Annotated in this window: 61 protein-coding genes and 1 tRNA gene (1 of these 62 running past the window's edge); 37 read left to right on the forward strand and 25 right to left on the reverse strand. The window is 46.8% G+C overall.

Annotated elements, in window-relative coordinates; genetic code table 11:
- Positions 1–305: 305 nt before the first annotated feature.
- Entirely contained in the window at positions 306–398 is a 93-nt protein-coding gene (locus B8880_RS10270; RefSeq protein ID WP_084257515.1) for a methionine/alanine import family NSS transporter small subunit, read from the reverse strand.
- Complete coding sequence (locus B8880_RS10275) at positions 395–1,906, reverse strand: sodium-dependent transporter (RefSeq protein ID WP_084257516.1); 1,512 nt, start codon at positions 1,904–1,906, stop codon at positions 395–397. Before B8880_RS10275 ends, B8880_RS10270 begins: the two co-directional genes overlap by 4 nt.
- Positions 1,907–2,183: 277 nt before the next feature.
- Here B8880_RS10275 and B8880_RS10280 point away from each other — a divergent pair, with 277 nt between their 5' ends.
- A complete protein-coding gene (locus tag B8880_RS10280; protein ID WP_084257517.1) occupies positions 2,184–2,783 on the forward strand; it encodes a nitroreductase family protein in 600 nt (199 codons plus the stop codon).
- 78 nt (positions 2,784–2,861) lie between these two features.
- Here the strand turns inward: B8880_RS10280 and B8880_RS10285 are convergent, their stop codons facing one another.
- The 17 genes from B8880_RS10285 to selA form a co-directional block, all read right to left on the reverse strand.
- The gene (locus B8880_RS10285) at positions 2,862–4,427 is read right to left on the reverse strand and encodes an AbgT family transporter (protein WP_084257518.1); all 1,566 of its coding nucleotides are present in this window, start codon (positions 4,425–4,427) and stop codon (positions 2,862–2,864) included.
- 130 nt (positions 4,428–4,557) lie between these two features.
- A complete protein-coding gene (aroE, locus tag B8880_RS10290) occupies positions 4,558–5,361 on the reverse strand; it encodes a shikimate dehydrogenase (RefSeq protein ID WP_084257519.1) in 804 nt (267 codons plus the stop codon).
- 8 nt (positions 5,362–5,369) lie between these two features.
- The gene (locus B8880_RS10295) at positions 5,370–5,909 is read right to left on the reverse strand and encodes a GNAT family N-acetyltransferase (protein WP_084257520.1); all 540 of its coding nucleotides are present in this window, start codon (positions 5,907–5,909) and stop codon (positions 5,370–5,372) included.
- Position 5,910: 1 nt separating this feature from the next.
- Entirely contained in the window at positions 5,911–6,465 is a 555-nt protein-coding gene (tsaC, locus tag B8880_RS10300; protein WP_084257521.1) for an L-threonylcarbamoyladenylate synthase type 1 TsaC, read from the reverse strand.
- A gap of 3 nt (positions 6,466–6,468) precedes the next feature.
- Positions 6,469–7,014: a DNA topoisomerase family protein gene (locus B8880_RS10305; RefSeq protein ID WP_084257522.1), complete on the reverse strand. Its 546-nt coding sequence runs from the start codon at positions 7,012–7,014 to the stop codon at positions 6,469–6,471.
- A gap of 278 nt (positions 7,015–7,292) precedes the next feature.
- Positions 7,293–7,433: a type II toxin-antitoxin system HicA family toxin gene (locus B8880_RS10315; protein ID WP_244165634.1), complete on the reverse strand. Its 141-nt coding sequence runs from the start codon at positions 7,431–7,433 to the stop codon at positions 7,293–7,295.
- A 78-nt stretch (positions 7,434–7,511) separates the two neighbouring features.
- Positions 7,512–8,663, reverse strand: coding sequence for a DNA-processing protein DprA (gene dprA / locus B8880_RS10320; protein ID WP_084257523.1), 1,152 nt, complete (start codon positions 8,661–8,663; stop codon positions 7,512–7,514).
- Positions 8,664–8,761: 98 nt separating this feature from the next.
- On the reverse strand, positions 8,762–9,232 hold the full coding sequence (locus B8880_RS10325; RefSeq protein WP_244165638.1) for an FUSC family protein: 471 nt from the start codon (positions 9,230–9,232) through the stop codon (positions 8,762–8,764).
- Positions 9,120–9,431, reverse strand: coding sequence for a hypothetical protein (locus tag B8880_RS14675; protein WP_244165639.1), 312 nt, complete (start codon positions 9,429–9,431; stop codon positions 9,120–9,122). Before B8880_RS14675 ends, B8880_RS10325 begins: the two co-directional genes overlap by 113 nt.
- Positions 9,418–10,110 (reverse strand): c-type lysozyme inhibitor, encoded by a 693-nt coding sequence (locus B8880_RS14680; RefSeq protein ID WP_244165635.1) that lies wholly within the window; start codon positions 10,108–10,110, stop codon positions 9,418–9,420. The genes B8880_RS14675 and B8880_RS14680 overlap by 14 nt, the downstream gene beginning before the upstream one ends.
- A gap of 163 nt (positions 10,111–10,273) precedes the next feature.
- Positions 10,274–10,672, reverse strand: a complete 399-nt coding sequence (gene mscL / locus B8880_RS10335) for a large-conductance mechanosensitive channel protein MscL (protein ID WP_084257525.1) — start codon at positions 10,670–10,672, stop codon at positions 10,274–10,276.
- Positions 10,673–10,808: 136 nt separating this feature from the next.
- Positions 10,809–12,185 (reverse strand): Trk system potassium transporter TrkA, encoded by a 1,377-nt coding sequence (gene trkA, locus B8880_RS10340; RefSeq protein WP_084257526.1) that lies wholly within the window; start codon positions 12,183–12,185, stop codon positions 10,809–10,811.
- Between the two features lie 14 nt (positions 12,186–12,199).
- Positions 12,200–13,555, reverse strand: a complete 1,356-nt coding sequence (gene rsmB, locus B8880_RS10345; RefSeq protein ID WP_084257527.1) for a 16S rRNA (cytosine(967)-C(5))-methyltransferase RsmB — start codon at positions 13,553–13,555, stop codon at positions 12,200–12,202.
- A gap of 5 nt (positions 13,556–13,560) precedes the next feature.
- Positions 13,561–14,520 carry a methionyl-tRNA formyltransferase gene (fmt, locus tag B8880_RS10350; RefSeq protein WP_084257528.1) on the reverse strand — a complete coding sequence of 320 codons (960 nt, stop codon included), beginning with the start codon at positions 14,518–14,520 and terminating at the stop codon, positions 13,561–13,563.
- 71 nt (positions 14,521–14,591) lie between these two features.
- Positions 14,592–15,098 carry a peptide deformylase gene (gene def / locus B8880_RS10355; RefSeq protein WP_084257529.1) on the reverse strand — a complete coding sequence of 169 codons (507 nt, stop codon included), beginning with the start codon at positions 15,096–15,098 and terminating at the stop codon, positions 14,592–14,594.
- A gap of 91 nt (positions 15,099–15,189) precedes the next feature.
- A complete protein-coding gene (gene selB / locus B8880_RS10360) occupies positions 15,190–17,079 on the reverse strand; it encodes a selenocysteine-specific translation elongation factor (RefSeq protein WP_084257530.1) in 1,890 nt (629 codons plus the stop codon).
- Positions 17,076–18,467, reverse strand: coding sequence for an L-seryl-tRNA(Sec) selenium transferase (selA, locus tag B8880_RS10365; RefSeq protein ID WP_084257531.1), 1,392 nt, complete (start codon positions 18,465–18,467; stop codon positions 17,076–17,078). Before selA ends, selB begins: the two co-directional genes overlap by 4 nt.
- A gap of 100 nt (positions 18,468–18,567) precedes the next feature.
- Here selA and B8880_RS14425 point away from each other — a divergent pair.
- The 33 genes from B8880_RS14425 (at position 18,568) to B8880_RS10525 (ending at position 46,993) form a co-directional block, all read left to right on the forward strand.
- Positions 18,568–18,662: transfer RNA gene (locus tag B8880_RS14425), tRNA-Sec, on the forward strand.
- 349 nt (positions 18,663–19,011) lie between these two features.
- Positions 19,012–20,286: a tyrosine-type recombinase/integrase gene (locus tag B8880_RS10370; RefSeq protein ID WP_084257532.1), complete on the forward strand. Its 1,275-nt coding sequence runs from the start codon at positions 19,012–19,014 to the stop codon at positions 20,284–20,286.
- Between the two features lie 92 nt (positions 20,287–20,378).
- Positions 20,379–21,119 (forward strand): Fic family protein, encoded by a 741-nt coding sequence (locus B8880_RS10375; protein ID WP_084257533.1) that lies wholly within the window; start codon positions 20,379–20,381, stop codon positions 21,117–21,119.
- Between the two features lie 114 nt (positions 21,120–21,233).
- Positions 21,234–22,130, forward strand: a complete 897-nt coding sequence (locus B8880_RS10380) for a hypothetical protein (RefSeq protein WP_084257534.1) — start codon at positions 21,234–21,236, stop codon at positions 22,128–22,130.
- 173 nt (positions 22,131–22,303) lie between these two features.
- Positions 22,304–22,492, forward strand: a complete 189-nt coding sequence (locus B8880_RS10385) for a helix-turn-helix transcriptional regulator (protein ID WP_084257535.1) — start codon at positions 22,304–22,306, stop codon at positions 22,490–22,492.
- A gap of 10 nt (positions 22,493–22,502) precedes the next feature.
- Entirely contained in the window at positions 22,503–22,874 is a 372-nt protein-coding gene (locus B8880_RS10390; protein ID WP_084257536.1) for a terminase small subunit, read from the forward strand.
- A gap of 11 nt (positions 22,875–22,885) precedes the next feature.
- Positions 22,886–23,674, forward strand: a complete 789-nt coding sequence (locus tag B8880_RS10395) for an antA/AntB antirepressor family protein (protein ID WP_084257537.1) — start codon at positions 22,886–22,888, stop codon at positions 23,672–23,674.
- A 10-nt stretch (positions 23,675–23,684) separates the two neighbouring features.
- Complete coding sequence (locus tag B8880_RS10400) at positions 23,685–23,957, forward strand: helix-turn-helix domain-containing protein (RefSeq protein ID WP_084257538.1); 273 nt, start codon at positions 23,685–23,687, stop codon at positions 23,955–23,957.
- A complete protein-coding gene (locus B8880_RS10405) occupies positions 23,954–24,313 on the forward strand; it encodes a hypothetical protein (RefSeq protein WP_084257539.1) in 360 nt (119 codons plus the stop codon). The genes B8880_RS10400 and B8880_RS10405 overlap by 4 nt, the downstream gene beginning before the upstream one ends.
- Positions 24,314–24,331: 18 nt before the next feature.
- Positions 24,332–26,746, forward strand: a complete 2,415-nt coding sequence (locus tag B8880_RS10410) for a hypothetical protein (RefSeq protein WP_084257540.1) — start codon at positions 24,332–24,334, stop codon at positions 26,744–26,746.
- 71 nt (positions 26,747–26,817) lie between these two features.
- Complete coding sequence (locus B8880_RS10415) at positions 26,818–27,093, forward strand: hypothetical protein (protein ID WP_084257541.1); 276 nt, start codon at positions 26,818–26,820, stop codon at positions 27,091–27,093.
- Between the two features lie 76 nt (positions 27,094–27,169).
- Positions 27,170–27,718, forward strand: coding sequence for a host cell division inhibitor Icd-like protein (locus B8880_RS10420; protein ID WP_084257542.1), 549 nt, complete (start codon positions 27,170–27,172; stop codon positions 27,716–27,718).
- Positions 27,711–27,932, forward strand: coding sequence for a hypothetical protein (locus B8880_RS10425; protein ID WP_084257543.1), 222 nt, complete (start codon positions 27,711–27,713; stop codon positions 27,930–27,932). Before B8880_RS10420 ends, B8880_RS10425 begins: the two co-directional genes overlap by 8 nt.
- Positions 27,929–28,426 (forward strand): hypothetical protein, encoded by a 498-nt coding sequence (locus B8880_RS10430; protein WP_084257544.1) that lies wholly within the window; start codon positions 27,929–27,931, stop codon positions 28,424–28,426. Before B8880_RS10425 ends, B8880_RS10430 begins: the two co-directional genes overlap by 4 nt.
- The gene (locus tag B8880_RS10435) at positions 28,419–28,610 is read left to right on the forward strand and encodes a hypothetical protein (protein ID WP_084257545.1); all 192 of its coding nucleotides are present in this window, start codon (positions 28,419–28,421) and stop codon (positions 28,608–28,610) included. The genes B8880_RS10430 and B8880_RS10435 overlap by 8 nt, the downstream gene beginning before the upstream one ends.
- Complete coding sequence (locus B8880_RS10440) at positions 28,607–28,807, forward strand: hypothetical protein (protein ID WP_084257546.1); 201 nt, start codon at positions 28,607–28,609, stop codon at positions 28,805–28,807. Before B8880_RS10435 ends, B8880_RS10440 begins: the two co-directional genes overlap by 4 nt.
- The gene (locus tag B8880_RS10445; protein WP_084257547.1) at positions 28,804–31,008 is read left to right on the forward strand and encodes a DUF927 domain-containing protein; all 2,205 of its coding nucleotides are present in this window, start codon (positions 28,804–28,806) and stop codon (positions 31,006–31,008) included. Before B8880_RS10440 ends, B8880_RS10445 begins: the two co-directional genes overlap by 4 nt.
- Before the next feature lie 1,485 nt (positions 31,009–32,493).
- The gene (locus tag B8880_RS10450) at positions 32,494–33,084 is read left to right on the forward strand and encodes a Panacea domain-containing protein (protein WP_084257548.1); all 591 of its coding nucleotides are present in this window, start codon (positions 32,494–32,496) and stop codon (positions 33,082–33,084) included.
- Complete coding sequence (locus tag B8880_RS10455) at positions 33,084–33,536, forward strand: terminase (RefSeq protein ID WP_084257549.1); 453 nt, start codon at positions 33,084–33,086, stop codon at positions 33,534–33,536. The genes B8880_RS10450 and B8880_RS10455 overlap by 1 nt, the downstream gene beginning before the upstream one ends.
- Positions 33,537–34,152: 616 nt before the next feature.
- Entirely contained in the window at positions 34,153–34,365 is a 213-nt protein-coding gene (locus tag B8880_RS14855) for a terminase small subunit (protein WP_208610911.1), read from the forward strand.
- 304 nt (positions 34,366–34,669) lie between these two features.
- Complete coding sequence (locus B8880_RS10465; RefSeq protein ID WP_084257551.1) at positions 34,670–35,998, forward strand: Fic family protein; 1,329 nt, start codon at positions 34,670–34,672, stop codon at positions 35,996–35,998.
- Positions 35,999–36,360: 362 nt separating this feature from the next.
- Positions 36,361–36,822, forward strand: a complete 462-nt coding sequence (gene mioC / locus B8880_RS10470) for an FMN-binding protein MioC (RefSeq protein WP_084257552.1) — start codon at positions 36,361–36,363, stop codon at positions 36,820–36,822.
- Between the two features lie 431 nt (positions 36,823–37,253).
- Positions 37,254–39,146, forward strand: coding sequence for a tRNA uridine-5-carboxymethylaminomethyl(34) synthesis enzyme MnmG (mnmG, locus tag B8880_RS10475; RefSeq protein ID WP_084257553.1), 1,893 nt, complete (start codon positions 37,254–37,256; stop codon positions 39,144–39,146).
- Positions 39,146–39,781, forward strand: coding sequence for a 16S rRNA (guanine(527)-N(7))-methyltransferase RsmG (gene rsmG, locus B8880_RS10480; protein WP_084257554.1), 636 nt, complete (start codon positions 39,146–39,148; stop codon positions 39,779–39,781). Before mnmG ends, rsmG begins: the two co-directional genes overlap by 1 nt.
- Before the next feature lie 248 nt (positions 39,782–40,029).
- Entirely contained in the window at positions 40,030–40,425 is a 396-nt protein-coding gene (locus B8880_RS10485; protein WP_084257555.1) for an ATP synthase subunit I, read from the forward strand.
- A 24-nt stretch (positions 40,426–40,449) separates the two neighbouring features.
- Positions 40,450–41,250: a F0F1 ATP synthase subunit A gene (gene atpB, locus B8880_RS10490; protein ID WP_084257556.1), complete on the forward strand. Its 801-nt coding sequence runs from the start codon at positions 40,450–40,452 to the stop codon at positions 41,248–41,250.
- 92 nt (positions 41,251–41,342) lie between these two features.
- Complete coding sequence (atpE, locus tag B8880_RS10495; RefSeq protein ID WP_084257557.1) at positions 41,343–41,597, forward strand: F0F1 ATP synthase subunit C; 255 nt, start codon at positions 41,343–41,345, stop codon at positions 41,595–41,597.
- 60 nt (positions 41,598–41,657) lie between these two features.
- The gene (gene atpF / locus B8880_RS10500) at positions 41,658–42,128 is read left to right on the forward strand and encodes a F0F1 ATP synthase subunit B (RefSeq protein ID WP_084257558.1); all 471 of its coding nucleotides are present in this window, start codon (positions 41,658–41,660) and stop codon (positions 42,126–42,128) included.
- A gap of 14 nt (positions 42,129–42,142) precedes the next feature.
- Entirely contained in the window at positions 42,143–42,676 is a 534-nt protein-coding gene (gene atpH / locus B8880_RS10505) for a F0F1 ATP synthase subunit delta (RefSeq protein ID WP_084257559.1), read from the forward strand.
- A gap of 12 nt (positions 42,677–42,688) precedes the next feature.
- Positions 42,689–44,230, forward strand: coding sequence for a F0F1 ATP synthase subunit alpha (atpA, locus tag B8880_RS10510; RefSeq protein WP_084257560.1), 1,542 nt, complete (start codon positions 42,689–42,691; stop codon positions 44,228–44,230).
- A 24-nt stretch (positions 44,231–44,254) separates the two neighbouring features.
- Entirely contained in the window at positions 44,255–45,121 is an 867-nt protein-coding gene (atpG, locus tag B8880_RS10515) for a F0F1 ATP synthase subunit gamma (RefSeq protein WP_084257561.1), read from the forward strand.
- Positions 45,122–45,143: 22 nt separating this feature from the next.
- A complete protein-coding gene (gene atpD, locus B8880_RS10520) occupies positions 45,144–46,517 on the forward strand; it encodes a F0F1 ATP synthase subunit beta (RefSeq protein ID WP_084257562.1) in 1,374 nt (457 codons plus the stop codon).
- 47 nt (positions 46,518–46,564) lie between these two features.
- Complete coding sequence (locus B8880_RS10525; protein WP_084257563.1) at positions 46,565–46,993, forward strand: F0F1 ATP synthase subunit epsilon; 429 nt, start codon at positions 46,565–46,567, stop codon at positions 46,991–46,993.
- A gap of 46 nt (positions 46,994–47,039) precedes the next feature.
- Here the strand turns inward: B8880_RS10525 and B8880_RS10530 are convergent, their stop codons facing one another.
- The 6 genes from B8880_RS10530 to B8880_RS10555 all read right to left on the reverse strand — a co-directional run bounded on the left by B8880_RS10530 (position 47,040) and on the right by B8880_RS10555 (position 54,148).
- A complete protein-coding gene (locus B8880_RS10530) occupies positions 47,040–47,645 on the reverse strand; it encodes a protein-methionine-sulfoxide reductase heme-binding subunit MsrQ (protein ID WP_084257564.1) in 606 nt (201 codons plus the stop codon).
- Positions 47,645–48,571 (reverse strand): protein-methionine-sulfoxide reductase catalytic subunit MsrP, encoded by a 927-nt coding sequence (gene msrP, locus B8880_RS10535; protein WP_084257565.1) that lies wholly within the window; start codon positions 48,569–48,571, stop codon positions 47,645–47,647. The genes B8880_RS10530 and msrP overlap by 1 nt, the downstream gene beginning before the upstream one ends.
- Positions 48,572–48,836: 265 nt before the next feature.
- Positions 48,837–49,391 (reverse strand): superoxide dismutase family protein, encoded by a 555-nt coding sequence (gene sodC / locus B8880_RS10540; RefSeq protein WP_084257566.1) that lies wholly within the window; start codon positions 49,389–49,391, stop codon positions 48,837–48,839.
- Between the two features lie 186 nt (positions 49,392–49,577).
- A complete protein-coding gene (gene tkt / locus B8880_RS10545) occupies positions 49,578–51,572 on the reverse strand; it encodes a transketolase (RefSeq protein ID WP_084257567.1) in 1,995 nt (664 codons plus the stop codon).
- 141 nt (positions 51,573–51,713) lie between these two features.
- Complete coding sequence (dusA, locus tag B8880_RS10550; RefSeq protein ID WP_084257568.1) at positions 51,714–52,694, reverse strand: tRNA dihydrouridine(20/20a) synthase DusA; 981 nt, start codon at positions 52,692–52,694, stop codon at positions 51,714–51,716.
- A 62-nt stretch (positions 52,695–52,756) separates the two neighbouring features.
- Positions 52,757–54,148 (reverse strand): chloride channel protein, encoded by a 1,392-nt coding sequence (locus tag B8880_RS10555; RefSeq protein ID WP_084257569.1) that lies wholly within the window; start codon positions 54,146–54,148, stop codon positions 52,757–52,759.
- A gap of 140 nt (positions 54,149–54,288) precedes the next feature.
- Between B8880_RS10555 and rsmD the strand changes: the two genes are divergently transcribed.
- From rsmD to glpA, 3 genes are all read left to right on the forward strand, one after another.
- On the forward strand, positions 54,289–54,888 hold the full coding sequence (rsmD, locus tag B8880_RS10560; protein WP_084257570.1) for a 16S rRNA (guanine(966)-N(2))-methyltransferase RsmD: 600 nt from the start codon (positions 54,289–54,291) through the stop codon (positions 54,886–54,888).
- 60 nt (positions 54,889–54,948) lie between these two features.
- Positions 54,949–55,920: an MDR family oxidoreductase gene (locus tag B8880_RS10565; protein ID WP_084257571.1), complete on the forward strand. Its 972-nt coding sequence runs from the start codon at positions 54,949–54,951 to the stop codon at positions 55,918–55,920.
- 136 nt (positions 55,921–56,056) lie between these two features.
- Positions 56,057–57,671: the 5' portion of an anaerobic glycerol-3-phosphate dehydrogenase subunit A gene (glpA, locus tag B8880_RS10570; protein ID WP_084257572.1), read on the forward strand. 53 nt of this gene lie beyond the right edge of the window; 1,615 of the gene's 1,668 nt are visible here — the first part of the coding sequence; the start codon lies at positions 56,057–56,059; its stop codon lies beyond the right edge, outside the window.

The raw sequence follows: 57,671 nt of genomic DNA on the forward strand, positions 1-57,671 counted from the left end.
ATTATGAATTTACTATCAGCACTCATTAAGACTTTAGTTTTTAAATCTTTTTTAATTACCAATGCCTTGCACAAGTGCCCACACAGATTGTCTGATATATTGTTAAAGAACAGTCACAACCGCCAACCTCTTAAACAGAACGCTGCGTCGTTGTGAGGTGCGCATTATAGACATTCGGCAAATCTTTGCAACCCCTTTTTCTCACTTTTTTGCGAAAATTTTCCGACCGGCGCTTTTTTATTCGAAATACCGCACTTTTGTGGTTTTATTCAACAAAAGTGCGGTTGAGCTGTTAAAAATATGGCTTATTCTTTCGATAAACGTTTAATCGAAACCACTAATCCGCCCCAAATAATCACAAGGGCGACAGTCATCATGATAATTGCACTGGTACTCATTTTTTATGTCCTTTTGTAAAATCAATAGTTTCGTGTTTCCATGCCAATTTAGATAGCAGATGTGAAACCACGATCAAGCCAATCGCCATGCCCCAACCAAACGTGTTTACAAACCACGTCGGATAGCCGCCGTAGCCGTTTTTCAACACATCACTAACTTCGCTTAACAGCATATACGACAGCACCACCGGCGTAACTACGCCGACCACGATTTCCCACCATTTGCCCAACTGGAATGAGGAAACGCTGTTAATGTGCGCGCGCAGTTGCGGCAAGTTGTTGGTTAAAACTATTGCTTGGATTGAGAATAACGCCACTGCCACGATACCGAATTTATTCACGAAGTTATCAAACACATCCAACATCGGCAAGCCGGTAGTTGTACCAAACAGCAACACCGATGCCAACATCATCGGTACGCCAACGATAAATACCGCTTTGGCACGACGCGCTTGCAACTTATCTTGCACCGCCGCGATAATCACTTCCAGCACCGAAATTAGCGAGGTCAAAGCAGCAAAAGTCAAAGAACCGAAGAACAATACACCGATAATCCAGCCGGCTTTATCAATAATCGCCGGGAAAGCGATAAACGCCAAACCGATGCCCGATGTTGCCACTTCGGATACTTGTTGGTTATTTGCGGTCGCAATAAAGCCCAATGCTGCAAATACACCGATACCTGCCAATACTTCAAATGAGCTGTTGGCAAAACCAACCACCAAGCCCGAACCGCTTAAATCGGTTTTCGGCTTCAAGTAAGAAGCATAGGTAATCATAATTCCGAAACAAATCGATAAGGAGAAGAAGATTTGGCTGTAGGCGGCAATCCAGACTTTTGGATCATATAATTTCGACCAGTCCGGTGTGAACAGCGCATCTAAGCCTTTCGCCGCGCCCTCTAACGTTAATGAGGTGCCGACTAAAATAAAGAACATCACAATCAACAACGGCATAATCACCGCTGCGGATTTACCAATCCCTTTTTGTACGCCAAGTGCCAAAATGCCCAAACAGACCAACCACACCGCGATCAACGGTCCGGTTACCGTGCCGACAAAGTCAAAACTCACCCCCGCATCAGCCATTTGCAGAACCTCTTTAAAAAAGAAATCCGCGTGATTCGTACCCCATGCGCCAGTGAACGAGTAGTAGGTGTACATCGCCGCCCAACCCAACACTACCGCATAGTAAGTGCCGATAATGATATTAATCATCACCTGCCACCAACCGAATGTCTCTAAACTGCGGGTCATACGACGGAAAGACAGCGGTGCTGCACCACGATATTTATGCCCGATAGCATAATCCAAAAACAACAACGGAATTCCTGCGGTCAGCAACGCGACAACGTAAGGAATAATAAATGCACCGCCGCCATTTTCATAAGTAATATACGGAAAACGCCAAATGTTTCCCAACCCGACCGCAGAACCAATCGCCGCAATAATAAAAGCGCGACGCCCGGAAAATGTTTCACGTGAAGACGGCGTATGTTGTTGAGCCATACTTCAACCTCCTAAAATAATATGGTATATAAAAATAATAAGAATAGATAATATCTAACCGTTGAAACTATATAGCAAACTTTCATTTAAAAAAAGCAATTTGTTTTAAAAAATCGTTATTAAATCGCTTTAATTACTATTTTATCCGCTTGCAAACCGCACTTTTGCACCTGATAATTTCCTGTGGTGAAATGATGTATCAACATTTTTACCATTTACAACCCCGATTATTCAAAATAAGATACTAAAAACGACCCTAAAATCAGGAGAAAATAATATGTCCGCATTTACCGAATTACAAAAAACCCGCCGCTCTATTTATGCTATCGGCAAAAACGTCACGCTATCACAGGATCAATTAAGCGCATTAATCAAAAGTGCGGTGCGCGAAGCCCCGTCTTCCTTTAATTCGCAATCTTCCCGCGCAGTGATTTTATTCGGCGCCGAGCATGAAAAACTGTGGAATATCGTGCTGGACACGTTGCGTAAAATCGTACCGGCAGACGCTTTCGCCGCCACCGAAACCAAAGTTAACAACTGCTTTAAAGCCGGTTTCGGCACGGTATTATATTTTGAAGATCAAGACGTGGTAGCCGGCTTACAACAACAATTTGCCGCTTACGCCGAAAACTTCCCGATTTGGTCGGAACAAGCCAGCGGCATCGCACAATATGCGGTTTGGTTAGCATTAGCAGAAGCCGGTTTGGGCGCAACGCTACAACATTACAACCCGATTATTGACGAAGAAGTGGCGAAAACCTGGGACATTCCGGCAAGCTGGAAACTGCGTGCGCAAATGCCGTTCGGCAGCATTGAAGCGCCAGCCGGTGAGAAAACTTATATCGACGACGAGCAACGTTTCAAAATCTTTGCTTAATTTTCTACCCGTCATCCCCTAATTTAAAGGCTCAACAGTATAAAAACGTTGAGCCTTTCTCTTATGATTTAACGGCATTTAGCTCGGATAATGAATCGGCGATCCCGGTCCGACCGGCAAACCGAATACAAACACCCATAAGAAAAATAACGTTGACCAGGCTGCCAAAAATGCCATCGAATACGGCAACATCATCGAAACCAAGGTTCCCACGCCGGCATCTTTACGATATTTAATCACCGTTGCCATGATCAAGCCGAAATAACTCATCATCGGCGTAATAATATTGGTTACCGAATCGCCGATACGATAAGCCGCTTGAATGATTTCCGGCGAATAACCAGCCAACATCAACATCGGAACGAAAATCGGCGCGGTGACCGCCCATTGTGCGGAAGCGGATCCAATCATCAGGTTGATAAAGGCACAGATTAAAATGAATCCCATAAACAGTAAACCGCCGTGCAAACCAATTTCATTTAAAAAATTCGCACCTTTCACTGCGATAACCTGCCCAATATTGGTCCAATTAAAAAATGCGACAAATTGGGAAGCAAAGAAAATAATCACCAAATACAAACCCAACGTGCTCATTGACTCCGCCATGGCGTCAACCACGTCTTTATTCGAACGAATGGTTTTTGCCACCCAACCATAAACAATCCCCGGCACAGCGAACAGAACGAAAATAAATACGACGATGGATTTCAAAAACGGCGAACCGCTGACCAATTTTGTTTGCGGATCACGCAAGATACCGTTTTCCGGCACGACGCTGAGCGCCAACAACAGGCACAAAAATAAAAAAGTCGCCGCTGCATACAACAAGGCTTTTTTCTCTAATGAGGTCAATTGGGAAGACTGTTTTGCGGCGATTTCCTCACTGCCCAAGCTAGCATTGTAAGGGCCTAATTGCGGCTCAACCACTTTTTCCGTGATCCAATAACCGATAATCGAAATGACAAAAGTGCTGGCAAACATAAAATACCAGTTGGCTTCAACACCGACCGTATAACTTGGATCAATGATTTGTGCCGCTTGTTGGGTAATCCCCGCCAACAACGGATCAATGGTTCCCAATAATAAATTGGCAGAATAGCCGCCCGACACACCGGCAAATGCCGCCGCCAAGCCCGCCAACGGATGCCGCCCCAAAGAGTGGAAGATAATGGCTGATAACGGAATTAACACCACATAGCCTAATTCTGCGGCGGTATTCGACATAATTCCGGCAAAAACAATGGCTAAGGTTGTGAGTTTTTTCGGCGCTTTCATCACCACCAAGCGCATGGTCGCCGACAACAATCCCGCCTTTTCTGCGATCCCAACCCCAAGCAAAGCCACCAAAACCGTTCCCAACGGTGCAAAGTTGGTGAAGTTTTTAACCAAATTAGTAAGGATTTTAATCAGACCGTCTTGGTTTAATAAGCTGACCACATAAATCATGCCGTCAGCGGAGCGTCCTTTCGCCCCCTCCGGACGCGGATCCAATACCGAAACCCCTAAAGCTTCGCCGACAGCGGAAAAAATAAGAAGAATAACGATAAAATAAAAAAACAGGATTACCGGATGTGGCAAAGCATTTCCCAGCCACTCAACCGTGCGTAAAAATTTACTGCCTTCACCACTTTTTGTCTCTTTCATCACGATACTACCCCTCTTTATGTTTAATTAAAGGTTACAGCAATATTACAATGAAATTGTACTATAAAAAATTTACATAACCGATTTTATATAACATCTAAATAACAAAACATCTACCTACATCACAGTTTCAGCGTATTTTCAGTAGCGCCGAAACCTCAGGCATCACCCCGAACCACAATTCAAAGGCGTGCGCCGCTTGTCCGATCAACATACCGATGCCGTCGGCGGTTTGGGCTGCGCCGCACTGTTTCGCCCAAGCGATAAAGGGCGTGTCCGAACCTTTGGCATATTGCATATCATACGCCAGACCGCACTTTTGCATAATTTCCGCTTTAATTTCAACCACTTTCCCTTGTAATCCTAATGAAGTAGCATTGATAATCACATCAAACCGCTTCTCGGGAATATGATCCAATTCGACCGCTTGAATACTGCCGTGGGACTGAAATTTATCAGCCAGTTGTTGTGCCTTGGCTAAAGTGCGATTTGCCAGCGTAATCTGCTGTTGCGCCTGTAAGAGCGGCAGCAGCACGCCTTTAGTTGCACCGCCTGCGCCGAGAATCAAGATATTCTGCTGCGGCTGCAACCAGCCCAAACGTTGCAAATCGCTGACCAAACCGGCGCCGTCGGTGTTGTCGGCGTATAACCGTCCGTCGGGCAATTTTTTTAGGGTATTACAAGCTTCTGCTGTCAAACAGCGTTCACTGTGCAAATCCGCCAAAGCAAACGCGCGCGCTTTAAAGGGGGCGGTGATATTACACCCCTGCCCGCCGTCAGCAAAAAAATCGGCGAGCTGCTGCTCAAACCGCACTTCATCGCCCAATTTGCGTTCATAAGCCAAGTCGATAGCTTGTTGCGCGGCAAAATGTTGTTGGATTTCCGGTGATTTGCTTTGGGCGATCGGATTGCCCCACACGGCGTAGTTGTTCATCTTGTGTATCACCTTTTCCATTCCCGTTTTAACATACTGTAAATTTCGCAATCGACAAAAGCGCCGTCCGCCAACAAAATCCCGTCACGCTGAATCCCTTCCAACCTAAACCCCAAGCGCTGCGGCACGTTACGGCTCGCCACATTGCCGACCGCACAATTGATTTGCACCCGATTCATCTGCAAATCGGTCAAGGCATAATCGACCAACACCGCCGTCGAGCGGATGATAATGCCCCTTTTCTGCAAGCGTTCGATCAGCCAATAACCGATTTCCAATTTCAAGTTGCCGCTGTCCAACGCATTAAAACCGATTAAACCGGCAAATTCGCCCCGATAGACAATCTTGAATACCTGCTCCGCTTTTCTCTTTTTTAACGAACGGATAAACTCAAGGGAATCATCTACTTGCTGCGTCCAATTGACAAACGGCAGCCACCGCCCCAAATGCACACGGTTTTGATCGATTGCGGCAAACACGCTTTTCGCATCGCTTTCCTGCAGTTGCCGCAGCACAATATCCGCATTGACGATTAATTCTGTTTTCATGTTATGCCCGAATCAGCCGATTAGTCAAAATATCACGAATCTGCGAAGGTTTTTGCGCACCGCCGACCGCACTTTCCAGCACCGGAAAATCCGCTCCGAATTGCGCCCGCACCTCCGCCGCCGTGCGGCAAGGCGGCATACCGCTCAGATTCGCGCTGGTTGACGTTAACGCGGTTTGTGCGGCCTCGCAAAGTGCGGTCACCGCCGGATGCCGGCACAAACGCACCGCAATACTGTCGAATTTGCCACTGAGAAAATCAGGCGTGCCCGCACTTTTCGGCACCAGCCACGTCAGCGGGCGATCATATTCCGCCTGCAAACGCTGCCATTGCTCATCATTCAATCGCGTTTGGTCGATAAACGGCAACAACAACGGCAAGTGCGGAGCGATGACAATCAAGCCCTTTTCCGACGGACGTTGTTTCAACGCCAACAGTTTCAAAACCGCACTTTCGCTGTACGGATCGCAGCCCAAGCCGAAAACCGCTTCGGTAGGATAAGCGATAACCTGTTGTTGTTTAATACAATCTGCTAATTGATTAATGCTGTAATTCATAAATTATTCAAGATGAAATTGATGGCGGCAAGCCTTGTTGCAACATTGATAGTCACCGTCTTGCCGTTGAAACGACAGGCTGTAACCGCACTTCGGACAGGCGCACCGTTCCGGTTTATGCGGCAAGTTAAACCGGCACTGCGGAAAACGATCACAGGCATAAAACACCTTGCCCTGCCGTCCGCGCCGCGCCACCAACTGCCCACTGCCGCAAGACGGACACGGAACGCTTTCTGCCGACGGCGCTTCATTTTCCGCCTGCTCATGCACGATGTAATGGCACTCCGGAAAATGGCTGCAACCGATAAACATACCGTAATGCCCCTGCCGCAGCACCAACGGATTGCCGCACTGCGGACAAGCCTGCGGCAACACTTTCAGAATTTTGCTCTCGCTTTGCTGCAACGGCTTTAAATAATCACAGGCAGGATAAGCCGTGCACCCCAAAAACAGCCCTTTTTTGCCCTGCTTCAACTGCAACGCCGCCCCGCACTTCGGACAAAGTTCGGCTTGGCGCGGCTGAGTTTCAAAAAGGGAACGTTTATGCATAGCGTATCGCGGTGAATTGATGAATGTGCTTATCTTACCTTGAATCGGATTACTCGGCAAAAAATGTGCGAAAATATTGCCATTACGCGGTTAATTCATGCTGTGATGCGACAGCCAGAAAATGGCTACGATCACGATATCGCCCACCGCTTGCCCCAACTCTGCTATCAATTCGGTTGATCAAATAGTGCCGGAACCATCATTCCATAAGCTTCATTCTCACGTTTAGGATATTCAACACCCACTGTAAATAACATTTCTCCTCCTAAAACAAAGGGTTAAATCCCTGCTGATTTTTTTATCGCTTTTAACGTGCCGACCGGCAAATGGCTCTTTGGATGAGGAACAGAAAACCGTTTCTTAGTTTTCGCCGAATACCAAATTTGGTGATCACCTTTTCGATGCCGTATAAACTCCAACCGTTTGCTTTAAGTTCTTTGATTAGATCGATTTCATAATACTACCTAACCACCCCAATTATACACACAAAATAATTTCTAACATCGGCAATACCCTCCGCTGACCGTGCAGATCGCACCTTCCAGTTCTAACTCCAACAGTTGCGAAAGGATTTCCGCAATCGGTAGATTTGCGGCAGTCGCCAAATCATCGGCGCTGATCGGTTGGTAGCCGATATGGCGGTATAACTCCGGATAAGCGACCGCACTTTTCGTGGGTTGTGTCGGCTTTACAGCGATTGTTATCGCTGCGGTCACGCTTTGCTCGGTTAACTGTTGCTTGACCAGTTGCGGCTCGGGTTTAAGCGGTTGGTTTTGCCACAGATCAGAGGACAGATTTTCCAAAATATCTTGATAACTTTCCACCAGCAATGCACCCTGCTTAATCAAACTGTGGCAACCGCGACTGAAGCGGTTTTGAACCGCACCGGGCAAGGCGAACACCTCACGATTTTGCTCCAACGCATAACGGGCGGTGATCAGCGAACCGCTCTTTACGTCCGCCTCGACAACCAACGTGCCTAAACTCAGACCGCTGATAATCCGATTCCGGCGCGGAAAATTTTCCGCCAACGGCGCTTGATCGGGAATAAATTCCGATACCAACGCGCCTTGTTCGCTAATCTGTTGCGCCAGTTTGCGGTTGCGTTTCGGATAAATTTGATTCAAACCGCTGCCCAATACGGCGATGGTTTTGCCGCCGGCAGTCAACGCCGCCTGATGGCTGTAACTGTCGATTCCCAACGCCATGCCGCTGGTGATCACATACCCCTGCAAGCTCAGCTGCGCAGCAAAATAGCGGCTCCAATATTCACCGTAATCGGAACAATCACGACTGCCGACCATTGCGATCTGGGGTTCGTTCAACAAAGTGCGGTCACCTTGCAGATAAAGAATCAATGGCGCAGAACCACTCTGTTTCAGCAAATAGGGATAATCTTCATCAAAAATCGTGATCACTTGATTGACCGCACTTTGCTCCAACCACACCAACACCGGCTGGATATATTCCTGTTTCGGCTGCAACCAGCGCTGAATCTGCTGCGAATTCCAGCCTAACGCAGCCAGTTCGGCGTGGCGATAATTCAAGAGATCGGTCATCGGTACGCGCTTTAACAGCCGCAGTACCGCACTTGCACCCAGTTGCGGAATTTGATTTAAACGAAGTAATAGTTCTAACGGCATTGGCATCATCTTCACAAAAGAAAAAACAGTGAGCCATTCTGCCAACGCTCAGCGTTTTTGCCTTGTCATGCGGATTATTTTTGGAATAGGGATCGCAAAATCGGTTAAAGACGAAAAATTTTTGCCATCGTTATCGCAATGCCGCCGCCAAGCAGGGTGGCGATAAGGCGGTGTTCGGTGGTGGCGATGGGGTCGCCATGACCGAGGGCGATCAGCAGCACAATGGTGGCGGAGACCATAAAACTGAACAGTCCGTAGTGCGCCCGTTGCATTGCCAAGGCGGAGGCGACGGTTAAGAGTAGGAAAAAGACCAATATCGGCAAGCTATCGTGAAAAGTGTAAATCAGCAAGGTTGCCACCACGCAGCCGAGCAATGTGCCAATTAAGCGGTTGATACCACGCGCGAGGGTGGCTTGCGCAACCGGACGGAGAATCAAAAATGCCGACATCGGCGCCCAGTAGTCATTTTTTAGACCAAAATATTGCGCACTGCATAAGGCTGTAGCAACCGCAACTGCGGTTGCAATGACAAATCGCCATGATTGATTGGCAGCAATCGGCGACGTGTCGGGCAGCGGCGCGGCATTTTTCGGGCTGAAATAGGCAAACAACATGGTGCAGCCGATTTGCAATAGCCGCGCCCAACATCACCACCAACTGCGTGCTGTTGAACACATCGCTGAATGCCAGCACCAGCACAATCCCCGGCACGCCCAATAAGGCTTCGCGCCAATAAATTGCGCCGCACCAAGCAGAAATTTTATTCCGCCACACAACCACTCAAAACCGGTTTATCATCGCTTTCAACCAAATCGGCAGTGTTGCCTTTGGTGTAAAGTTTATAGCTGTAATCCGGATTGATTGCCTGATAATTCGCACCTGATGCCATCGGGATGATTTCCATCGGAATCAGTTCGCCCATTTGGCTAATTACCGCATAATTTTGCTCTGCACTGTTAACATAAACCACCTCAAGGACTTTATTATCGCGGCAGGCGTAAACCCATTTTTCGATTGCCCGCGTTTTTTCTGCTTCACTGCCAACGGCGGTTTTATCGCTCGGGTTGAGGATCTCAATGGTGAGCGAGTAAGGCGATTCGGTGCCGCGACGGGCGAAGGTGCGCATTTGGAAGATCCGCACTTCGTATTTTCCGTTTTGCGGCAGCACATAGCTGTCGCCGACCACATAGCCATCTTGCCCAAACAACACCATTTCTGCGTGAGCATTGCTGTCCAAAACGGCATTTAAGATCTGCCCTTTTTTGGCGGTGAAAAAATAACTGTCGTAATCATTGCCCTTGATTTTGCCTTGATAAGTCGCCGAACTTTCGCCTTTGTTAAACTGCACCGTTTTGCTGACGGTTGCGCCGTCGGCGGCAAAACTTGGCAATGAGAAGAAAAGTGCGGTTGCGGCGAAAGCCGTGAATACGCTTTTTTTAATTGCGAATGCCATCGTTAAATTCCTTTTAAATTAAATTTGCGGTTTTTCAAAATAAGATGAAAATCGTGAATTTAGACAATATAAAATGCAGTTAAGTTGTAATTTTGACCAAATAATTGTAAAAAAACCCTTTCAGATTGCACTGAAAGGGTTGGTTTTGTCTAAATTCGATTAATTATTTTTTCAATAAATCACGAATTTCAGTTAACAATTTTTCTTCGCTTGAAGGTTCAGCCGGAGCTTCTTCTTCCGCCGGTTGCTCGCGTTTTAATTTGTTTAACGCTTTGATCATCATAAAGATGGCGAAAGCAACAATAACGAAATCAAAGATATTTTGAATGAATGCACCATAGTTTAAGGTTACAGCCGGCGTTTCGCCCACCGCTTCCTGTAAAACGATATTTAAATCTTTGAAATCAACACCGCCGGTGAAGATGCCCAATACCGGCATCACGATGTCGCCGACTAACGAACTGACGATTTTGCCGAATGCGCCGCCGATGATCACACCGACTGCCATATCCACAACATTGCCACGCATTGCAAATTCACGAAACTCTTTCATCATGCTCATAATAAATGATCCTTGTGCTTGTATAAAATATAATCAGATTGTTTTGTCGGCGGTATTATAGTTACTAATATAAAAATGTAAAGTTATATTTCTGTAAATTTTATATTTTCCTATCATGAGCAACGGCTTATCTGATTTAAATAAAAAATGGTGTCGGCTGGAACAATTTTTCGATTTCCGGCACTTGCTTTTTATCGTTCAGAAACAGGATAACATGGTCGTTGTCTTCGATAATCAGATGATTGCCGGCGATAATCACCTCTTCGCCGCGCAAAATAGCGCCGATAATACAACCGGCCGGCAGTTTCAGCTCGGCAATTTTGCGTCCGACCACATGGGAGGTTTCCAAATCGCCGTGCGCCACAATTTCGATTGCTTCGGCATTGCCTTTGCGCAGAGTGACCACATTGCGCACATCGCCTTTGCGTACATGACCGAGCAGAGCGGAGATCGTCGCTTGTTGCGGCGAAAAACCGATATCGATCGTACCGCCTTGAATCAGGTTTAAATAAGCAATCCGCTGAATCAGCACCATCGCTTTCGCCGCCCCCAAGCGTTTTGCCAGCAGCGCCGCCATAATATTGGCTTCGTCATCACTGGTTAAGGCGATAAAAACATCAATATTTTCAATATGCTCTTCAAACAGCAACGATTGATCGGAAGCGTCGCCGGCAAAAACCAGCGTTTTTGACAGCTTTTCCGCCAGCTGTTCCGCCCGTTGCGGATTGCGTTCGATTAATTTGACCCGACAGCGCTCTTCCAGATATTTCGCCAAACCGGCGCCGATATTGCCGCCGCCGATAATCATCACCCGTCGGTACGGGCGCTCCAAGCGCTGCAATTCGCTCATCACCGCGCGAATATAAGGGGTGGCGCAGATGAACACCACTTCGTCACCGGCTTCGATAATCGTCGAGGCTTGCGGTCGGATATAGCGTTCTTGACGCGTTATCGACACAATCCGTGCGTCCAAGTGCGGTAAATGTTCTTTCAAGGCGGAAATCGCATAGCCGACCAGCGGACCGCCGTAGTAGGCTTTCACCGCCACCAAACTGATGCGCTCATCGGCAAAATGGGCGATTTGCAATGCGCCGGGATAGTCGATCAAACGGGCAATATCGTCAATCACTAGCTTTTCCGGCGCGATAATATGATCAATCGGGATCACGTCCGCCTGAAACAGTTTGTCTTTTTCACGGATATATTCGTTTTCGCGAATGCGGGCGATTTTGCTCGGCGTACCGAACAAGGTATAGGCGATTTGGCTGGCAATCATATTGGTTTCATCGGAGCTGGTGACCGCCACCAGCATATCCGCATCGGCGGCACCGGCCTCACGCAGCACGCGCGGCGACGAGGCATTGCCGAGAATAACGCGTAAATCGAATTTATCCTGCAAATTGTTCAAGCGCTCTTGGTTGCTGTCGATCACGGTGATATCGTTATCTTCGCTCACCAGATTTTCCGCCAATGTGCCGCCGACCTGTCCGGCACCGAGAATGATGATTTTCATAGCCTGTCCCTAAATTAAGCCCTTTTGATTAATTTAGCATAAAAGAAGCCGTCGCCGCCCTGTTCTTCAGGCAAAAACTGTTTTCCGCCGGCATGTTGTTGTCCGAATATCGCGACCGGCTCGGCATCGGCGTGTTGCGCGACAAAATCGTCGATCTGCCGCTGGTTTTCCTGTTTTAACACCGAACAGGTGGCATATAACAATGTGCCGCCGCTTTTCAAACGTGTCCAAAGTGCGGTTAAAATCTGCTGTTGCAACGCACTCAACGCCGCAATATCCTGCTCTTGGCGCAACCATTTGATATCGGGGTGACGACGAATCACGCCGGTGGCGGAACAAGGCGCATCAAGCAGAATCCGATCGAACATCACGCCGTCCGCCAACCACTGTTGCGGCTGCGCCGCATCGCCGCAAATCACTTGTGCCTGTTGGTTTAAGCGCTGCAAATTTTCTTTGACCCGCTGCAAACGCGCGGCTTCCACATCAAGCGCAATAACATCGGCTTGCGGCGCCAACTGCAAAATATGGGTGGTTTTGCCGCCGGGCGCGGCACAGGCATCTAAAATCAACTCGCCGTTTTGCGGCTCAAGCAGCAAACCCGCCCATTGAGCGTGACAGTCCTGCACCGTGACCCAACCTTGCGCAAAGTGCGGCAGCTGATTAACGCTGACCGCACTTTGCAAACGAATCGCACAATCAGGTTGATCGGCGACAGCTTGCGCGGCAATGCCGTGTTGCGCCAGTAACGCCAGATACGCTTCGCTCGAACAGTATTGCTGATTGACCCGTAACCACATCGGCGGTTTTTGGTTGTTGGCTTCGACGATTTGCCGCCACTGCTGCGGATAATCCTTTTTCAGCTGATTCACCAGCCATTCAGGGTGCAAGGTTTGCCAATGTTTGTCCACTGTTGCCAGAATCGACTCCTGCTCACGCAAAAAGCGGCGCAACACACCGTTCAACAACGAACGGAAACCGTCGGATTTCAACGCCGCAGCCGCATTGACCACTTCGTCCACCGCAGCGTGCGGCGGAATGCGCAGATATAACAGTTGGTACAAACCGACCAGCAGCAGACAATGTACGATTCGGGTTTTGCCTTTCAACGGTTTGCTCAGCAACAGGGCAATAATCCGTTCCAAACGCGGCAACACACGGCAAATGCCGAAACAGATTTCTTGCAGCAGCGGTTGATCCTGCGGCTTCACCTGCGCCGCAGCTTCGGGCAGCAACGCCGACAAGGATTTGCCTTGATCCAGCACTTGCAGCAGAATCTGCGCGGCAAGCGCACGGGTGGATAATGCCGCCGTCCGTTTTTTATGCGGGGCGGAAGCTGTGGCAGCGGTTGCGGCGGATTTAGCGTGCTTCATAATGATTATTCCAAAATTGTGCCGATCGGCAGCCAATCACGGCGCGAGTTGAGCAAATCCTGCGCCCCCATCGGTTTTTTGCCTGCCGGTTGCAACACGGTTAAATTCAACACACCGTCGGCGGTGGCGATCTGAATGCCGTTTTTATCCGCCGCTAAAATCGTGCCGGGTGCTTTATCGATATGCGGTAAAACTTGCGCTTGATACACTTTAACCGTTTGCGCCTGTTGCTCGCCGTCGCGGGTGACAAAATAGCTGATCGGCCACGGATTAAAGGCGCGAATACAGCGTTCCAACTGCACCGCCGATAACCGCCAATCCAGTCTTGCCTCTTCCTTGCTTAATTTTTGCGCATAATTGCTGTGCGCTTCATCTTGTTTTTCCGGCTTAAATTTGCCGCTTTGCAGTCCGTCCAACACCTCAAGCAACACACTCGGCGCAATTTGCGCCAGTTTTTGATACAACGAAGCGGACGTTTCGTCCGCCGCCAACGGACAGCTGACTTTATGCAGCATATCGCCGGTATCCAAGCCGATATCCATCTGCATAATGGTCACGCCGCTCTGTTGGTCACCTGCCCAAACCGCTCTTTGAATCGGCGCCGCGCCGCGCCAACGCGGCAACAGCGAACCGTGTACGTTCAGACAGCCCAAACGCGGTGCGTCCAATACCGCTTGCGGCAGCAGCAGGCCGTATGCCACCACCACCATGACATCGGCGTTTAATGCACTTAATTGTTGCTGCGCTTCGGCATTGCGTAACGATTTCGGCTGATAAAGCGCTAAACCGTGTTGTTGCGCCAGTTGCTTAACCGCACTTTGCTGCAATTTTTTGCCGCGTCCCGCCGGCTTGTCCGGTTGGGTGTAAACCGCGATCACACGGTGTTGGCTGTTCAACAGCGCCTGCAAATGTTGGGCAGCAAAATCCGGCGTGCCGGCGAAGATAATATTTAAAGGTTTTTGCATAATGTGCTACGTCGTCTGAAAATGATGGGATAAAACAAATAACCTCTCAATCGAGAGGCTATTCAACGCGTTTATTTGGCATTTAAGCGGTTCTGTTTTTCCATTTTTTGTTTAATCCGCTGTCTTTTCAACGGCGATAAATAATCGACAAACAGCACGCCGTTTAAGTGATCGATTTCATGCTGAATACAAATTGCCAGCAGTTCGTCCGCTTCCAACGTAAATTCCTGCCCGTTGCGATCCAGCGCTTTGACCGTCACTTTCTCTTTACGCGGCACCAAGCCACGACAGCCCGGAATCGACAAACAGCCCTCTTCAATGCCGGTTTCGCCGGACGAGGCGACAATTTCAGGGTTAATCAGCACGATTTGCCGCTGTTTGTCGCCTTCGATGTCAATCGTGATAATTTGCTGATGAATATCGACCTGCGTCGCCGCCAAGCCGATGCCTTCGTCGTGGTACATGGTGTCGAACATATCGTCGATAATCGCGCGGATCGAATCGTCCACGTCGACGACCGCCGCCGCTTTGGTGCGCAAGCGCTCGTCAGGGTATTTTAATACCGTTAAAATGCTCATAAATGCCGTTCTCTTTCTTCAAAAATCAGGATAAAAACAAGTTAGTGCGCTATTCTAACGATTTTTGCGGCATAAAGGAACAAAAGTGCGGTCACGCGTTTTCAAAAATATCGCCGTCACGCAGCAAATGCACATCGCCTTTGCGCCATAAAAAACCGCACTTATCAAAATATTCAATCAGTTGCACCGTCATCTTACGCCCGAATTGCAGTTGATCGCGCAACTCGTTGACTGAAATGCCGCCGTGTCGGGCAATATGCTGTTTAATCCGATCGGCATAGGCATAAACCGTTTCGCTGAGGAAGAAACGATCTTTAATCACTGCGGTCAAGTAGCCGAGTTTACCGGCTTTATACAGAAAATTGCGCATCACGCTCTCCTCTATCGCCAGCGCTTTCGCCAGATCGCGCACCCACAGCGCCTGCCCTTGCGCCGCCAAAAATTCGGCTTCGACCCGTTGCCATAGTTGTTGTTCTTCCGCACTCAATTCGATTTTGTGATCGGGCAGATGTATCCAGCCGCGCGTCTGCGCCAGTTGTGCGCCGTTAAGCAACTCGTCAATCAATTGATAAATCAGCCCGACAGGCTGTTTCAAACACGCCATGCGCTGCAAACGCGCTTTGGAAACGCCCAGTTGATCGCTATGCTGCTGATGATAAAGTTGCATCGCTTGCAACAGGCGCTGTTGTTGGCGTTGGCGGTAATCTTGGCTGAATACATAATGATGAAAAGTGCTGAAACCCAGCCGCTGCTGTAACTGTCGAAAGTGCGGTTCGCTCAGTTGTTCCGTCCAGCAGACCGCACTTTGCACCAGACAGCCTTGTGCCAAATAATAACCCAGCCGCTGCTCGCTGCTGTCACTGTTTGCCAATTGCCATAAATAATCCAAACGCGCCTGATTGCGTTTATAACGAGTCGGCGAATTGATTTCCAGCACTGTTGCGCCGGCAAGAGTCTGTTTATTGTCGCCGCTGCGCAAAATCAATTTGTCGCCAAACGCCAAAAACAGCGGATATTGCAGGATCACTTCCGCCAGACAGACCGCACTTTGCGATTGGGCCGATTGGGGCGTTTGCAATAATGTCAATTTGGCGGTGATATGGCTGGCGGCATGATAAAGGTGGATTGCCTGACTGATTTTTAACCCCGTATTCGGCTTCACCAGCACGGTAATCCGTTCGCTGCCGTAGGCTTGATCGTGGGAAAACAACCAATCGCCGCGTTCGATCACGCTTTGATCAACACCGGCCAGATTGAGCGCCAAGCGTTGTCCTGCGCTTCCACGCGCCGCTTGCTGGTTTTGCGCATGGATGTTTTTAACCCTGATTTCCTGTTTCAGCTGGCGGGATAAGAACAATTTGTCATCAATTGCCACCTGCCCGCCAAATGCCGTACCGGTCACTACTTTTCCGGCGCCTTTGATATGAAAAGTGCGGTCAATTGCATAGCGGAACGGTTTATCTGCCATTGGCTTGGTATCCAGTGCGGCAAGATGATTTTTGAGTGCGGCAATGCCTTGTCCACTGACAGCTGAGGTGACAAAAACCGCACTTTTACCGCCCCCCTGATCCGCTAAAAACGGATATCGCTGAAACAAGGTTTGCTGCAATTGCGCAATCTGTGCCGCATCTGCTTTATCCGCCTTGCTGATCACGAGCATAATCCGCTTAAAATCCAACAATTTTAACAGTGTTAAATGCTCGTCGGTTTGCGGCTTGATCCCTTCGTCCGCAGCGACGACCAGCATCGCATACTCCACGCCGCCAAGCCCAGCCAGCATATTGGATAAAAAACGTTCGTGACCGGGCACGTCAATAAAACCAAGCGTTCTGCCGTCCGCCAACGGTAAATAGGCATAGCCCAGATCAATGGTCATGCCGCGTTTTTTCTCTTCCGGCAAATGGGTGGTATCGGTGCCGGTCAAAGCCTGGATAAGTGCGGTTTTGCCATGATCGACATGGCCGGCGCTGACAATAATCATAGTTCGTCCAAGGTGGTCAAAAGTTGTTGCGGATTGGCGACGCTGCGCAGATCCAGCCAGAGTTTCTGTTGTTCGATCCGACCGATAATCGGTTGGCTCAACTGCTTCAAGGAGCGGATTAACTGCATTAAATCCGCATTTTTTGCCGAGTGCGGCTGCAATGTCACCGCCAGCGACGGAATACGATACATCGGTTGCGATCCGCTGCCGATCTGCGCCGAACTGGTTTCAATCCGCAACGCATAATCTGCGCCCAATTTTTCCTGCAATTTGCGTAACAGCGGCTCGGCAAGGGTTTGCAAATGCTCCGGATCCTGCGTCAATAACCTTAAAGTCGGATTACTGTCGGTCAGTTTTTCACTAAACAGATAATCACGCAACGTGGCTTCCAACCCTGCCAGAATAACTTTATCACAACGCAACGCCCGTTTTAGCGGGTGCTGCTGCAAACGCTCGATATACTCTTTTTTGCCGACGATAATCCCCGCTTGCGGCCCGCCCAATAATTTATCGCCGGAAAACGACACCAGATCCACCCCGTCCGCCAACATTTTTTGCGGCGTCGGTTCGGTTGGCAAGCCGTAAGCGCTGAGATCAATTAATGCGCCGCTGCCCAAATCACTGATTAACGGCAAGTGGTGTTGTCGCGCCAACTGTGCCAAATCCGCTTCGCCGACACTTTCGGTAAAACCGCAAATCTGATAGTTACTGCTGTGAACTTTCATTAAAAGTGCGGTATTTTCAGTAATATTGTCGGCATAATCGGTTAAACGGGTGCGGTTGGTAGTGCCGACTTCCACCAGTTTGCAGCCGGCTTGCTGCATAATATCCGGAATACGAAACGCACCGCCGATCTCAATCAGTTCACCGCGCGAAATAATCACTTCTTTGCCGGCGGCGAAGGTCGCCAACAGCAACAGTACCGCCGCCGCATTGTTATTGACGATACACACCGCTTCCGCCCCGCACAGCGGCGCCAACAGTTCACTGATATACTGATCGCGGTGGCTGCGTTTACTCTGGCTCAAATCAAATTCCAACGCCACGTTTTCCTGCATCGCCACCAACGCCGCCTGCTGCGCCGCTTGACCCCATAACGCCCGCCCCAGATTGGTATGCAGCACCGTACCGGTCAAATTATGCACTTTTTTAATCGCTACCTGCCGTTGCTGCTGCAAATCATGCGCCAATTTTTTATATAATATGGAAAAATCGCTGAAATAGCGCGGCAACTGTTGCTGTTGCGCAATCTGTCGGCGTGCCAGTTGTAACAAACTGCGCAACTGGTTCACCACAGCCGAACGCCCGAAACGCGCTGTCAGTAATTCGCCCTGTGCGCTATTCAGAATTTTATCGATTGACGGTAACTGGCGATAAAGCGTATTCATAACGGATCGATTCCCTCAAATAAGCAATTCTATCGGTTGATTTTAATGCCATTTCAATTAAAATTCAGTACAATATTGCAATCAACATGCAAAAACGGAAGGAAGATCGTCGTTTCCGGTGAAGCGGCAGGACTTCAAATCCTGTTAAGGCTGCCAGCAGTCTTGGGTGGGTTCAACTCCCATGATCTTCCGCCAATTCATTAATCACACGTCTTCATACTTCATCATTTCACCTGATAAACCCTAGTAAAATCAACCTTTCTTAATAAATCTATTCGTCACTGTTCGTCATATTTAATCGTTCTTTGTCACTTTTTTAGTTCCCTTTTTAGTTCCCTGATCTATACTATTTGCCCAACTCCCGAAAGTTACTCTCAAAAATTGCTGTTTTTCTGAAAAAAAAAGGAACTAAAACGTCGTAATCATATGAATATAAAGATAAAAAATAAAACTACTCAAGGTAACAAAAGGGAATAAAACACCGAAAATAGGGAACTATAATTTTTTATACAGGGAACTAAAATCACCGAAAGGCTTGTTATATATGGCTAGAAGAGTAATACCGCTTATTGATTCCGAGATCAAAAACGCCAAACCAAAAGCAAAAGAATATTTGCTTTCCGACGGTGGCGGATTGCATTTACTGGTGTCACCTAAAGGGGGTAAATTATGGCGCTTTATCTATGTGCAGCCATACACGAAAAAACGCTTAAAAATGGGTTTAGGGCGTTACCCTGATTTATCACTGATTGAAGCACGGAAGATACGAGATGAATATAACGCTTTGCTGGTGCTGAATATCGATCCGCAGGAACACCGCAAGCAGTTAGAGCAAACCGAAGCCGACAGCAAAAACCGCACTTTTAAACGTTTGGCAGAAGAATGGTTCAATGACCGCAAGCAGAAAGCCAATTATTCGGACCGGACAGCAGAAGATACTTGGGCAATGTTTGAACGGCACATTCTCCCGGCACTAGGCAATTACCCGATTGGCGAAATAACTCCCCTTGTTGCTATCAATGCGTTTAAGCCACTGGAAAAGGCAGGCAAGCTAGAAACCGTAAAAAAGATTATTAGCAATGTGAATAACGTTATGCGCTATGTGCTGCACAGGGGCATGATCAGCCATAACCCTCTAACAGAGATTGGGAAAGAGTTTGATAAGCCCGTAAGCCAAGGCATGAAAACAATTCAACCGGAAGAGCTGAAAGAATTTTTATACGGCTTTTATCGTGCCAGAGATGAGCAGCGTTTTAACCCACTGTCCTTCTATGCGGTTATGCTGGTAGTGCTGACCGGCGGCAGACCGTCCGAAATTGCCCGAGCTAAATGGCAAGATGTAGATTTAGAAAATCAGTTGTGGCACTACCGAGTGCAAAAAGGCAATAAGAATCTGCCGGAGGGGCGATTACACACAGTGACACTATCACGCCAAGCTACCGCGATTTTCAGCAAACTGAAAGCCATTCAGACCGCACTTGATATGAATAGTGAATTTGTCTTTGCCAGCTTCATTGCGAAAGACGGGCATTTAACGATTGAAGCCATGCGCAAGGCGATCATTAAAGGAATAGGCGAGAAGAGGCTAACCACGCACGGCATAAGGCATTTATTCAGCACCTCACTGAACGAGCAAGATTACAAAGCGGACTGGATAGAAAGAGCGTTATCACACAAGCAGAACAAAGATAAAAACCAAATACGCCGCACCTATGATAAATCGCTTTATCTCAAGCAACGGGCTGAAATGCTACAGCAGTGGGCGGACTATGTGGAGAGCCAAGCACCAGCGCTGATAGTCACCGAATCAATAAATTAACTGTATGCTTGTACAGTATGCGCAATTATGGTTAAATATGACACATAATAAACAGTTTATTTAGACAGTTCGCAAAGCTAAGGACTGATAAAATGGCAAATCAACTGCAACACATTGACGAGTTAAAAAATCAATTATCTGCATTGCGCCCACTGAGTGCGGCAGAGCTAAAACGGCTGCAAGAAGAATTTATTATTGAATCTTCTTACAATTCTAACGCTATCGAGGGTAACACGCTGACACTGCGGGAAACCGCTTTAATTTTGCGTGACGGTATAACCATTGCTGAAAAACCTATCAGAGAACATTTAGAGGTCATCGGTTATAAAGACGCTTTTAATTATCTGTTTGAACTGGTGGCAAACCGTGAACCATTGACCGAGCGCACCATTAAAGAAATTCATTCGCTGGTGCTGATGAATGACGCAGAGAATAAAGGCGTGTATCGACGTGTTCCGGTGCGAATCATGGGCGCAGACAATGAACCGACACAACCGCACTTAATCGCCGAACAAATGGGCGCATTACTTGCTGATTATGCCGACAAACTACAGCACCAGCACCCGATAGAGGCGATAGCGTGGCTACATTTAGCTTTTGAAAGCATTCACCCGTTTATCGACGGTAACGGACGCACAGGGCGGCTGTTGTTGAATTTTGAATTGATGAAGTGCGGTTATTTACCGATTGATATTAAATTTAGCGACAGGGCAAAATACTATCAATGTTTCGATGATTACCACCAACAGCAACAACCAACAGAATTTTTATCGTTGGTGGCTAGTTATGAGATAGCAGAATTAGAACGATATATTACGATTTTAAGCAATTAACTATTTAATCAAATTAGTGCGGCTAGGCACGGATTAATTACCCGAGCCGAAAGAGTGAAACCCCTATTTTACTTTGCCGCACTTCCACTAATAGGGGTAGCGTAGGGGCGTTTTGTGAAAAATAAAAATTATTATGATTCTTTGCCTGAATGTTCAATTGTGGATTATGATGTTATTCCATATGTTGAAGCCGCCTTATTGTGGTGCGGTGTAGAATATAATGATTTGCCTGAAATATTAAAAGAGGTTACTGAAATAAGTGGAGGCATATTTAAACACCCTTATATTCCTTGTCTACAGAAAAAAACAAGAGTTCTAGATTTAGCTATTAGCCAGTGCAAAATTAGAGCAGTTAGAGAGCATGGGCATGGCGGTGATATTGAAATTTCCGCTAGTGGTGAAAAATTAGTCAGAGATCATGTTGCTTGTGGTCGGCGGCATTTTTGGATAAGTGATCTAAAAAAATACATTTCAGAAAATTATCCTGATGATTGTCCTAAAACAATTTTTCACGCTGATGAATTAAAGCCTATTATTGATACAGTCGAATATGAAAGAATGGCTAAAGAATATCAAAAAATATTATTAGAAAATACCAACTTCCAAAATAAAATAAATGGGTTAAATACAAAACTGGCAGATAAAGACAGCGAAATTAGAGATCTAGATTTAACTGTGCAAGGTCTATCTATTCAACTTCAACAATCTAAATCAGCTCAAAAAGACGCTGAGGATAGACTAGATAGGGGAAGAAAACTGTATCAAGAATTACAATATGAAAATTTATTACTAAAAAAACCTAAAACTATTGATACTGAAAAATATGCAGATACTATTAGGCTATTGAGTATTGCTATCCCGAGCATTCCAAAGAAAGGTGCTAACCTCACAGCTAGCGGATTAAACGCCTTTCTTATAAATCTTAAAGAAAAAACAGAAAGAGAGACAGGCGAGCAATTGCCTTTTTCCGTCCCTGATACTAAAACCCTTCAAAAGTATCTCAACTCCTAATTTATCTCATATCGTTTAAAAGTATTTTTTACTGAATACTTTTTTATTTTTGAAAAATTTTAGGATTACTAAGGAGATCCCAAGCAATAAGCATTCTAATTTAGCAAAATCCCCCAAGCAATAAGCCTTTTATTGCGCACGCTTGATTAATCAAATTAAACAAGGGGGAATTTATGACCACACAACAAACCGAAATCAAAAAACACTACTCCATTACCGAGCTGACCGCCTTGGGCATTGGCTCACGTTCCAAGATTGACCGCTTGGCGGCTAAAGGCTTGCTGAAAAAAATAAAAATTGGGCGTTCTGTTCGTTTCTGCGCAGAAGACGTAAACCAGTTTATCAGCAATAACAACGCATAGGGGGCGAGACATGACTAAAAATCTTACTGCTCAACAAGAAGAGTTTGCCGTTCTCTATGTGGAACTTGGCAACGCTTCTAAAGCCTATGAGCGAGCTTATGACGCAATGATGATGACTGAGGGATCTATTTATGTTGAAGCTAGCCGATTGCTTAATCACCCTAAAGTTTCCCTAAGAATCAGTGAGTTAAGAAATCAAATCGCCGAGCGGAATTTATCAAGCATTGATGACTTACTAATCGAAATCGAACAAGCCCGACAGTTAGCATTTAGAACCCATAATTCTAGTGCAATGACTGCCGCCACCATGGCAAAAGCCCGTTTGTTGGGGATGTTGAAAGACAACAAAAACAGAGCCGATAACAGCGGCAGAGAAGAATAGGAGTGTTTTGAATGTTAAATAATACCGCACTTCAAACCACCGGCACCGAAGCCAAAGCAGCGACCTTTACCGCCTTGTTGCCGATTGAGACTAAGCATTTTCAAGGTGTGACTACTCACAGCGTAAATGCAAGAACGCTACATGGCTTTTTAGAAAGCAAACGAGATTTTACCAACTGGATTAAGGGGAAAATTGACCGGTATGGATTTATTCAAGGGTTGGATTTTGTGATTGTCGAAAATTTGAGTTCGCCAAATTTGGCGAGCGCAAAAAATAAACAATCCACAAAAGCCCGAGTGCAGAGACTAACCGATTATCACATTTCACTAAATATGGCTAAAGAATTGTGTTTAGTGGAGAACAACCACCAAGGCAAGTTAGCACGGCAATACTTTATCAATTGCGAAGAAAGTTTAAACACCATTTCACCCGAGACCGCCGAGCGGTTGCGCCTTGACTGGCAAACACAACGAACCCAAGCCAAAGCGCAATACAACCCAATGGCGGCCGCACTGAAAGCCTGTTTGATTCGCTTAGGCAAAGATTCAAGTAAGCCGCATTACTACATCAACGAATCAAAAATGTTGTTATCGGTGGTGCTAGGCATGAGTGCTGACAGATACCGCGCTTTACACGGAATCACCGGCGATATTCGCACAACCTTAAACGCTGACCAATTGGAAAAGCTGGCTTACTTGGAACAGGCGGACGAGATGTTGTTAAACGCTGATATTGATGATTTTGACGAGCGGAAACAGAAATTAATTATCGCTTTTTCGAATCGTTTTCGCAGAAATTAGAGGGGGGATTATGGAATTTATCAAAGATACCAACACCCACAATCAACGCCTGTTTATCTTGGCGCGGTTACGGGAATCACCACACAGCACGCTAGAGCTTCGAGACTTGGGAATTTGCAGCCCGGCACCACGCATTTTAGAGCTGAAAGAGCAGGGCTACCGTATTACAACACATTTTAGAAAAGAGTATGACAGCGCCGGAGTTAAGCACCGCATAGGGGTTTATACCTTACGAGCTGATATCGAAAAACAGAATAAAACCAGTATGGAGAATTTTCAATGAACGAAACACAAATTAATCAAGAAGTGGCGGAAATGCAAAAGAAACCAGTAAAGGCAACGTTAACAATTCAGTTTCCTTACTTTGTCATTCTGCCAAGCAACACAAACTCATTTAACATTATATTGTTCTTCAACGAAAAGGAATTTTTTGTTCACAAGAGCAATATGCCATTAGTAAGCGAAGCATTATTTAACGTTAAATTAGTTCAAGAAACTTGCAGCATTCCTTTATTGGCTTCAGATGATTTAGTTAACGCGCTGAATGTTGTTAGTCAGTTCTATCCTGTTAATCCATTAGAAATTATTGACGCACCGGAAGTTAATACAGCCGCGCATGATAATTCTGCAATCCATTAACATTTAGCGGTGATGATTATGTCAGAGAAAATTAACGATCTTTATATCGAAATAAACATGGAAACGGGGAAGTTGCTAGAGGGGGCAAATTCAGCAAGTCATGCCTTGAGCAACTTCGAAAAAAGTTTAGAAAAAGCGTCAAAAACAGTTGAGCAGTTTGAAGCTAAATTAAGTAAATCGGCGAAAGTGGTTAAAGAAAATAGCACATCTGCCGGAAGAGCCGGTAAAGCCGTTGGTGATTTAGCCAATACGATGTTAAGAGGCGGACAGAGCGTTGAGAGTTATATCACAAGCATATCCAGTTTAGGCTATTTATTTGGAGGGCTTGCCGGAATTATCGCAACAGCAGCAGGGGTTTTACTTGCTGATTTTATCGGTTCTTTATCTTCGTCTGAAAGTCAGATCCAAGTATTAAAACAAGCCATGAGCGGATTAAATCAGGTTATTAAACTTTCCGATTCAGGCGTTGCCGGGCTATCAAATGAATATGCACTTTTGCTAAAAAATAACAAGGAAATGGCACAACACTTAAAAAACTCAGCCATTAATAAATTTGAATTTGATATTCGTAATGCGAAAAATGCAATTGCCGATTTAGTTAATGAACAAAGCTCAATTTGGAAAGATATGGGCGGTAATGGGGTTCGTTCGGTTAAAGAAATGGGCGTGGCACTGTCTAACCTTGGTACAAATGTTGATACTTATTCCGAGGCTATGAGAGCCGCCGGCAGTGACAGCATGATGTTTACTTCATACGCCAGTACGATTCAACAAACTACTGAGATGTTAGCTAAAAAATTCGGTATTAGCCGAGAAGAAGCGTTTACATTTGGCAAGATGTTAGCAGAGGTTGGAGACAATCCTACACCTGAAAAAATCAACGAATTAACAAGATATGTTAGCGGGTTAAGCAGCACGACAGACCAAGGCGAAAAAGCGTTAAAGGAATGGCTGGCAAGGTTAATTGAAGCTGGAGTGAATATAACTCAAGTCACCGCACTGCTTGAAATGCTTAAAAGCACGATGGACGATGTCAACACCGCCGCCCAAAATGCGAATTTTGATTCAATGAACAAAGCGCTTGAATATCAGAAAAAGCTATTGACCGAGGGCGTGCAAGCAGCCGAAGAGTACAAAATAAGTCAAGCTGAATTGTCCGATAAACAGAAAGAGGATTTAATCACCCAAACAAAAGAAGTCCAACTACTTAAAGACAAAAAGAAAGCGACTGATGAGGCGGCGGCAAAGGCAAAACAAGCCGCTAATCAGGATTTACAAGACAAAAAGCGGATTGTGGAGCAGCTTGATAAATATGCTCAATCCTTAGAGGTTGCAAAATTAAAAACCCAAGGCTTAGAACGTGAAGCCTTTATTTTGACGGCAACCCAACAGCTAGGCGCAAAAGCAACTAACGATCAGATAAAAGCCATGCAAAAAATGGCAGCTATCCGGTTTGATATGGAAGTTGCCACACCTCAATTTGACAACCTTAAAAATCAGTACGGACTGGAATCGGAGCGCTTGAAAGCTGAGTACGATCAGAAAATGGCGTTCTTGAAAGAGTATGCTGCCGCACACGCTGAAAAGCACGAAGAAATTGAAGCAACTAGAGCCGCTATCGAAGAGCAATACCGCCAACAGCGAGAAGAAGCTATGTGGCAAGAGTTCGCAAAAAGCAGTGAGGGCGCAGCTATGCTAACTGGCGTGATTGATTCGCTTGGTGGTGCTATGTCCAATGCTTTCACTGGCATGTTGACCGGGTCGAAAAGCGTAAGAGAGGCGTTAACGTCAATTTCTAGCACGATTTTAAATCAGATTGTTAGCTCAATAGTTGAATGGGGTTTAGCGTCATCAAGGCGCGCTATCCTTGACATCATGAACGTAAAAAAAACAACGGCGGCGCAAGTATCAGGCATAGCGACGACAACGACGGCACAAGCCGCAGCGACGCAAGCGCAAACCGCAACGAGTGCAGCAGCAGCGGCACAAACAACAGCAGCATGGACACCAGCCGCAGCGGCTGCCTCTATTGGGTCATTCGGTGCGGCCGCTACTATCGGCATGACCGCATTAATGGGTGCTTTAGCACTTGCTGCCAGCGCAAGAAAAAACGGTGGTCCGGTGTCTGCTAACGCTATGTACCGCGTCGGCGAAAATAACCAGCCTGAAATCTTCAAAGCCAGCAACGGATCGCAATACATGATTCCGGGTAACTCAGGACGGGTATTTAGCAACAAAGATGTCACGAGTAATCGAGGCGGTAACGGCGGCGGTAGCGTAACGGTAGTGGTTAATCAAACAAACCATTTCGGCGATCAAGAATCACGAGGTAATGACCAGCAATTAGCAGCGAAAATAACCGACATGATTAAAGGCGAAGTAACTAATCAAATAGCCGATCAAATGCGTGACGGCGGAATGTTAGCGCGCTGAGTTTATTACAAGGAAACAGAAATTCAGTATTGCGTAAAACGCAGCAAAACGAGTACAGAGAGGTTTTCATTATGAGTAATACGATTTATCAAGTCAACAAAGAAAATGGCTATACAGCGAATCTAAGCGATATAGCAGACCAATTGGCACGGATTGAATATCTTCTTGCAAATGCCAGTGAGGAAGAGTTTATCACATGGAAACGAGCGGACGGCACGCAGTACACCGATACCGCCGAGCAGACGTTTAATTATCTGCATGAACTGATTTCGCTGGTGCAAATGGACGTTGAGGCGGTACGGACAGCGATTTACATCGCACTTGACGGGGTGCCGTCTGAAAGATAATGCAGACAATAAAAGCCCTGTTATCAGTAGGGCAAGGAAATTAAGAATTAATGAATAGCTATCGGAGACAATTATAATGCAAACCACCACACAACAACAAATTCAAAAACGTGACCCAAATCACTTTACAACCCACCGCACTTTAGGGTATTTTGTTCCTGCAGTCGCAAAATCGGCTGCCGAGCGTGGAAACTCGAATAAATTATCAACGGCGCATAGCACGCCTAACAATGCGTGTTTTTTTATGCGTGAAATTCGCACACCCAAAATAGATCCGTCTTGTGATTTATTCTCTATGGTGGCGTGCGATGGGCAACGTTCAATCGTTGGCTGTTTTCCGTTGATAGCAGTTTTCCACCCCGTCGCACGTTACCGCCTAACCGTGGAAAGTAAAGCGGTAACTCTCAAGCAATTTATCAACGGAGTTACAGCCATGATCTATTTATTTATCGGTATTAATCGCACCGACACCACAAATCAACTTCACCGTTTACGCCTATCCGCCACCAATGAACAGCAAGCACGCGCCAAATTAGCCCGTGATTATGTCTTGTTCTTCGCCGGACAGATTAACCCAAACCGCACTTTAACCGCTGATTCTATTCAGGGGGTGATTTATGCCTAAATATATCGTTCAACCATACAAAGACGATGAAATAATTTCCCTCATTGATAGAGCCGAAACTATGACCTGGTTATTGCAAGGCTATATCAACAGCTTGCTCAATAAAGAAGATTTAATCACTGTTACCAATGGATTAGAAATTCTTCAAGAACAGATAACAGATATTTATCGCAGAGCTATCAGTTGTGAAATTAAATTGGAGGTGAAATCATGAGCAGACCAAGCCCGAACGCTATTTTTAAATCGGTTATGGCGAAAACCGCCGAGGGTAATCTAATTACCGAGGACGGCGAGAACCTTTTTAAATTGTACCGCGATGAACTTACCGAGGCTTATGACTTGCCGAAAGACTTTAGCGAGGTTCGACACATTGAAACCCACAAAGGCGAGCAAATCGGCTTAATCGCTTCTTTGGCGGTGCATTTTATTAATTACCATTTACTAGGCAAGGTATTAGCTGAAATTCCCGAAATTAAGCAGTTTATTGATCAGGCGTTAGGCGAACAATACATAGCCAACGCTACCGAATGGACAGGCGGCAACCTGAACCATATCAGCCAAATAATCAGCGTTGACAGTCTAGGCGATGACTGGCGAGAACAAGCAAAAGCTAGCCATCAGAAAATGATTGAAGAAAGCGCACCACTACGCCACAGAACAATCATCATGACGGCAACCGATGACAGCGAGGGGGCAGAAAATGAGTAACCAATATTGGCAAGTTATCGCCTACCGCAGCACGTTAAAGCCGTCCATTGTAGGTAGTAGTGAGGATTTAAAAACGGTTGTTGATATGGCTTACAACGTGATTAAGCGCAATGATGAGACGTTGATAGGCATAACCATTAAGCGAGCCGCCACAGCCAAGACAGGAAAGGGGGCTCGGTTATGAACTTCGAGCGATTAGAGGGTATTATTGAGCGCCTACAAGCTGAACGAGAGCGAATCAGAAGCCAAGTTATCGCTATTGCCGGCAAGCCTGACACTATCCAAAATGAAACGCTGAAACATCAAATTACGGTGGCGCTTTGGCACTTGCAAGAGCAGCGGGGGCTATTGAATCTGTTGTTGCGAGAGGTGGCGGAATGAATAGATTAAAAAACGCCCCTTACTTGAAAGACCAGCCGAAAGAACCAATGATGGAGGCGGTTATTCTTGTCGGTGCCGGTGCTTGGAGCGCTTACGGCAAAGACGGCAATGGTGTAGGCTGGCAGGTATTGAGAAAGCAGATCGATGACCAAGAGGACACCAAGCCGGTTATCTTGGGCAGTGAGCAATTGACTCAGCTCAAGCGCTTACGGGTGGCAAGAGCGGAGCAGAAAGTGATCGGACTTTATCAGTTCGGCGAGATGACACAGACGGAACTGACCGCACTTTGTCACAACTTAGCCATTCACACCGCAGCGGACAAGGTGACGCTATCCGACAATGCCGGGCAGTTGAGCGAAGATTTAAGTGCTTATATTGCCCGATTGCGAGAAGAACAAACCCAACCTGATAGCCTGATAGAATTAATTGCAGACAGCGCCAGCGTACAGGGTGATAAACAGGAAAAGGCGGACAATCTTAAGCCTTACATCAAAAAACGTACCATAGACGGCAAAAAGGGCTTATATCGCATAACACCGAAAATGGAGAAAGACACGGGTGAGATTCTCGAAAAAACAGACTGGCTTTCGGATTGTGTTGAGGTGGTGGGCATTGGCAAGGGGGAAGAAGAGTATTTTACTATGCTCAGTTTTGTCCCCCCGAATGAACGGCAAGCCCGATTATTGGCATTGCCGTTAAAAGAGATTGGCGAGCGCTCCGGCTGGCAATTGTTGCGCATGAACGGCTTGAACATCAGCAATAAAACCCACCTGAAAACCGAACTGGCGGACTATTTACAGGATTGTAGCGGCAAACCTGTTCATCATGTTGTTAATGTGACGGGGTGGCAATACGGCGCTTATATCTTGCCAAACGGCGATGTTATCGGCGACAACCGTCAACGGGTTTATTTTAACGGACAATCTGCCAACAAGGGCGGTTACAGCACCGGAGGAAGCTTAGAAAGTTGGCAGCGAGAGATTGCCGGCAACGTAGCAAAGAACCATTTTATGATGTTGGGGGTGGCGTGCGCATTGGCTGCGCCGTTGGTGACGTTGGTCAATGCTGAAAGTTTCGGCGTTCATCTGTTCGGCGGTTCCAGTTCCGGCAAGACCACCACCGCCAACATTGCCAGCAGCATTTACGGTCACCCTGATGAAATCCGCCTGTCTTGGTTTAGCACGGCGTTAGCGCTGGCCAATGAAGCGCAGGCACGCAATGACGGCTTTATGCCGCTTGATGAAATCGGACAAGGGGCGAACAAGAAGCACGTTGAGCAGACCGCCTACACGCTATTTAACGGTATCGGCAAAATGCAGGGTGCAAAAGAGGGCGGTAACCGAGATATAGCCAGATGGCGCACGCTGGCATTTTCAACAGGCGAAACTGATTTAGAAACCTATTTAACCGCCGGGGGTATAAAAACCAATGTTGGGCAGTTGGTGCGCTTGCTGAATATTCCGATTACCAAAGCTTGTCATTTCCACCGGCATAGGGACGGCAAGGCACACGCAGACCATTTAAACCAAGCCACACGGCGGCATTATGGCGTTGTAGGCAGAGAATGGATTAAATTACTGATTGCCGAGCAAGCCGCCGGAGAATCGAGAATAACAACGCAGTATCAAGGTTATTTGAGCAAATGGCTTGAGCGTTTACCGACGGAAGCCAGTGCGCAGGTTAAACGGGTGGCGACACGATTCGCTTTATTGGAAACCGCTCTTCAACTTGCAGCCCCCCTGACAGGTTGGAAAGCGGCCGACAATAGCGAAGCGCTTCTGAAAGCCTTTGCTGAATGGGTCAATGAGTTTGGCTATCACAGCCGAGAGGAGCGGCAAGTTATCGAACAGGCAGAAGCCTTTCTAGCCCGCTTTGCCAGCCGTTTTATTGAGTTCCCGATTAACCCGACAGCAAGCGAGCCGAAAGATATCGCAGGGCATAGGGTGCTGGCTAATACCGACAGAGGCACACCGGAACAATTCTACGTTTTCAAACAGGTGTATGTTCAGGATGTCATCAAAGGGTTCAACGAAAAACAGGCAAGCGAAATATTACTAGGGTGCGGACTGTTAAAACAGGGTGACACTAAGGGCTATCGCTATTTAACCCGATTACCGAGCAAAATAGACCCCAAGCGCACACGCTGTTATTTGCTGGTGCCAATGTCAGAAGACGAGGACGAAGCCACAGCGAGCGATTGAGGCACGATAAACCGCACTTTCAGCACCAACCCTAAAGGCGTTCAGCAATGGACGCTTTTTTATTGGGTATCGTAAAATCAAGGACACCTCCACTAAGCCATTTTAGCCACCACCTAAACAAGGTACAAAAAAGCCAGCTAGCGCCCCACACAACAAGGGTTCTACATCAATCGATTAGATTATCGTGAAGTAAACAAATAGAGCGCCCCACACAACAAGGGTTCTACAATTGCTAAACAACCCTAACATTACCCTAACCATTGAGCCATATATAACAAGGGTTCCACCCCGCTAAGCACGTTTTATAGCGAAATAAGCAAGGCATTCCTATGACACGAACACCTTAACTCAGCAACTCAATGTGAACCACTAAAACAGCCACAATCAACCTCCTTAGATTTCAGGGGATTGATTTATATCAACACGAGGAAAGCCACCACCGCAACCGCCTTTATCCTACAGGCAGTTAAGGCACTTCATTTGACTACAAAAATACGCCAATTTTATTCATTTAAAAAAATGCCTGTTAAGAACACTAAAAAAAAGTAGTCCATTTAGTCCAATTCTATATAAGGTAAAAATAATTAATAATTATATCAATAATATATAAAATTCACCGTATGAATTTTAATCAAAAACTGGACTATTTTAGGTGCATTTTGGACTATTTTTTAGCTGTTTTGGACTAAATTTTGCTGATTTTTGGCTATTTTGGACTAAACTTAATTACGTTAAAATTGCAAAATAGCAAAAGTAAGTTTGTGTAAAACTATTGATTATTTAACATAAAATAATGCTGCTTAGTATCACTTTTGCATTTTGGACTAAATTTAATGGATATTGGACTACCCAGTTAGTCCAGTTTTTGGCGTGTAAGTTATTGATTTTAAAGCATTGGACTAATGGACTAATTGGACTACTGTTTTTGCTATATATAAGGGTTTTTTATTTTATTTTTTTATTTCGTTTAACGCTGCAGTTTATGGACGTTTAAAACACTTCAGAATTTAAAGAAATGGAGTGGTAGGCATGGGTAAAGTCTATAACCGTGATTACTCACTAATGGCAGGATTTGACAGGTATCTAAACGGCAAGAGTATTGTTCATTATCAACCATTATCATTCATTACGGTTCATTTGTGACGGCTATCACTTGTGCTAAATCATCAATCGTGTATAATTCTCCCCAATCGTGGGGTACCCTCTGAAGCAGGGCTAGGCGATTGCCTATCAATCTGATTAATCAAGCTACCTCCTTACCTTTTCACCATCTGAAATCTAATATTTAGCCGCTTTTATCATACAAATAATTCAAATATGGTTATCATAACTGCATAACGAATATAATAAAATTAGCCTATCTCTTAACTTCTTGGAGGAGTTAAAATTTTAATTATTTTTAGGCGTGATTAATCGTAGTAGTTAGTCATTTATATCCGATCTAATAGTACGTACGATTTAAGCAAAGAACAACGAGGGGGATTTATGTTTGATGAATTGAAAACAGCACAAGCGGCGGCATATCTGCTAAACAAGGCAGGCGGAACAATGGATCATTTAAAATTAATGAAATTGCTTTATCTTGCTGATCGCTTGAGTTGGGAAAAATATGATCAACCTATTTCAGGTGATGAATATTACTCATTGCCTTATGGTCCGGTTCTTTCTAAAACTCTTGATTTAATGCGAGGTGAAGCACCCGAATTGTACGAGCGTAATAAACCGATAACGATATGGGCTGAATGGATAGCTGATAAAGAAAATTATAAAGTTAGCAATGCCAAGCCGATTGATTTAAATGATGAATATTTTTTTGATCGCCTATCACCAAGCGATGAAGAGGTTCTAGACGATATTCATAATAAATTTGGACATTTTGGAACATTTGCTTTAGTCAGTTATACCCACAACCCTAAATTTATCCCTGAATGGGAAGAGCCGAACGGCAGCAGAAAAAAAATAGAACTGAACACACTTTTAACACACTTAGAAAAAACGCCCGAGCAAATCAAAGGGATCTATGAAGATTTAGCAATATATAACGCTTTTGATGATGTGATTAATGGTGGCGTGTAATGAATGCTGATAGAAAAGTTACTATCTTAATACCCACTGATTACGGCAAAAGTGAAAGTAATTTTTATCACCTATATTTTATTCTTACTGATCCATGTTTTAATGGCGAGACAGGGCAAGAGGACAGCGTTTTAAGTGTTAGTTGCTCAAGTATTAAACAGGGAAAAGTATTTGATAACACCTGCGTTTTAAAAGCAGGTGAACACGAATTTATCAGACATGACAGTTTTGTTTTTTATCGCCATTTGCGCATAGATAGCGCTAGCATAATCAATCAAAAAGTAGCGCAAGGGCTTTTTATTACAAAAACAATGATCAGCGATGATATTTATCGGCGTATTTTAAAAGGCGTATTAGTAAGCCGAAATACGGAGCGGCAATATATACGTTTTCTAAAGAGCGCAATCAAGCAAGGTGCTTGTTTTGATGTGTTTAACGTTCCCGAAAAGTAGGGGACGTTTGTCATAACCTCAACTAGTAAACCGAACAGTAGACGCACTATAAACCTTTGCCACCTTTGAAAAGGCACCTTTAACCGAACAGACAATCGAACAGTTATCTGGCAGGGTATAGCGAACATTTAGCTAATACCAATACAGCAAAACCTAATAAAACCTAATATCCAATCCGCAATTTCAGTAGTCAAAACAATCATCATTTATCGACATCAAAACGCTAAAAGCGAGTGGACTAAAGCGGAACAGCTAGAAATAAATAAATCTATTAAATACAAGGTGTTACAATCCAAAAAATAGTAAGTGGAACAGCAAGCGGAACTTGAAAAAACTTGAAAGATGATGATGCCTATAAATCCAAAAAACTGCCGAAAACCACGATGCTACAACCCCGTGGGAGTACCTTTTTCACTGGTAAAACTGTATTAGCGATAAAAGTGCGTTCTGGGGCGGTATTTAAGCCTGAATCACTGAACTTTAACCCTGCCCTACTCGTAAGCTATAAAACCACACAGTGAGCGATTTAAGCGCTTGGGGCAACCGTTCGTATTATACGAATAGTTGAATCGAGATTATCAATTGCTGTCAAATGTAGACATTCAAAAGGCTATTGTTGAAGAATGTTGAAGTCCAAACAACAATTAGAGCTGGGTATAGCGAAAAAACAACAAGACAGATTGCAGTGCAGAACTTGTCAAAACTTGACATTCAAACCACTATTTCAAAAGTTAAAAATAACCCCACAGAACAGAACGCAATTTTGCGTTTTGCTTTAAAATCAATACTATCCATTTTGGGATTCCGCTTACATGGGGTTGTTTTTTAAATTGCTCCGTAAGTATGACGAGATCAAGATTAGATCAAGGGTATGCCCAAATTTGGACACACCGAAAAGCGCAAAGCAAGGCGGAGATTACGGCGAGGGGGAGAGGGCTACTACAAAAATGTCGCAAGTATCGCCGTTGTTGGCTTTATATGGCTTTGAAGTATAAAAAACAAACAATTAGTTGGATCGTATGAACAGGGTGAAAAGCGCCATCAATTACACAATCATTTTAAAGGCACTAGCCTAGACAAGTTTTATAAAAAGTGTTTAACTAACTCAAATTTTAAAAATTGAGTTAACCGCAATGAAGATAACCAAACCTAAACCACTGCATGAATTAACGGAGCTATTAAAAAGCACGGATATTGAAGACTTGATAGCATTTTCAAACTTTAACGCTACCGATGAAAAAGGGCGCTATTTGCATTGGGATAAGTTCAGGCGGATCTACACTAAAAATACTGAACTAAGTTGGCTTGCAACGAAAATGAGCCGCAGCTCCTTGATGAGCAGAATATCTATTGGCAATACCAAGTTCTCTTTTTGTGTGCCTAGCTCCCTGCAGTCACTCCTGCACTATATCGACAAGAACAGCGGCGGAAGCGTAGGCGCAAGTAATTTAACGGGTTTAAGCAAGCCCGAACAAAATCACTTTCTCTTGAAATCGCTAATCATGGAAGAGGCAATAACCTCGGCACAGCTTGAGGGTGCAGTAACGATAAGGAAAGCAGCGAAAGAAATGTTAGAAACGGAGAGAGCGCCAAAAACCAAAGACGAAATGATGATATTAAATAATTATCGCTTAATGCAGAAAGCGATAATGCTAAAAAACGAACCGTTATCAATTGAGACTATTTTAAGTCTGCACCGGACAGCAACGCATAATGCAATCGAAAATAACGCTGTTTCAGGCGAATTTAGAGCTGATGACGAGATCTATATTGCTGACTATGACGGCAACAACATTTATCAGCCACCAGCGCACAACGAGATTGCGGCGTTAATGAATGACTTTTGTCACTTTGCCAACAGCGATCACAGCGGCGAAGAATCATTATTTATCCACCCGGTTATCAAGGCTATTATTTTGCATTTCCTGATAGGTTACATACACCCTTTTGGCGATGGAAACGGCAGAACGGCTAGAGCCTTGTTTTACTGGTTTATGCTGAAGAATGGCTATTGGTTGTTTGAGTATATTTCTATCAGCAGGCTACTTAAAAACGCCGCTAGAGCTTATGCTAAAGCCTATATCTATATCGAAACCGACGATCTTGATATGACCTATTTTCTGTACTATCAAGCGGAAACTATCAAGCGTGCCATAGTGGATTTAGAAAAGTACATTAATGACAAACAGAGCCGATTTAAAGAATTTATCGCCGTCATTTCACGCTATACCGACAAGGCAACATTAAACCACAGGCAAATCCAAATACTGCAAAAGGCTGTTAAAGAAACGGGGCATATATTCACAGCCAAAGAAATTAGTAACGAGTATGGTATATCAGAAAACACAGCGAGGAAGGATCTAAATGCTTTACTCAATTTAAAACTATTCGGCAGCTTAAAGGCGGGGCAAACGATAGGTTACATATCCCCGAACGATTTAATCGAGCGGTTAAAAAACTAGGATTTATGGCGTGGTCATCATGGTCACACCTTTTTATTGAATAGTGATTTGCTGGTGGCTGAAAGTATAATTCTATATAAATCATGATTTGATATTGTGACGAACCAACAGCTTAACTTGCTTTTCTGATCCGTTGGCGTAATCTATAGCAAAAATAGCGACGGTGAAAATGGTTAAAAAATATGCTGAATTAAAGGGTACTTTTGATTTTAGTTCCCTGTTTAGTTCCCTTTTTCTAAGGACTAAAAATAATATTATTATAAATCAATATATTAAACCTAAAATTCAACTCCCATGATCTCCGCCAACTATCAAAAATCCTTTCTATTTCTAAAACTTATCTTACCGATACAGGACATCTTATGCACGAAACCATTTGTATCATCAGCGGCAGCACGCTCGGCAGTGCGGAATATTTAGCGGAACATTGTGATGATGTGCTACAACAACAGGGCTTTAAAACCGCACTTTTTCACGGTCCGGACTGGCAACAGGTCAAAGATTACCAACGCTGGCTGGTGGTGACTTCAACCCATGGTGCCGGCGATCTACCGGATAACCTTTATCCGTTATTTGATCAGCTTGAAGCCGAAGCGGATCAACTGAGCGGTTTATCCTTTGCCGTGATCGGTCTGGGTAATTCGGATTACGATACCTTCTGTTTTTCAGTCGATAAAATCGAAAAAATGCTGACGCAAAAACAGGCGCTACAACTGTGTGACGGCTTGAAAATCGATGTATTGAATTGTCTCGATCATGATCAGGCTGCCGATGGTTGGTTGCCGCAATTCATCGAACAACTTAAAAAAGTCACCGGCAAGTAAAAAAAACAGCTGTGGATAACTCAGATAAAATCTGTATAAAACCTGTTTTTTGCTATTTAACAAAATTTAAATTATTCCCGTCTGTGGATAAAGTGCGGTTTTATCCACAAGAAATATTAACCGATCCGCGATCTTCTCTACAAACACAAAAGGATCTTAAGATCTTATTTTTAAATGGAAAAAGGATCTTATGCACAGGATCAGGGCTTACTAATAATAACAATAATAAGATCTTTATATATAAAAGATCTTTAATTAATAACAAAACGATCATCGCAGAGATCCGTTTCTTCAAGCATGATCCGAAAGTTGATCCAACGAATAAATTTTCTTTTACCGTAGGGTTAAATTCAGTAGAATAGCCACCAATTTTACGCTTGGCCGATCTGCTGAACGGATCCCAAGTGTGTTCGGATTAAACAAGGCTTTTTATGATTTATACAAAAACTTATGATGTGATTGTCGTCGGTGGCGGCCATGCGGGTACGGAAGCGGCACTTGCGCCGGCCAGAATGGGATTAAAAACGCTACTGTTGACGCATAATGTCGATACCTTGGGGCAGATGTCCTGCAATCCTGCCATCGGCGGCATCGGCAAAGGGCATTTGGTGAAAGAGATTGATGCGATGGGCGGTTTGATGGCAACCGCAGCCGATCAAGCAGGGATCCAGTTCCGTACCTTAAACAGCAGCAAAGGTCCGGCGGTGCGTGCTACCCGTGCGCAAGCGGATCGGGTTTTATACCGCCAAGCCGTGCGGATCGCACTGGAAAATCAAGAGAATTTGGATATTTTCCAACAGGAAGTAACAGATATCCTATTGGATCAGGATCGTGTCAGCGGAGTTAAAACCAAAATGGGGCTGACGTTTTATGCCCGTTCGGTGATCTTGACCGCCGGTACGTTTTTAGCCGGTAAGATCCATATCGGTATGGAGAATTATGTCGGCGGCCGTGCCGGTGATCCAGCGTCAATCATGCTGGCGGATCGCTTACGGGAGCTGAATTTGCGGGTCGATCGTCTAAAGACCGGCACACCGCCGCGTTTAGATGCACGCACTATTGATTTTTCGGTGTTGGAAAAACAACATGGTGATGTGATCCTGCCAGTATTCTCATTTATGGGATCAGTTGATCAACACCCACGTCAAATTCCGTGTTATATCACCCATACCAACGAAAAAGCGCATGATCTTATCCGTGCTAATTTGGATCGTAGCCCGATGTATGCCGGAGTGATCGAAGGGATCGGTCCACGTTATTGTCCGTCAATCGAAGATAAGGTAATGCGCTTTGCCGAGCGTAATAGTCACCAGATCTATTTGGAACCGGAAGGATTGACCAGCAACGAAGTTTATCCGAACGGGATATCGACCAGTCTGCCGTTTGACGTGCAGATAGGGATCGTCAATTCGATGAAAGGCTTGGAAAACGCGCGGATCATGAAACCGGGTTATGCCATCGAATACGATTATTTCGATCCGCGCGATCTGAAACCTTCGCTGGAAACCAAAGCGATCAATGGTTTGTTTTTTGCCGGCCAGATCAACGGCACTACCGGTTATGAAGAGGCGGCGGCACAGGGATTGTTGGCTGGAATCAACGCCGGTTTGTTCGTGCAGCAGAAAAGCGCGTGGTATCCGCGCCGTGATCAGGCTTATCTGGGCGTATTGGTTGACGATCTTTGTACTTTGGGCACTAAAGAACCGTATCGGGTATTCACCTCCCGTGCCGAATATCGTTTGCTGTTGCGCGAAGACAATGCCGATCTGCGTTTAACGCCGATAGCCAGAGAGCTGGGCTTGATCGATGATCAACGCTGGGCGCGTTTTAATCAAAAGTTGGAAAATATTGAATTGGAAAAACAGCGCTTGCGTCAAATCTGGATCCATCCGCAATCGGAACATCTCACGGCAGTGAATGCGATTTTAAACAGCCCCCTGACCCGCGAAGCCAGCGGGGAAGATCTGTTGCGCCGGCCGGAAGTGGATTATCAAAAACTGACCGCACTTTCAGCGTTTGCGCCGCCGTCTGCCGATAAAGAAGCGGCGGAACAGGTTGAGATTTCAATTAAATATCAAGGCTATATCGAACATCAACAGGAAGAGATCGCCCGCCATAAACGGCATGAAAGCACGGCGATTCCGGCGGACTTCGATTATGATAAAGTCAGCGGTTTGTCCAACGAAGTACGAGCAAAATTGACCCAACACCGTCCGGTGTCGATCGGGCAGGCATCACGGATTTCCGGAGTTACACCGGCGGCGATTTCAATTTTGTTGGTGAATTTGAAAAAGCAGGGCATGTTAAAGCGTGGTGACGAATAATGGCGCTGGCGATTAAATTAGCGGCTAAATTGGATCAGTTGCTGGCACAAACCGCACTTTGCGTTACCGATCAGCAGAAACAGCAGTTGGTGGCGTTTGTCGAGTTGCTGAATAAATGGAATAAAGCCTATAATCTGACCTCGGTGCGCGATCCGCAAGAAATGTTGGTGAAACATATTTTGGACAGTTTGGTGGTAAGCCCTTATTTACAAGGACAGCGTTTTATCGATGTCGGTACCGGCCCCGGCCTGCCGGGGATTCCATTGGCAATTATCAACCCCGATCAGCAGTATGTTTTACTCGACAGTCTGGGGAAACGGATTACCTTTATCCGTCAGGCAATTCGTCAGTTAGCTTTGACTAACGTCACTCCGGTGCAGAGCCGGGTGGAAGAATATCAGCCGCAAGTGCGGTTTGACGGAGTTTTAAGCAGGGCGTTCGCTTCCTTGCAGGATATGACCGAGTGGTGCCGGCATTTGCCAAAGGAATCCGGCCATTTTTATGCGCTAAAAGGCGTTTTTCAGGCGGAAGAGCTGGAAAAACTGCAACCGCACTTTTATTTACAGCAAAAAGTAAAATTGGCGGTACCGGAACTGATTGGAGAAAGGCATCTGATTGTGTTGGGAAAAGCGTAATTATTAGGTTTCAAAAATACAGCAAAATCAAGGTTTCATCGCTATTTGTGAGAAAAAAGTAAAATTTTTTTAGTAAATGTTAACCAGATAGCATTTTTGGCGGCTTTAATCGTTGCAATAATTTAATCTGACCGTATAATTTATACCAATTTTGCTACTGTGGAATTTACCTCGTTCGAGGTAGAATTTGCAGGTAAGATAACTGAAATAAAAAATAAAATAATTTCAGTTAATCAACAGGATATTAGATGTCGGCTGTACTGGATAAAAATAAAACGCTTTATCGTAAAGTCTTTATTATCGAATGGGTATTTATTTTGGGTATTTATGCCTTGTTCGGTCTATTGCAACCCGCACTTTCCCTTTCGTTTTTATTGGGCGCGCTGATCGCGCTGTTGCCGCAGATGATCTTTGTGATCTATGTGTTTTATCTGCGCGCCGGTGTTCCGTTTTCGGACAAAGCGAAGGTGTTGTATCAAGGGGAAGGCATAAAAATTGGATTGATGGTTATTGCACTGTTAGTGGTTTTCATCAATATTGAATTAAACCCGATAGTCTTTTTTACGGGTTATTTTGGTTTGATTTTATTTAATAACCTTTTACCTTTTGTTCTGCCTTTAGTCGCGGCAAAAGCTAAAAATTAACACACTTGCGAAGTAGGAAACTGTATGGCTGCCGAAGGTTCATCTCAAACTTCTATTGAATATATCCAACACCACCTTTCGTTTCTCACCCATGGCGACGGTTTTTGGTCAATCAATCTTGACTCGATTTTCTTTTCTGTTCTTTGTGGTTTTCTGTTTCTTTTCATTTTTAGAAAAGTGGCGAAAAAGGCGACCAGCGGGGTGCCGGGAAAACTGCAATGTGCGGTTGAAATGTTGGTCGAATGGGTTGACGGCGTTGTCAGGGATAATTTCCAAGGCAGCCGCAACTTTATCGGGCCGTTGGGTTTAACTGTATTTGTCTGGGTGTTGTTAATGAACACCATCGACTTGGTACCGGTCGATTATCTACCGCAAGTCGCGCACGCATTGGGTTTTGAATATCTGCGTGCCGTGCCGACTGCCGATATGAACATCACGTTCGGAATGTCGATAGCGGTCTTTTTCCTGATTATTATTTATACCGTAAAATCCAAAGGCTTCGGCGGGTTGGTGAAAGAGTACACCATGCATCCGTTCACCCATCCGATTTTTATTCCGGTCAACTTTTTGCTGGAAACCGTAACTTTATTAGCCAAGCCGGTTTCTTTAGGCTTGCGTCTGTTCGGTAACTTATATGCCGGAGAATTGATTTTTATCCTGATTGCACTGACCTACTCCGCCAATTATCTGGTCGGCGGCTTGGGCGTCGGTTTGCATCTGGCTTGGGCTATCTTCCATATTTTGATCGTTATTTTGCAAGCCTTTATTTTTATGATGCTGACTATCGTGTACATCAGTATCGCTTATAATAAAGCGGAACATTAAGTCTTTGACTAAACATACGTTTTTAATTGATAAAAAATTTATTTTAACCTGGCAATTTTGCTAAAACCTTAACTTAAAACATGGAGAAAATCATGGAAACTGTTATTACCGCAACAATTATCGCTTCTGCAATTATGATTTCAATTGCGGCTTTGGGTACGGCTATCGGCTTTGCTTTATTAGGCGGTAAATATATGGAGTCTGCTGCCCGTCAACCGGAATTGGCAAACTCTTTATTAACCAAAATGTTTATCGTTGCAGGTTTACTTGATGCGATTTCAATGATTGCGGTTGGTATTGCGCTATACTTCATCTTCGTCAATCCGTTCACTGCGTTATTGGGCTAATTTTTCCCGTTACAGCCGTAAGCGGCTGTATCACCGGTAAGCATTATTGAGGAGGACGTTGTGAATATTAACGCAACACTGATTGGACAATCGATTGCATTCCTGCTGTTCGTCTGGTTCTGCATGAAATTTGTCTGGCCACCGATTATCAAGGCAATAGAAGAGCGCCAATCGGGTATTGCCAACGCGTTGGCTTCGGCCGAAGCGGCAAAACAAGAGCAAGCCGATACCAAAGTTTTAGTTGAACAAGAACTGAATGCGGCGAAGAAACAAGCGCAGGAAATCGTTGATTCAGCCAATAAGCGCCGCAATGAAATTTTAGACGAAGTGCGGTCTGAAGCCGAATCGGTCAAGGCTAAAATTATCGAGCAAGGTTATGCCGAAGTGGAAGCCGAACGCAAACGTGCGCAAGAAGAATTACGCGTCAAAGTGGCTTCTTTGGCACTGGCCGGCGCCGAGAAAATTGTGGGTCGTTCAATTGATGAAGCGGCGAATAGCGACATCATTGATAAACTTGTTGCAGAACTATAAGGAAGGTGGGGCTAATGTCAGAATACATCACAGTCGCACGCCCCTATGCTAAAGCCGCATTTGATTTTGCGGTGGAACAGAACCGGTTGGAGCAATGGCAGCAAATGCTGGGTTTCAGTGCTGCCGTGGCGGAAAATGATCAGATTAAAACATTTCTGAAAGAGTCCTTTTCCCCGCAAAAAACCGCCGCTGCATTTATTCAGATTTGCGGTGATCAGCTGGATCAGTACGGGCAAAACCTTATCCGTTTAATGGCAGAAAACAAGCGGTTAATCGCGCTGCCTGAAGTGCTTCAACTGTTCGGACAGTTGGTCGATGATTATAAATCGCTGGCTGAGGTTGAAGTGATTTCCGCCGAACCATTAACGCAGACACAACAACAAAATATTCTCCAGGCAATGGAAAAGAGACTTGCCCGCAAAGTGAAATTAAATTGCAGCATTGACAAGAGCTTGATTGGCGGCGCGATTATTCGTGCGGATGACTTGGTTATCGACGGCAGCAGCCGTGGTCAATTAACCCGTTTGGCCAATGAGTTGCAATTGTAAGAGGAATGGAAGATGCAACTGAATTCTACAGAAATTAGTGAACTGATTAAGAAACGGATTGCCGATTTTGACGTGACCAGCGAAGCGCGTAATACCGGTACTATCGTTTCCGTAAGCGACGGAATTATCCGGATTAACGGTTTGAGCGATGCGATGCAAGGGGAAATGATTGCCCTGCCGGGAAACCGTTTTGCTATCGCGTTAAACTTGGAAAGAGACTCTGTCGGTGCCGTGGTAATGGGGCCTTATTCCGATTTGGCGGAAGGCATGGAAGTGCAATGTACCGGCCGTATTTTGGAAGTGCCGGTCGGTCGAAATCTGCTTGGCCGTGTAGTGAATACGCTGGGACAACCTATTGACGGCAAAGGTGAAATCGTTGCCGATGCCTATTCGCCGATCGAAGTGATTGCGCCGGGCGTAATCGATCGTAAATCGGTCGATCAGCCGGTACAAACCGGTTATAAAGCGGTTGACTCCATGGTGCCGATCGGTCGTGGTCAGCGCGAATTGATTATCGGCGACCGTCAAACCGGTAAAACCGCACTTGCGATTGATGCCATCATCAATCAGCGCGATTCCGATATCAAATGTATCTATGTGGCGGTCGGGCAAAAAGCCTCTACCATTGCCAACGTAGTGCGTAAACTGGAAGAGCATGGCGCACTGGCAAATACGATCGTGGTGGTGGCATCTGCCGCCGAATCCGCGGCGTTGCAATATTTGGCACCGTATGCCGGTTGTGCGATGGGCGAATTTTTCCGTGATAACGGCGAAGATGCCTTGATCGTGTATGACGATTTGTCTAAGCAAGCGGTCGCTTATCGTCAAATTTCCTTGTTGTTACGTCGTCCGCCGGGCCGTGAAGCGTTCCCTGGCGATGTTTTCTATCTGCACTCGCGCTTATTGGAACGTGCGGCTCGTGTCAGTGCGGAATATGTTGAGAAATTTACCAACGGGCGCGTGAAAGGAAAAACCGGTTCTTTAACCGCACTTCCGATCATCGAAACCCAAGCTGGTGACGTATCGGCGTTTGTACCGACCAACGTAATTTCGATTACCGATGGTCAGATTTTCTTGGAATCCGATCTGTTTAACTCCGGTATCCGTCCAGCGGTGAATCCGGGGATTTCAGTATCGCGCGTCGGCGGTGCGGCACAAACCAAAGTGGTGAAAAAACTGGCCGGCGGTATCCGTACTGCACTTGCGCAATACCGTGAATTGGCGGCCTTTGCCCAGTTTGCCTCCGATTTGGATGATGCGACCCGTAAACAGTTGTCACACGGTCAAAAGGTAACGGAATTGCTGAAACAGACCCAATACTCCCCGTTAAGCGTCGGCCAACAAGCCTTGGTATTGTTTGCAGTGGAGTTTGGTTATCTCGATGATGTCGAGTTGGATCGCATTGGTTCGTTTGAAAGCAGCTTGTTTGATTTTGCCAACAACAACGAAGCGGAATTCTTGAAAGAACTGTCCAAAACCGGCGATTATAACGATGAGATCAAGGATAAACTGAAAGCTATCCTGGATAACTTTAAAGCCAAAGGTGCATGGTAAGTATTGACCTAACGGAGAGATGAAATGGCAGGTGCGAAAGAGATCAGAACCAAAATTGCCAGTGTGAAAAGTACGCAAAAAATCACCAAGGCAATGGAAATGGTCGCAGCCTCAAAAATGCGTAAAACGCAGGAACGCATGTCTTCTTCACGTCCGTATTCTACAGCAATACGCAACGTAATTAGCCATGTTTCCAAAGGTAATATTGAGTATCGCCACCCTTTTTTGGTCGAACGTGAAATCAAAAAAGTCGGTTTTTTGGTGATTTCCACGGATCGCGGTTTGTGCGGCGGCTTAAACGTGAATTTGTTTAAAACCGCACTTAACGAGTTTAAACAGTGGAAAGACAAGCAAGTTAGCGTAGAAGTGGCTTTGTTGGGGTCAAAAGCGATCAGTTTTTTCCATTCGTTGGGATTGGCAATTCGCGGTCAGACTTCCGGCATGGGCGATACGCCGTCGGTAGAGCAAATTATCGGTATCGCCAACGCGATGTTCGACAGCTATAGCAGCGGTGAATATGACGCGATCTATGTTGTTTACAACAAGTTTGTCAATACCATGTCGCAAAAACCGGTGGTGCAGCAGCTGATTCCGTTACCGGAGTTGGAAGAAGATGAACTGACCACCGAAAACAGCTGGGACTATTTGTATGAACCAAGTTCCAAATATTTGCTGGATAAACTGCTGACCCGCTATCTGGAAGCGCAGGTTTATCAAGCGGTGGTTGAGAATCTGGCCTCAGAACAGGCGGCGCGAATGGTGGCAATGAAGTCGGCAACGGATAATGCCGGTAACTTGATTAACGACTTGCAATTGGTTTACAACAAAGCTCGTCAGGCCAGTATTACAAATGAATTAAATGAAATTGTTGCCGGTGCGGCCGCAATTTAACGAAAAGAGTAGAGGATCGGTAATGGCAACAGGAAAAATTGTACAAATCATCGGTGCCGTCATTGACGTTGAATTTCCACAAGATGCAGTGCCAAAAGTCTATGATGCGCTGAAAGTTGAAACCGGATTAACCCTGGAAGTTCAACAACAATTGGGCGGCGGAATTGTACGCTGTATCGCAATGGGTTCATCGGACGGTTTAAAACGTCATTTGAGCGTCACCAACACCAACAGCCCGATTTCAGTGCCGGTGGGCGTGAAAACGCTTGGCCGTATCATGAACGTATTGGGTGACCCGATTGATGAATTGGGGCCAATTGGGGCGGAAGAAAATTGGTCTATCCACCGTGAAGCGCCAAGTTATGAAGATCAAGCCAACAGCACCGAATTATTGGAGACCGGTATCAAGGTTATCGACTTGGTATGCCCGTTTGCCAAAGGGGGGAAAGTCGGTCTGTTCGGTGGTGCCGGCGTGGGTAAAACCGTAAACATGATGGAATTAATTCGTAATATCGCAATCGAACACTCCGGTTATTCGGTGTTTGCCGGGGTGGGCGAGCGTACTCGTGAAGGGAACGACTTCTACCATGAAATGCAGGATTCCAACGTATTGGACAAAGTATCGCTGGTTTACGGTCAAATGAACGAGCCGCCGGGCAACCGTTTGCGCGTGGCGTTGACCGGTTTGACCATGGCCGAGAAATTCCGTGACGAAGGGCGTGACGTATTGTTCTTCGTGGACAATATCTACCGTTATACTTTGGCGGGAACGGAAGTATCCGCACTTTTAGGTCGGATGCCGTCAGCGGTAGGTTATCAGCCGACCTTGGCAGAAGAGATGGGCGTGTTGCAAGAGCGTATCACCTCAACCAAAACCGGTTCGATCACCTCTATCCAGGCGGTTTATGTGCCGGCGGATGACTTGACCGACCCGTCACCGGCAACCACCTTTGCCCACTTGGACGCCACTGTGGTATTAAGCCGTCAGATTGCCTCGTTGGGGATTTATCCGGCGGTGGATCCGTTGGATTCGACCTCTCGCCAGTTGGATCCGTTGGTGGTCGGCAAAGACCACTATGAAGTGGCGCGTGGTGTGCAATCGACGTTGCAACGCTATAAAGAGTTGAAAGACATTATTGCGATTTTGGGTATGGACGAGTTATCGGAAGACGATAAACTGGTTGTTGCCCGTGCGCGTAAAATCGAGCGTTTCTTGTCGCAGCCGTTCTTCGTGGCGGAAGTCTTTACCGGTTCGCCAGGGAAATATGTGTCGCTGAAGGATACGATTGCCGGCTTTAAAGGGATTTTGGACGGTGAATACGATCATATTCCGGAACAAGCGTTCTATATGGTCGGCTCTATCGACGAAGTCTTGGCAAAAGCCGAGAAAATGTAATCACTCCCTCGGGTATGTGAGCAATAACAGAACTGAAGGAGAATAACATGGCATCTTCATTTGAGCTGACGGTGGTTAGTGCGGAGAAACAGATTTTCCATGGTGAAGTCAACAGTATTCAGGTTTCCGGTGTTGAAGGAGATCTGGGTATTTTACCGGGACATACCCCGTTATTGACCGAAATCAAACCTGGCGTGTTGCAAATCAAACAGGAAAACGGACAGGAAGTGATTTATGTGTCCGGCGGTTTTCTGGAAGTACAACCGCAACTGGTGACGGTATTGGCCGATACGGCGATTCGCGGTGACGAATTGGATAAAGATCGCATTCTTGCCGCCAAACGCCGCGCCGAGGAAAATACCCACTCCAAACACGGCGATGTGGATTATTCCTTGTTGTCATCGAAACTGTCGCGCGAGTTGGCAAAATTGCAGGCTTACGAATTGACTGAAAAGCTGACCAAGACCAAACGTTAATTCGACTGATCGATAATCGTCATTTAAATCCGCTGTCTTATTTAAGTCAGCGGATTTTATGTTTATAGGCGATGAGCGCTTTGCTAAAAAACTTCCAGATGAGAATTATCACCGCCAAGGCGATAAAAAACAGCGGTTGTAAGGCGTTGCCTTTGGTTGACCAGTAGTAGTGGATAACGGCGAATACTATCGCCAAATTGCTGAACTGGTGTAACAAAAACCAGTTTTTTGCCAATTTGCGGTGCAGGAACGGAATTGAGCTGATCGCAACCGATAAAAACAGCAAAAATGCCAAAGTGCCGACGAGCAGATAAGGACGTTGTAGGATTTCACTTAAAAACAGCGTTAGATCAAATGCCAATTCCAGTGCCAAATAAGCGGCAATATGTAGAACCAGCCAAAACAAGCCCCATAAGCCCAATGTTTTATGCAGTGCCAATAACCGCCCTTTGCCGAATAAGCGGTTGAGAATTCGCAGGCTGAATAGCGCGCTGAAAATATAAAGCGCGGTCAAGCCGAAAAAGTGAATCAATTCTTTGATCGGATCGGCGCCGAACACCAAACCGATATCCTGATAATGCAAAATATAAGCTAACCACAGCAGCGGCAGCAAGCAAGCGCCGTGAATGGCAAGGCGCACGGCGGTAAACATCAAAAATGCGTCCTTAAATCCAAGCCTTGATACAGTGCGGCGACCTCATCGGCATAGCCGTTAAACAGTAAAGTCGGTTGCCGTTTTACCGAAAACAATCCGCCGCTGCCGATTACCCGTTCACTGGCTTGCGACCAACGCGGATGATCCACCTCAGGGTTCACATTGGCATAAAAGCCGTATTCGTGCGCGGCTAATTTTTGCCAGGTATTTAGCGGTTGTTGTTCGGTCAGGGTGATTTTAACCACCGATTTAATGCTTTTGAAACCGTATTTCCACGGCACGGTCAAACGCACCGGTGCGCCGTTTTGCGGCAAGAGATCTTTGCCGTACAGTCCGACCGCCATTAACGTTAACGGGTGCATCGCCTCTTGCATGGTCAAGCCTTCGACATAAGGATAATCGATACCGCCGCCAAAATAGCGATCGTGCTGTCCTGGCATCTGCTGCGGATCGTACAGCGTTTCAAAACGCACATATTTGGCATTGGCGGTCGGATCCGCCAGTTTAATCAGTTGGTTCAGCTCAAATCCGCGCCACGGAATCACCATCGACCAAGCCTCGACACAACGAAAACGGTAAATCCGTTCTTGCAGGGCAAAGCGGTTATGCAGATCGTCCCAGTCCAGCGTCAGCGGATTATTCACCTCGCCGTCAACGGTTAAGGTCCACGGATTGGTTTTAAATTCGGCGGCATAACGTTGCGGCTGATCTTTGCTGACACCGAATTCATAAAAATTGTTGTAACCGATCACTTTATCTTCCGGTGTTAAGGTCAACGCAGGGTCGGTTTCCAGTAACTTTTGTGCCCGGGCAAAATCAGGTAGCAGCAAACTGCTGCCGGCTACCCCAAGTGCAGTCAGGATTTTACGCCGTTGGTGAAAAATGCGTTCGTCGGTGACATCGTTTTCTATTAATTTTTTCATTGGCTGTCCTTTTATGTTCCAGTATTTTTATGAGTGCAGAGACAAATATATTGTGAGGAATGTTGTTGTACTTAGACAAGAGTATGTTAAAAAATGCAGTAAATTGAAGGTATTTAGTGTAAAAAAAACCGATTTTCGGTCTATTTAATCAATCGGCGAAAGTATTGCGCTCGTTTGATTGGGTTTGGAGAGAAATATAACAGGAACGATTTTATTATCGCTCCTGTTAACTTATTGTATTAAAACAGAAAAGTGCGGTTTATATTTATTTGATCACGCCGCATGCCATTCTCGCTCCGCCACCGCCCAGCGGCGCGGGGTGATCGGAATGGTTGTCGCCGCCGGCATGAATCATAATTGAACGCCCTTCGATCTCTTCCAGCGATTTTAAACGCGGCGCCAATACCGGATTGCTTGCCGTGCCGTCAGCATTGACGGTTAATGCCGGCAAATCGCCTAAGTGGGCATCATCTTGCCAAGGAAAGCCGTGTTTATTGGTGTTTTTCGGATCCCAATGTCCGCCTGCCGCCAAGCCGGCAACCAATTTGCCGTCTTTCTCTTGAGGTTCGCAGCTCGGGTTTTGGTGAATGTGGAAACCGTGCAGACCGGCGCTCAGACCGTGCAACTCAGGAGTGAATACCAGTCCGTAGGCGGATTCGCTGACGATGATTTTTCCGATATCTTTATTGCCGTTTGCCGGATCGAGCAGCTGCACCTGAATGGTCAGACCGTCGTCATGCTGGTGGTTGTGTGCCGCCGCCGTTATCGGTAAGGCAAAAGCAGAAAGCGAAAGTGCGGTGATCAATAGTGTTTTTTTCATAATCTCTCCTGTAATGGCAATCTTAGCGTGCAAAATAATATACGCCAAAGCACCGTTTAGAAATTAAACGGACTGTTACACAATAAAGCAAAACGCGGATTAAGCTAAGTGATCTTGCTCACAAAATAGAAAAATCCCGCTGTTTAAAATAAACAACGGGATTGGATTATGCAGCTAAAACGGAAATTACAGAATTTCTTTCGCTTTTGCCACCACGTTTTCAACGGTGAAGCCGAACAGTTTGAATAGTTGATCTGCCGGCGCGGATTCGCCGAAGCTGTTCATGCCGACCACACGGCCGTTGAAACCGACGTATTTATACCAGAAATCACTGATACCGGCTTCGATCGCCACACGTTTGCTGACCGCACTTGGTAATACCGCTTCACGGTAAGCGGCATCTTGTGCATCAAACACATTGGTGGACGGCATCGAAACCACCCGCACTTTGCGGCCTTCGGCACTTAATTGCTCGGCGGCTTTCACCGCCAGTTCCACTTCCGACCCGGTAGCGATTAAGATTAATTCCGGCGTACCGTCGCAATCTTTCAATACATACGCACCGCGTGCAACATTGGCTAACTGCTCTGGGCTGCGTTCCATTTGCGTTAAGTTTTGACGGGTGAAGATCATCGCACTTGGGCCGTCTTTGCGTTCGACGGCGGCTTTCCACGCAATCGCCGATTCCACTTGGTCGCAAGGACGCCAGGTTTGCAGGTTCGGGATCAAACGCAATGCCGCAGTCTGTTCCACCGGTTGGTGAGTCGGCCCGTCTTCGCCTAAGCCGATAGAGTCGTGGGTGTAAACAAACAGCACGCGTTGTTTCATCAATGCCGCCATGCGGATAGCGTTGTGCGCATATTCCATAAACATCAGGAAAGTGGCGCCGTAAGGAATGAAACCGCCGTGCAGTGCGATCCCGTTCATTATCGCCGACATGCCGAATTCGCGCACACCGTAGTTGATGTAGTTGCCGTCAACGATATTAGCGCGGATTGGTTTTGAGCCTGACCATAAGGTTAAATTCGAGCTTGCCAAGTCGGCGGAACCGCCCAAGAATTCAGGAAGTAACGGCGCATAGGCTTCGATTGCGTTTTGCGAGGCTTTGCGGCTGGCGATAGAAGCCGGATTGGCTTGCAGTTTTTCGATGAATTTTTGTGATTCCGCCGCCCAATTTGCTGGCAAATCTCCGTTCACACGGCGTTTGAATTCTGCGGCCAATTCAGGGTAAGCGGCTTGGTAAGCGGCAAATTTTTCGTCCCAGGCTTTTTCGGCGGCCTGACCTTTGGCTTTCGCGTCCCATTCGGCATAAATCTCTGCCGGAATTTCAAATGCCGCGTGCGCCCAGTTTAAGGCTTTGCGGGTTAAAGCGATCTCTTCGTCGCCCAACGGTGCGCCGTGGCTGTCGTGCGAGTTGGATTTGTTTGGTGAACCGTAACCGATAATGGTTTTGCAGATAATCAAGGTCGGCTTGCCAGTTTCCGCTTTCGCCTGTTCAACCGCACTTTTCACCTGCTCGGCATCGTGACCGTCAATTGCCGGAATCACTTGCCAGCCGTAGGCTTCAAAGCGTTTTTGCGTATCGTCGGTGAACCAGCCGTCAACATGACCGTCAATCGAGATATTGTTGTCGTCGTAGAAGGCGATCAATTTTCCCAAGCCTAGCGTACCCGCCAAAGAGCAGGCTTCGTGCGAAATCCCTTCCATCAAACAGCCGTCGCCCAAGAAAACATAGGTGTGGTGATCGATGATGTCGTGACCGTCACGGTTAAATTGCCCTGCCAAGGTTTTTTCTGCAATCGCCATGCCGACCGCATTGGTGATACCTTGTCCCAACGGGCCGGTGGTGGTTTCCACGCCCGGTGCGTAGCCGTATTCAGGGTGTCCGGGGGTTTTGGAATGCAGTTGACGGAACTGTTTCAGCTCATCGATTGACAAATCGTAGCCGCTCAAATGCAGCAGGCTGTAAATCAACATTGAGCCGTGTCCGTTGGACAGCACGAAGCGATCGCGGTTTGCCCAGCTCGGATTCGTTGGGTTATGCACTAAAAAATCGCGCCATAACACTTCGGCGATGTCCGCCATGCCCATCGGTGCGCCCGGGTGGCCGGATTTTGCTTTTTGCACCGCGTCCATACTTAAAAAACGGATCGCATTTGCCAATTCTCTGCGTGAAGCCATGTAGTTCTCCTGTTCAAAATAGAAATAATTATTTGCCAAAAATTTACCAAAAAATAGTTTACTGAGTTTACACCAATCTGAGAATAAATGTGGATAGATAATCTCAATGACTTAAATTTCAAAAACTTTTTGTGATCAACTTCACACTTCTTCTACCAATGAAAGTGCGGTTTCGACCACTTCGATTCCTGCTCCTGTTTTGTGCGCATTTTCGCTTAAATAACGCCGCCACTGTTTCGCCCCTTTGCAGCCTTGAAATGCACCGACCATATGCCGTGTGATATGGTTTAAATGCGTGCCTGCGCCGAGTTCTTTTTCGATATACGGCAACATGCGCTCTACCGCTTGGCGCGGGCTGACCACCGCACTTTGCGTATCAAACAGCGCCTGATCGATATGCCCGAGCAAACTGGGATTCTGATAAGCCTCGCGCCCGACCATGACGCCGTCGACAAACTGCAAATGGTGTAACATCTGATCAAGGGTCTTAATGCCGCCGTTAATCGCGATTTTTAACTGCGGAAAATCGCGCTTCAGCTGATAAACCCGTTCATAGTCCAATGGCGGAATTTCACGGTTCTCTTTCGGGCTTAGCCCTGACAGCCAGGCTTTGCGTGCGTGCACGATCAGCTCACTACAACCGGCAGCCTGCACTTTTTGCACAAACTCACACAGAAATTGATAGCTGTCGAGATCATCAATGCCAATCCGCGTTTTCACCGTCACCGGAATCGTGACCGCACTTTGCATTTTCGCCACGCATTCGGCGACCAAATCCGCTTTCGCCATTAAACAGGCGCCGAAAAAACCGTTTTGCACCCGATCGGACGGACAACCGACGTTCAGATTAATCTCGCTATAGCCGTATTGTTGCGCTTTTTGCGCACAGATTTTCAATTGCTCAGGATCGCTGCCACCCAGTTGTAGCGCTACCGGCTGTTCGCCTTGATCGTAAGTCAGGTGATCATATTTAGCGTGAATAATCGCGCCGGTGGTGATCATCTCGCTGTACAGCAACGCGTGTTGGCTGAACTGACGGTGAAAATAGCGGCAGTGGCGGGTGGTCCAATCCAACATCGGTGCAACCGAAAAACGTCCGCGGTAGTAACTGTTTTGTGTCATATTTGCTGTTATGCTCATAGGGTCTGTTGCTGTTTGTTTATATTTTGAATTATTGTTTAAAATTAAGGAGTTGCCGTTGTTTTTGCTTGGGTGCTGTCGTGATCTTGCTGAATCCGCTGGCGGAAACGGCCGGCGGCAAAATGATAAAACGGTTTCGGGCAGAATTGGCGCGAAACCAGCGAGGCAAGCAGGCTGCAAACCAACAGCCAGAACAGAACCGGTTGGCTGCCGGTCATTTCCATCACCACCACGCTGGCGGTGACCGGCGATTGGGTTGCCGCCGCCAAAAATGCCGCCATTGACAGCAGCACCAGCAAACGCTGATCGACCACACCGTCGGTGATTTCCCAAATTTGTGCGCCCAATGCCGCACCGGTGGTCAGCGCCGGCGTAAAAATCCCACCGGCAATGCCCGCCCAGTAAGTCGCGACGGTGGCAAATAATTTGGCAATGCCCAAGCCTTCGTTTGGCAGCGGGGTGTCGTTTAATAGTTCGGTGACTACTTGGTAGCCGGTGCCGTAAGTGTTGCCGTTGGAATAGCTGCCCAATGCGGCTAAACCCAAGCCGAGTAAAAAGGCGATCCCCAGCGGATGGCGGCGAATCCAGCCGCGCCATTTTGCCGGAGAATAGGCCGCCAGCCCCTTGCCGAGCAAACGGGCAAACAAACCGCCGAAAACGCCGCACACCGCCGCGCAGCACAACACCCACAGGTACATATAAGGCACGCTGGTCGCACCGGAATAGTGCGGAAAGTAAGGATTATTGCCCATGATCGCAACCAGAATAAAGCCTGCCGCCAGCACGCCCAGCAGCACGCGCCGTTCCCAACGCAATAAAACGCCGCGCCCCAGCTCCTCAATGGCGAAAATCACGCCTGCCAGCGGCGCATTAAAAGCCGCCGCCAAACCGCCGGCGGCGCCGGTTGCCATCAGCTCGTTGCTGCTTAACCCTTTGAAGGCCAAATTGTGTTTACGGCAAAAATTGCCCCACGCCAACATCACCGCCGCACCGACTTGCACCGACGGCCCTTCGCGTCCGACCGAGGCGCCGAGCAGCATGGCGAAAAAGGTCAGCGGAATTTTCCACAGCGTTTGCCCGAACGCCACCAGACGGGTTTTATTACTGCCGTGCGGCAAGGCGATACTGGCGATCACTTGCGGAATGCCGCTGCCGGCAACGTAGGGCGTGTATTTGGCGGTAAACCACGAAAGTGCGGTCAGACCGAACGGTAAGATTAGCCAAGCCAAATAGGGGTGTTTTGCCGTCCAATGGGCGTTCCACTCCAGCCCTAAATCCGCCAACAGCGCAAAGCCGAGGGAAAATAGCGCAACCCACGCCGCACCGATTAACAGACAGGCGAATTCCAGACTTTTGCGCGACAGGCGCGAAGTTTGATGGCTTTTGTGGCGTAAATAAAACCGCACTTTGCGTGCAACAGCGTGAATATCCAACATGAACGGCAGCGTAAAAAGATAACGTGGGCAAATTATAGCGGAAAAGTGCGGTTTCTCGCATCTCTTTTGCCGCAGCAATCCCCTTTTGTTAAAAAATAACATAAACTAAGGCGCAATGATCCTTGTTAAAGATAGATAGTATGAAAAAACCTCATCACCTTTCCCGCCGTTCCGCCACTCAAAAGAGAGGCGAAGTGCGGATTATCGCCGGCAGTTGGCGCGGGCGTAAATTGCCGGTGCTGGACAACCAAGGCTTGCGCCCGACCACCGATCGGATTAAAGAAACGCTGTTCAACTGGCTGATGCCGTATATCGTCGGTGCGCGCTGTTTGGACTGTTTTGCCGGCAGCGGCAGTTTGGGTTTTGAGGCATTATCGCGCCAAGCAAGTGCGGTACAGTTTTTCGAATTGGATAAAAGTGCGGTCAAACAGTTGCAGCACAACCTGCAACAGCTGGCTTGCGAGCGCGGCACGGTGCAACAGGGCAACACGCTGCAATTGCTGGCAAACGGCAACGGACAAGCGCCGTTTGATATCGTGTTTGTCGATCCGCCGTTTCAGCGGCAGTTGATTGCACCGACGCTTGAATTGCTGCGGCATAATCATTGGTTGGCGGATAATGCGTTGATTTATATCGAAAGCGAAAAACAGCTGGGCGAAATCCAAACGCCGCCGGATTGGCAGTTGTTAAAAGAAAAAATCGGCGGCGAGGTCTGTTTTCGGCTGTATCAAAAACACTAGGGCCTCATAAACGAATTGTCAGGAAGCCCTGGCATGATGAACACAAAGCGGAGGAATAATATGCGTGCATTACTATTAACCCAAACCGACGGCAAGGTTGCCGCCGCCATTCAGGAAATCGACTTGCCGGATTCGCCGGAGTTGGTCAAGGTCAAAGTCCACTACTCCGGTTTGAACTACAAAGATGGTTTGGCGCTTCACGGCAAGTTGATCCGCCGCTTTCCACTGGTGGTTGGTATCGATTTTTGCGGCGAAGTGGTCAGCAGTCCGAGCGCCGATTTTAGCGTCGGGCAAAAGGTGCTGCTGACCGGTTTCGGCTATGGCGAGAGCCGTGACGGCGGCTTGGCGGAATATGCGCTGGTCGAACCGCAGCATTTGTTGCCGTTGCCGTCCGGCTTGAGCGCGCGGCAGGCGATGATTATCGGTACTGCCGGCTTCACCGCGATGTTGTGCGTTAATGCGTTGTCGGAGGCGGGCGTTCAACCGCAGCACGGCGAAGTGGTGGTGACCGGTGCCAGCGGCGGCGTGGGGTCGACCGCACTTTATCTGTTAAAAAAATTGGGCTATCAAACCGTTGCAGTCTCTTCCAAACATACGGAACATGACCAATTGCGCGCTTTGGGCGCCGATCGGCTTTGCAGTCGGCAACAGTTCGACCAAGCGGCAAAACCGTTGGAAAAACAGCAGTTTGCCGGTTTGATTGATACCGTCGGCGGCACGATTTTGGCGAATTTATTGAGCAGATTGCAATATGGCGCAACGGCGGCGATTTGCGGATTGGCACAAAGTCCGCAGCTGAATACCACGGTAATGCCGTTTATTTTGCGCCATATCCGTTTGCAAGGCATTGATTCGGTGTTCTATCCGATCGAAAAGAGAGCGCAGGTCTGGCAGCAGTTGAGCCAATTGCTCGATGACGAATTTTATCGTTTGGTAGCGCAGGAAATCCGTTTATCCGATGTGGTGGACTACAGTCGCGGCTTTTTGCAAGGGCAAATTTGCGGCAGAACGGTGGTGAAAATCGCCGATTAAACTCTTAAACTGTGATCAAGCCCTTACTTTTAATGTTTGTTTTCGAACATTGTGTGGTAAAAAAAGGCTGGTTAGCGTAAAATCCTGATTAACAAGTTTCGTATTCGAATTTTTAGTGTTGAGAGTGGGGATTTTTATGGGCGCAACTTCTTCCGGCCGTTCACATAGCGATGTGATTATTATCGGCGGCGGGGCGACCGGTGCGGGCATTGCCCGTGACTGTAGCCTGCGCGGCTTAAGTGCGGTGCTGTTGGAGCGGCGCGACATCGCCACCGGTGCGACCGGACGTAACCACGGGCTGCTGCACAGCGGCGGCCGTTATGCGGTCAACGATCCGGAATCTGCCAAAGAGTGTATCGACGAAAATAATATTCTAAAACGAATCGCCAAACACTGCATTGATGACTGCAAAGGGCTGTTTATCAGCCTGCCGGAAGACGATTTGGCGTTTCAACAACCGTTTTTGCAAGCCTGCGCCGCCGCCGGTATTGACGCCCTGCAAATCGAGCCGGCGCTGGCTCGCCGTCTGGAGCCGTCGGTCAATCCCGATTTGATCGGCGCGATTGTCGTGCCGGACGGCAGCATCGATCCTTTCCGTTTGACTTCAGCCAATATGCTCGATGCCAAAGAGCGCGGCGCACAAGTGTTCAGCTATTGCGAAGTGCGGCAGTTAATCCGTGAAGGCAGTCGGGTGATTGGGGTGAAAGCCTTTGATTACAAACATAAAATCGAGCGCGAATTTTTTGCGCCGGTGGTGATCAACGCCGCCGGTATCTGGGGACAGGGCATTGCCGAATATGCGGATCTGAAAATCAAAATGTTTCCGGCGAAAGGGGCGTTGCTGGTGATGGGACACCGTCTGAACAACATGGTGATCAACCGTTGCCGCAAACCGGCGGACGCCGATATTTTGGTGCCCGGCGACACGATCAGCGTGATCGGCACCACCTCCAGCCGTATTCCTTATGATCAAATCGACAATATGGTCGTCACGCCGGAGGAGGTGGATATTTTAATCCGCGAGGGCGAAAAACTGGCGCCGAGCCTGCGCCACACCCGCGTGCTGCGCGCCTATGCCGGTGTGCGTCCGTTGGTGGCGACCGATGACGATCCGTCGGGGCGCAATGTCAGTCGCGGCATTGTGCTGCTGGATCACGCCGAGCGTGACGGTTTGGACGGTTTTATCACCATCACCGGCGGCAAACTGATCACCTACCGCTTAATGGCGGAATGGGCGACCGATCTGGCGTGTAAAAAATTGAACAAAAGCGCAAATTGCCGTACTGCCGAGATTCCGTTGCCCGGTTCAAACGAAAGTGCGGTCGAAACCCACCAAAAAATCTTTTCGCTGCCGACGCCGTTGAGAGTATCGGCGGTTTACCGGCACGGCTCGCGCGCGACGGCGTTATTGGAAAAAGAGAGGCTCGATCGCAGTCTGGTGTGCGAATGCGAAGCGGTGACCGCCGGTGAAGTGCGTTATGCGGTGGACGAATTGAAAGTCAATAATCTGGTGGATTTGCGCCGCCGCACCCGAGTCGGCATGGGTACTTGCCAAGGCGAATTGTGCGCTTGCCGTGCCGCCGGCTTGATGGCGCGGTTCAAGGTTGCCAATCCGCAGCAGTCCACCGCGCAACTGGCGTCGTTTATGGAGGAGCGTTGGCGCGGAATCGAGCCGATTGCGTGGGGCGATGCTTTGCGCGAAGCGGAATTCACCTCGTGGGTGTATTACGGCTTATTGGGTCTGAACGACG

The sequence above is a fragment of the Pasteurella testudinis DSM 23072 genome, assembly GCF_900176075.1.
Taxonomy (GTDB): domain Bacteria; phylum Pseudomonadota; class Gammaproteobacteria; order Enterobacterales; family Pasteurellaceae; genus Chelonobacter; species Chelonobacter testudinis.

Coding starts and splice junctions, on each gene's coding strand:
- B8880_RS10270 (WP_084257515.1), bottom strand. CDS start 398: ATGAGTACCAGTGCAATTATCATGATGACTGTCGCCCTTGTGATTATT.
- B8880_RS10275 (WP_084257516.1), bottom strand. CDS start 1,906: ATGGCTCAACAACATACGCCGTCTTCACGTGAAACATTTTCCGGGCGT.
- B8880_RS10280 (WP_084257517.1), top strand. CDS start 2,184: ATGTCCGCATTTACCGAATTACAAAAAACCCGCCGCTCTATTTATGCT.
- B8880_RS10285 (WP_084257518.1), bottom strand. CDS start 4,427: ATGAAAGAGACAAAAAGTGGTGAAGGCAGTAAATTTTTACGCACGGTT.
- aroE (WP_084257519.1), bottom strand. CDS start 5,361: ATGAACAACTACGCCGTGTGGGGCAATCCGATCGCCCAAAGCAAATCA.
- B8880_RS10295 (WP_084257520.1), bottom strand. CDS start 5,909: ATGAAAACAGAATTAATCGTCAATGCGGATATTGTGCTGCGGCAACTG.
- tsaC (WP_084257521.1), bottom strand. CDS start 6,465: ATGAATTACAGCATTAATCAATTAGCAGATTGTATTAAACAACAACAG.
- B8880_RS10305 (WP_084257522.1), bottom strand. CDS start 7,014: ATGCATAAACGTTCCCTTTTTGAAACTCAGCCGCGCCAAGCCGAACTT.
- dprA (WP_084257523.1), bottom strand. CDS start 8,663: ATGCCAATGCCGTTAGAACTATTACTTCGTTTAAATCAAATTCCGCAA.
- B8880_RS14680 (WP_244165635.1), bottom strand. CDS start 10,110: ATGGCATTCGCAATTAAAAAAAGCGTATTCACGGCTTTCGCCGCAACC.
- mscL (WP_084257525.1), bottom strand. CDS start 10,672: ATGAGCATGATGAAAGAGTTTCGTGAATTTGCAATGCGTGGCAATGTT.
- trkA (WP_084257526.1), bottom strand. CDS start 12,185: ATGAAAATCATCATTCTCGGTGCCGGACAGGTCGGCGGCACATTGGCG.
- rsmB (WP_084257527.1), bottom strand. CDS start 13,555: ATGAAGCACGCTAAATCCGCCGCAACCGCTGCCACAGCTTCCGCCCCG.
- fmt (WP_084257528.1), bottom strand. CDS start 14,520: ATGCAAAAACCTTTAAATATTATCTTCGCCGGCACGCCGGATTTTGCT.
- def (WP_084257529.1), bottom strand. CDS start 15,098: ATGAGCATTTTAACGGTATTAAAATACCCTGACGAGCGCTTGCGCACC.
- selB (WP_084257530.1), bottom strand. CDS start 17,079: ATGATTATTGTCAGCGCCGGCCATGTCGATCATGGCAAAACCGCACTT.
- selA (WP_084257531.1), bottom strand. CDS start 18,467: ATGAATACGCTTTATCGCCAGTTACCGTCAATCGATAAAATTCTGAAT.
- B8880_RS10370 (WP_084257532.1), top strand. CDS start 19,012: ATGGCTAGAAGAGTAATACCGCTTATTGATTCCGAGATCAAAAACGCC.
- B8880_RS10375 (WP_084257533.1), top strand. CDS start 20,379: ATGGCAAATCAACTGCAACACATTGACGAGTTAAAAAATCAATTATCT.
- B8880_RS10385 (WP_084257535.1), top strand. CDS start 22,304: ATGACCACACAACAAACCGAAATCAAAAAACACTACTCCATTACCGAG.
- B8880_RS10390 (WP_084257536.1), top strand. CDS start 22,503: ATGACTAAAAATCTTACTGCTCAACAAGAAGAGTTTGCCGTTCTCTAT.
- B8880_RS10395 (WP_084257537.1), top strand. CDS start 22,886: ATGTTAAATAATACCGCACTTCAAACCACCGGCACCGAAGCCAAAGCA.
- B8880_RS10400 (WP_084257538.1), top strand. CDS start 23,685: ATGGAATTTATCAAAGATACCAACACCCACAATCAACGCCTGTTTATC.
- B8880_RS10405 (WP_084257539.1), top strand. CDS start 23,954: ATGAACGAAACACAAATTAATCAAGAAGTGGCGGAAATGCAAAAGAAA.
- B8880_RS10410 (WP_084257540.1), top strand. CDS start 24,332: ATGTCAGAGAAAATTAACGATCTTTATATCGAAATAAACATGGAAACG.
- B8880_RS10415 (WP_084257541.1), top strand. CDS start 26,818: ATGAGTAATACGATTTATCAAGTCAACAAAGAAAATGGCTATACAGCG.
- B8880_RS10420 (WP_084257542.1), top strand. CDS start 27,170: ATGCAAACCACCACACAACAACAAATTCAAAAACGTGACCCAAATCAC.
- B8880_RS10425 (WP_084257543.1), top strand. CDS start 27,711: ATGCCTAAATATATCGTTCAACCATACAAAGACGATGAAATAATTTCC.
- B8880_RS10430 (WP_084257544.1), top strand. CDS start 27,929: ATGAGCAGACCAAGCCCGAACGCTATTTTTAAATCGGTTATGGCGAAA.
- B8880_RS10435 (WP_084257545.1), top strand. CDS start 28,419: ATGAGTAACCAATATTGGCAAGTTATCGCCTACCGCAGCACGTTAAAG.
- B8880_RS10440 (WP_084257546.1), top strand. CDS start 28,607: ATGAACTTCGAGCGATTAGAGGGTATTATTGAGCGCCTACAAGCTGAA.
- B8880_RS10445 (WP_084257547.1), top strand. CDS start 28,804: ATGAATAGATTAAAAAACGCCCCTTACTTGAAAGACCAGCCGAAAGAA.
- B8880_RS10450 (WP_084257548.1), top strand. CDS start 32,494: ATGTTTGATGAATTGAAAACAGCACAAGCGGCGGCATATCTGCTAAAC.
- B8880_RS10455 (WP_084257549.1), top strand. CDS start 33,084: ATGAATGCTGATAGAAAAGTTACTATCTTAATACCCACTGATTACGGC.
- B8880_RS10465 (WP_084257551.1), top strand. CDS start 34,670: ATGAAGATAACCAAACCTAAACCACTGCATGAATTAACGGAGCTATTA.
- mioC (WP_084257552.1), top strand. CDS start 36,361: ATGCACGAAACCATTTGTATCATCAGCGGCAGCACGCTCGGCAGTGCG.
- mnmG (WP_084257553.1), top strand. CDS start 37,254: ATGATTTATACAAAAACTTATGATGTGATTGTCGTCGGTGGCGGCCAT.
- rsmG (WP_084257554.1), top strand. CDS start 39,146: ATGGCGCTGGCGATTAAATTAGCGGCTAAATTGGATCAGTTGCTGGCA.
- B8880_RS10485 (WP_084257555.1), top strand. CDS start 40,030: ATGTCGGCTGTACTGGATAAAAATAAAACGCTTTATCGTAAAGTCTTT.
- atpB (WP_084257556.1), top strand. CDS start 40,450: ATGGCTGCCGAAGGTTCATCTCAAACTTCTATTGAATATATCCAACAC.
- atpE (WP_084257557.1), top strand. CDS start 41,343: ATGGAAACTGTTATTACCGCAACAATTATCGCTTCTGCAATTATGATT.
- atpH (WP_084257559.1), top strand. CDS start 42,143: ATGTCAGAATACATCACAGTCGCACGCCCCTATGCTAAAGCCGCATTT.
- atpA (WP_084257560.1), top strand. CDS start 42,689: ATGCAACTGAATTCTACAGAAATTAGTGAACTGATTAAGAAACGGATT.
- atpG (WP_084257561.1), top strand. CDS start 44,255: ATGGCAGGTGCGAAAGAGATCAGAACCAAAATTGCCAGTGTGAAAAGT.
- atpD (WP_084257562.1), top strand. CDS start 45,144: ATGGCAACAGGAAAAATTGTACAAATCATCGGTGCCGTCATTGACGTT.
- B8880_RS10525 (WP_084257563.1), top strand. CDS start 46,565: ATGGCATCTTCATTTGAGCTGACGGTGGTTAGTGCGGAGAAACAGATT.
- B8880_RS10530 (WP_084257564.1), bottom strand. CDS start 47,645: ATGTTTACCGCCGTGCGCCTTGCCATTCACGGCGCTTGCTTGCTGCCG.
- msrP (WP_084257565.1), bottom strand. CDS start 48,571: ATGAAAAAATTAATAGAAAACGATGTCACCGACGAACGCATTTTTCAC.
- sodC (WP_084257566.1), bottom strand. CDS start 49,391: ATGAAAAAAACACTATTGATCACCGCACTTTCGCTTTCTGCTTTTGCC.
- tkt (WP_084257567.1), bottom strand. CDS start 51,572: ATGGCTTCACGCAGAGAATTGGCAAATGCGATCCGTTTTTTAAGTATG.
- dusA (WP_084257568.1), bottom strand. CDS start 52,694: ATGACACAAAACAGTTACTACCGCGGACGTTTTTCGGTTGCACCGATG.
- B8880_RS10555 (WP_084257569.1), bottom strand. CDS start 54,148: ATGTTGGATATTCACGCTGTTGCACGCAAAGTGCGGTTTTATTTACGC.
- rsmD (WP_084257570.1), top strand. CDS start 54,289: ATGAAAAAACCTCATCACCTTTCCCGCCGTTCCGCCACTCAAAAGAGA.
- B8880_RS10565 (WP_084257571.1), top strand. CDS start 54,949: ATGCGTGCATTACTATTAACCCAAACCGACGGCAAGGTTGCCGCCGCC.